The 44,257-nt window shown below is 35.5% G+C and carries 41 protein-coding genes and 1 tRNA gene (1 of these 42 running past the window's edge); 23 read left to right on the top strand and 19 right to left on the bottom strand.

What is annotated here, in order from left to right; genetic code table 11:
* Positions 1 to 112 precede the first annotated feature (112 nt).
* The 4 genes from DNG35_RS09130 to DNG35_RS09115 are packed head-to-tail and all read left to right on the top strand — an operon-like array spanning position 113 to position 6,710.
* Positions 113 to 5,107: an RHS repeat-associated core domain-containing protein gene (locus tag DNG35_RS09130; RefSeq protein WP_233494472.1), complete on the top strand. Its 4,995-nt coding sequence runs from the start codon at positions 113 to 115 to the stop codon at positions 5,105 to 5,107.
* 10 nt (positions 5,108 to 5,117) lie between these two features.
* The gene (locus tag DNG35_RS09125) at positions 5,118 to 5,435 is read left to right on the top strand and encodes a hypothetical protein (protein WP_111128264.1); all 318 of its coding nucleotides are present in this window, start codon (positions 5,118 to 5,120) and stop codon (positions 5,433 to 5,435) included.
* Positions 5,413 to 6,306 carry an RHS repeat-associated core domain-containing protein gene (locus DNG35_RS09120; RefSeq protein WP_111128262.1) on the top strand — a complete coding sequence of 298 codons (894 nt, stop codon included), beginning with the start codon at positions 5,413 to 5,415 and terminating at the stop codon, positions 6,304 to 6,306. Before DNG35_RS09125 ends, DNG35_RS09120 begins: the two co-directional genes overlap by 23 nt.
* Positions 6,303 to 6,710, top strand: a complete 408-nt coding sequence (locus DNG35_RS09115) for a hypothetical protein (RefSeq protein ID WP_111128260.1) — start codon at positions 6,303 to 6,305, stop codon at positions 6,708 to 6,710. The genes DNG35_RS09120 and DNG35_RS09115 overlap by 4 nt, the downstream gene beginning before the upstream one ends.
* Positions 6,711 to 6,906: 196 nt before the next feature.
* Here DNG35_RS09115 and DNG35_RS09110 read toward each other — a convergent pair whose 3' ends face one another.
* From DNG35_RS09110 to rseP, 6 genes are all read right to left on the bottom strand, one after another.
* Complete coding sequence (locus DNG35_RS09110) at positions 6,907 to 7,701, bottom strand: DUF5131 family protein (protein ID WP_111128257.1); 795 nt, start codon at positions 7,699 to 7,701, stop codon at positions 6,907 to 6,909.
* A 5-nt stretch (positions 7,702 to 7,706) separates the two neighbouring features.
* A complete protein-coding gene (locus DNG35_RS09105) occupies positions 7,707 to 9,140 on the bottom strand; it encodes a primase-helicase family protein (protein WP_111128254.1) in 1,434 nt (477 codons plus the stop codon).
* Positions 9,140 to 9,427: a helix-turn-helix domain-containing protein gene (locus DNG35_RS09100; protein WP_111128251.1), complete on the bottom strand. Its 288-nt coding sequence runs from the start codon at positions 9,425 to 9,427 to the stop codon at positions 9,140 to 9,142. Before DNG35_RS09100 ends, DNG35_RS09105 begins: the two co-directional genes overlap by 1 nt.
* Before the next feature lie 138 nt (positions 9,428 to 9,565).
* The gene (locus tag DNG35_RS09095; RefSeq protein ID WP_111128249.1) at positions 9,566 to 10,483 is read right to left on the bottom strand and encodes a hypothetical protein; all 918 of its coding nucleotides are present in this window, start codon (positions 10,481 to 10,483) and stop codon (positions 9,566 to 9,568) included.
* A gap of 121 nt (positions 10,484 to 10,604) precedes the next feature.
* A tRNA-Asn gene (locus DNG35_RS09090) sits at positions 10,605 to 10,681 on the bottom strand.
* Positions 10,682 to 10,751: 70 nt separating this feature from the next.
* Positions 10,752 to 12,068 carry an RIP metalloprotease RseP gene (rseP, locus tag DNG35_RS09085; RefSeq protein ID WP_111128247.1) on the bottom strand — a complete coding sequence of 439 codons (1,317 nt, stop codon included), beginning with the start codon at positions 12,066 to 12,068 and terminating at the stop codon, positions 10,752 to 10,754.
* 139 nt (positions 12,069 to 12,207) lie between these two features.
* Between rseP and DNG35_RS09080 the strand changes: the two genes are divergently transcribed.
* From DNG35_RS09080 to feoB, 3 genes are all read left to right on the top strand, one after another.
* On the top strand, positions 12,208 to 12,888 hold the full coding sequence (locus DNG35_RS09080; protein ID WP_111128287.1) for an SCO family protein: 681 nt from the start codon (positions 12,208 to 12,210) through the stop codon (positions 12,886 to 12,888).
* Positions 12,889 to 12,966: 78 nt separating this feature from the next.
* On the top strand, positions 12,967 to 13,200 hold the full coding sequence (locus tag DNG35_RS09075; protein ID WP_111128244.1) for a FeoA family protein: 234 nt from the start codon (positions 12,967 to 12,969) through the stop codon (positions 13,198 to 13,200).
* Positions 13,201 to 13,206: 6 nt separating this feature from the next.
* Positions 13,207 to 15,306: a ferrous iron transport protein B gene (feoB, locus tag DNG35_RS09070; RefSeq protein WP_111128241.1), complete on the top strand. Its 2,100-nt coding sequence runs from the start codon at positions 13,207 to 13,209 to the stop codon at positions 15,304 to 15,306.
* Between the two features lie 133 nt (positions 15,307 to 15,439).
* Here the strand turns inward: feoB and DNG35_RS09060 are convergent, their stop codons facing one another.
* The 3 genes from DNG35_RS09060 to DNG35_RS09050 form a co-directional block, all read right to left on the bottom strand.
* A complete protein-coding gene (locus tag DNG35_RS09060) occupies positions 15,440 to 15,742 on the bottom strand; it encodes a hypothetical protein (RefSeq protein WP_111128235.1) in 303 nt (100 codons plus the stop codon).
* A 95-nt stretch (positions 15,743 to 15,837) separates the two neighbouring features.
* Positions 15,838 to 16,662 (bottom strand): ZIP family metal transporter, encoded by an 825-nt coding sequence (locus DNG35_RS09055; RefSeq protein WP_255419911.1) that lies wholly within the window; start codon positions 16,660 to 16,662, stop codon positions 15,838 to 15,840.
* 1 nt (position 16,663) lies between these two features.
* The gene (locus DNG35_RS09050; protein WP_111128233.1) at positions 16,664 to 17,317 is read right to left on the bottom strand and encodes a metal-dependent transcriptional regulator; all 654 of its coding nucleotides are present in this window, start codon (positions 17,315 to 17,317) and stop codon (positions 16,664 to 16,666) included.
* 89 nt (positions 17,318 to 17,406) lie between these two features.
* Between DNG35_RS09050 and DNG35_RS09045 the strand changes: the two genes are divergently transcribed.
* Together DNG35_RS09045 and DNG35_RS09040 are read left to right on the top strand one after the other, a co-directional pair.
* Positions 17,407 to 19,761 carry a TonB-dependent receptor gene (locus DNG35_RS09045; protein WP_111128230.1) on the top strand — a complete coding sequence of 785 codons (2,355 nt, stop codon included), beginning with the start codon at positions 17,407 to 17,409 and terminating at the stop codon, positions 19,759 to 19,761.
* A 4-nt stretch (positions 19,762 to 19,765) separates the two neighbouring features.
* Complete coding sequence (locus DNG35_RS09040; RefSeq protein WP_111128282.1) at positions 19,766 to 20,236, top strand: thioredoxin fold domain-containing protein; 471 nt, start codon at positions 19,766 to 19,768, stop codon at positions 20,234 to 20,236.
* On the opposite strand, the gene DNG35_RS09035 is transcribed toward DNG35_RS09040, so the two are convergent.
* Positions 20,233 to 20,994 carry a molecular chaperone DjiA gene (locus DNG35_RS09035; protein WP_111128227.1) on the bottom strand — a complete coding sequence of 254 codons (762 nt, stop codon included), beginning with the start codon at positions 20,992 to 20,994 and terminating at the stop codon, positions 20,233 to 20,235. The genes DNG35_RS09040 and DNG35_RS09035 overlap by 4 nt on opposite strands.
* A 74-nt stretch (positions 20,995 to 21,068) precedes the next feature.
* On the bottom strand, positions 21,069 to 21,866 hold the full coding sequence (locus tag DNG35_RS09030) for a sulfite exporter TauE/SafE family protein (protein ID WP_111128225.1): 798 nt from the start codon (positions 21,864 to 21,866) through the stop codon (positions 21,069 to 21,071).
* A gap of 160 nt (positions 21,867 to 22,026) precedes the next feature.
* Here DNG35_RS09030 and DNG35_RS09025 point away from each other — a divergent pair, with 160 nt between their 5' ends.
* From DNG35_RS09025 to DNG35_RS09015, 3 genes are all read left to right on the top strand, one after another.
* Complete coding sequence (locus DNG35_RS09025; protein ID WP_111128222.1) at positions 22,027 to 22,437, top strand: BrxA/BrxB family bacilliredoxin; 411 nt, start codon at positions 22,027 to 22,029, stop codon at positions 22,435 to 22,437.
* A 138-nt stretch (positions 22,438 to 22,575) separates the two neighbouring features.
* Positions 22,576 to 23,310: a 1-acyl-sn-glycerol-3-phosphate acyltransferase gene (locus tag DNG35_RS09020; protein WP_111128219.1), complete on the top strand. Its 735-nt coding sequence runs from the start codon at positions 22,576 to 22,578 to the stop codon at positions 23,308 to 23,310.
* Positions 23,311 to 23,321: 11 nt separating this feature from the next.
* Complete coding sequence (locus tag DNG35_RS09015; protein WP_111128216.1) at positions 23,322 to 24,314, top strand: acyl-ACP desaturase; 993 nt, start codon at positions 23,322 to 23,324, stop codon at positions 24,312 to 24,314.
* Here DNG35_RS09015 and DNG35_RS09010 read toward each other — a convergent pair whose 3' ends face one another.
* From DNG35_RS09010 to DNG35_RS08975, 8 genes are all read right to left on the bottom strand, one after another.
* Complete coding sequence (locus tag DNG35_RS09010; RefSeq protein WP_111128214.1) at positions 24,315 to 25,385, bottom strand: PA0069 family radical SAM protein; 1,071 nt, start codon at positions 25,383 to 25,385, stop codon at positions 24,315 to 24,317.
* Between the two features lie 73 nt (positions 25,386 to 25,458).
* Entirely contained in the window at positions 25,459 to 27,051 is a 1,593-nt protein-coding gene (locus DNG35_RS09005; RefSeq protein ID WP_111128211.1) for a hypothetical protein, read from the bottom strand.
* A 37-nt stretch (positions 27,052 to 27,088) separates the two neighbouring features.
* On the bottom strand, positions 27,089 to 27,871 hold the full coding sequence (locus DNG35_RS09000; RefSeq protein WP_111128208.1) for an enoyl-CoA hydratase/isomerase family protein: 783 nt from the start codon (positions 27,869 to 27,871) through the stop codon (positions 27,089 to 27,091).
* 3 nt (positions 27,872 to 27,874) lie between these two features.
* Positions 27,875 to 29,326 (bottom strand): PAS domain-containing sensor histidine kinase, encoded by a 1,452-nt coding sequence (locus DNG35_RS08995; RefSeq protein WP_233494471.1) that lies wholly within the window; start codon positions 29,324 to 29,326, stop codon positions 27,875 to 27,877.
* The gene (locus DNG35_RS08990) at positions 29,326 to 29,877 is read right to left on the bottom strand and encodes a CopD family protein (RefSeq protein WP_111128203.1); all 552 of its coding nucleotides are present in this window, start codon (positions 29,875 to 29,877) and stop codon (positions 29,326 to 29,328) included. The genes DNG35_RS08995 and DNG35_RS08990 overlap by 1 nt, the downstream gene beginning before the upstream one ends.
* Before the next feature lie 9 nt (positions 29,878 to 29,886).
* On the bottom strand, positions 29,887 to 31,224 hold the full coding sequence (locus tag DNG35_RS08985; protein WP_111128200.1) for an MATE family efflux transporter: 1,338 nt from the start codon (positions 31,222 to 31,224) through the stop codon (positions 29,887 to 29,889).
* Positions 31,212 to 32,267 (bottom strand): ferrochelatase, encoded by a 1,056-nt coding sequence (gene hemH / locus DNG35_RS08980; RefSeq protein ID WP_111128280.1) that lies wholly within the window; start codon positions 32,265 to 32,267, stop codon positions 31,212 to 31,214. Before hemH ends, DNG35_RS08985 begins: the two co-directional genes overlap by 13 nt.
* A 19-nt stretch (positions 32,268 to 32,286) precedes the next feature.
* Positions 32,287 to 33,165 carry an AraC family transcriptional regulator gene (locus DNG35_RS08975; protein ID WP_111128197.1) on the bottom strand — a complete coding sequence of 293 codons (879 nt, stop codon included), beginning with the start codon at positions 33,163 to 33,165 and terminating at the stop codon, positions 32,287 to 32,289.
* A gap of 219 nt (positions 33,166 to 33,384) precedes the next feature.
* Here DNG35_RS08975 and hemA point away from each other — a divergent pair, with 219 nt between their 5' ends.
* The 11 genes from hemA to DNG35_RS08920 all read left to right on the top strand — a co-directional run.
* Positions 33,385 to 34,638, top strand: a complete 1,254-nt coding sequence (gene hemA, locus DNG35_RS08970) for a glutamyl-tRNA reductase (RefSeq protein WP_111128196.1) — start codon at positions 33,385 to 33,387, stop codon at positions 34,636 to 34,638.
* 3 nt (positions 34,639 to 34,641) lie between these two features.
* A complete protein-coding gene (hemC, locus tag DNG35_RS08965) occupies positions 34,642 to 35,562 on the top strand; it encodes a hydroxymethylbilane synthase (RefSeq protein WP_111128193.1) in 921 nt (306 codons plus the stop codon).
* A 12-nt stretch (positions 35,563 to 35,574) separates the two neighbouring features.
* Positions 35,575 to 36,222 (top strand): uroporphyrinogen-III synthase, encoded by a 648-nt coding sequence (locus DNG35_RS08960; protein WP_111128191.1) that lies wholly within the window; start codon positions 35,575 to 35,577, stop codon positions 36,220 to 36,222.
* Entirely contained in the window at positions 36,219 to 37,238 is a 1,020-nt protein-coding gene (hemE, locus tag DNG35_RS08955) for a uroporphyrinogen decarboxylase (protein ID WP_111128187.1), read from the top strand. Before DNG35_RS08960 ends, hemE begins: the two co-directional genes overlap by 4 nt.
* Entirely contained in the window at positions 37,239 to 37,730 is a 492-nt protein-coding gene (locus DNG35_RS08950) for a hypothetical protein (RefSeq protein WP_111128185.1), read from the top strand.
* A gap of 39 nt (positions 37,731 to 37,769) precedes the next feature.
* Positions 37,770 to 39,059 carry a Na+/H+ antiporter NhaA gene (gene nhaA / locus DNG35_RS08945; RefSeq protein WP_111128182.1) on the top strand — a complete coding sequence of 430 codons (1,290 nt, stop codon included), beginning with the start codon at positions 37,770 to 37,772 and terminating at the stop codon, positions 39,057 to 39,059.
* A gap of 2 nt (positions 39,060 to 39,061) precedes the next feature.
* Positions 39,062 to 39,967, top strand: a complete 906-nt coding sequence (hemF, locus tag DNG35_RS08940; RefSeq protein ID WP_111128179.1) for an oxygen-dependent coproporphyrinogen oxidase — start codon at positions 39,062 to 39,064, stop codon at positions 39,965 to 39,967.
* A gap of 47 nt (positions 39,968 to 40,014) precedes the next feature.
* Positions 40,015 to 41,001 (top strand): porphobilinogen synthase, encoded by a 987-nt coding sequence (gene hemB, locus DNG35_RS08935; RefSeq protein WP_111128177.1) that lies wholly within the window; start codon positions 40,015 to 40,017, stop codon positions 40,999 to 41,001.
* An 88-nt stretch (positions 41,002 to 41,089) separates the two neighbouring features.
* Positions 41,090 to 42,199 carry a CNNM domain-containing protein gene (locus DNG35_RS08930; protein ID WP_111128174.1) on the top strand — a complete coding sequence of 370 codons (1,110 nt, stop codon included), beginning with the start codon at positions 41,090 to 41,092 and terminating at the stop codon, positions 42,197 to 42,199.
* A gap of 86 nt (positions 42,200 to 42,285) precedes the next feature.
* Entirely contained in the window at positions 42,286 to 42,999 is a 714-nt protein-coding gene (locus DNG35_RS08925; protein ID WP_111128171.1) for a 3'-5' exonuclease, read from the top strand.
* Between the two features lie 205 nt (positions 43,000 to 43,204).
* Positions 43,205 to 44,257: the 5' portion of an ABC transporter ATP-binding protein gene (locus tag DNG35_RS08920; RefSeq protein WP_111128168.1), read on the top strand. Its footprint extends 639 nt past the window's final position; only the first 1,053 of its 1,692 coding nucleotides appear in the window; it begins with the start codon at positions 43,205 to 43,207; the stop codon falls past the right edge of the window.

The following is a 44,257-nucleotide window of genomic DNA, read 5'->3' as shown; positions in this document are numbered from 1 at the left end:
AAATGTATTCTTCCTTGATGTGAATGGAGATGGATTGATAGATTTGGTTTTTTGGGATAAAGACAATGATACCTATAATTATCACCTGAACAATGGCAGTAGTTTTGATATCATGCCCCATTCATTTGGATCTGGAAACCCCATTGAGGATTTTTCTTTTGGTGGAAATGCTTATTTTACCTTTACATTTGGTATTGCTTTTTCTATTTTCGGCTTTAACTTGAAATTTATCGGTACTCCAAATGCAGGTGGGTCTCTGGGAATGAGCAAAACAAGATCAACTTTTAGGGATATAAATGGTGATGGATTACCTGATTTGTTAAGCGAAACTTCCTCTGGTATAGGGGCAAAATTAAACACGACAGACAAAACACACCTTCTTAAAAAGGTACATACACCTCTGGGAGGGTCTTGGGAAGTAGATTATGAACGAACTGGCAACACCTATGATATGCCCCAAAGCAAATGGGTGTTGAATAAAGTTGAAACCAATGATGGGTTTAATGGTGATAGTGCTTTTGGCCCTAACAACACCTTAACAGAAGTTTCTTACGAAAACCCTAAGTATAACCGTAGGGAAAGATCGTTCTTTGGTTTTGAAAAAGTAACCGTAGCACAAAAGGATGTAACTCAGTCGGGAAATCCTACCTACCGTTATTCAGAAACCGAATACCACAACGACAATTACTATTTAAAAGGAGCTCCAAAAGCCGTAAGCACTTATAATGCCAGTGGTGAACTCTTGAGCAGTCAGGAAACTTTATACAATCTTTTGGATCCTGATAATGACCATCCGCAGACCAATATGTCCGCAAACGCAAGTACTTATTATTTAGAATCCTCTCTTATAGGTAATGCGGAAGCATTAGTAGATCAATCCCGTTTATTTGTAGCGCCTGTCAAAACCATAAACAGAAATTACGAGGGCTCACAATATATGGAGTCTATAACCGAATTTTTGGCTTATGACAGTTACGGAAACCTTACCAAGTATAGGGATTATGGCAATGGAAGCGATGATATCTACACTACCTATATTAACTATGTAGATTTTGTTACTAACCCTATTGCAAATACGGGCAACGGATATCATCCAGGTTATCCTGAAACAATTCAAGTCAGACAAGGGGTTAATTCACAAGGCACCCTCTTAAGAGAGCGAAACGCTGAGTATAATCAAGGAAAAATAACTGAGGTGCGTACAAAGCTTAATAGTAATGATGAAAACACCATCAATTTTGAATATGACATTTTGGGTAATTTAACTAAGGTTATTGCACAAGACAGTAAAGAAGATTATGGCAATCCTTCTTCTCCATCTTTTACAAAAGATATAACCTATGATACTGAAGTAAAAACCTATCCGATCAAAGTGGAGAATTCCTTTGGAGAGTTCTCGGAAACGGAATACAACTACCTCTTTGGAGTGCCGGTTATTGTTAAAGATATCACCAAAAATAAATTGAGAACTATAATAGATAATCGCGGAAGAATTGTTGAGATTTCTGAGCCTACAAGCTATGGTCATTATTTTAATGGATGGGTTATTCGTATGGAATATGAAGGAGAAGATAAAATAACAACAAATGATGTAAGTCTAACATCTCCTCTATACATAGCTAAAGGAAGTTTTGAGGCCATCGACCCTTATACTAATGTATCAACTAATAATCAGCATTATGCATTGACAAGACATGTTGAAAAAAAATTGCCAACGCAGAATCCTTTTACTCCTACAAACGAACTGCTTACCATCAGTATTGTAGATGGTTTCGGTAAAGCTCTTCAAATTAAAAAAACACACCAATATTCAACCAATAATACACTAGCTTGGCAGGTAAGTGGCAAGAACAAAGTAGATGCTTTTGGTCGTGTGATAGAAAGTTTTCTGCCTACTATACAATCACCCAATAATATCATCAATCCCACGGGAACAGACCTGGAATATGATAATAGCACTCCACCATCTATATATCCTCCTTTAGAAATGGAATATGATGAAAAAGACCGCAAGACTGCAATTACACAACCTGGAGAAACAACTGCTGCAACTTTGTTATATGAAATAGAGAGCAGCATGCTCAAACAAACCCTGACCAACGAGGCTGGACAAACCAACAGTACTTTTACCGATAACCGTGGTAGAAAGAGAAAAACGGTACAAAACGATGAGATTGCGACCACTTTTGACTATAATGCGATCAACGAACTTGTTAAAGTCACCAACACCATGGGCTATGTGACCAACAGTATCTATGATATGGCTGGTAGAAGAACCGAAATACAACACCCAGACCAAGGAGTCACCAAGTTAAAATATGATACTGCTGGAAACTTGATTGAACGACAAAATTCTAACTTATTGGCAGGTGAAAACCCCGGTAAGATTACCTATGATTATACCTATAATAGGTTATTGGGCATTAACTACCCCAATAATCCGGAAAACAACGTAAGGTATGTCTATGGAGCCGATGGAACTTCTGGCGTCAATTACGCAGAAAACTCTGTGGGAAGAGTAGCTGTGCAAAAAGATGCGTCGGGATTACAATATTTCCAGTACGATAAATTGGGTAACGTCAAGGAAGTTTCCAGGGTGGTAAATGTGGCCGGAAGAAGAGGTGTGTGGTTTCGAACCCGTTGGACGTACGACAACTGGAACAGAGTTCAGGAAATTGAATATCCCGATGACGAAAAGGTAACGTATCATTACAATGATGCAGGTAATGTTCATAAAGTGACTTCTGATGTACAAAACGGCGGTTCAAGCCAATCGGTTGATATTGTCAGTAACATTTTCTATAATGAATTTGGTGAACGGGAACGTATCGAGTACGGCAACGGTACGTTTACCAATTATGATTATGATATCCGTAGAAGGTTAGATGAGGTAGAGCATACTTTTTCAGGTGGAAACCAAAACATCAAAAAACTATATACTTATGATGTTCTTTCCAATATTACCGACATCACTACTTCAAACCCTGGCAATACCTTACCTGGTTTAGGGCAATTGGGAGGCCCGGCAGAACATCATTATACCTATGATAATTATAACAGGTTGACGGCAGCCTATGGATTGTATGTAGGTCCTAATGACGAAAACCTGGGAAGTAATGACTTTCTTGCACAGGAATACACCTTACAGATGGAATATGACAAAAGCCATAACATCATCAGCAAGACACAACAACATTATTATGACGGGGTGCCAGCCTATTATTCACTTGACCCTAATACTGCTTCTGTCAACAAACCAAACTCTTATGGGTTAAGTTACCAAGAGTATGCACAAGGAGCCTATGTAGCGGGAGATAATTATGGTTATGTACAGCCTCATGCCCCCAGAAGAATTGTAGAAATGCCCGATGGTGGTTATGATCCCAATACAAACGATGGTGACCCCCACATAAAACACAAAACCATAGAATACGACCATAACGGTAACCAAACCATCATCAAACAAGAACTGGTGAGAGATGAAGAGGAGATTGTATTACGGGAAAACCTATGGGATGAAGAGAATAGATTGACTGCTGTAGATCTTGACCCGGAAAATGAACATATGCATCCTGTGGCGGTATATGTGTATGATGCCAATGGGGAACGTATCATCAAGTACAATGAGGACCGTATAGATGCTTACTCCAATGCAGAAGACCGTCAGCTGGCAGATCGAAGGAATATCATGATCTACCCGAGTGGCCTGGTAGTCGCCAAGGTTTTACCGCCTGCTGAAAATCCTGAAGAGGGCCCAAATCCTTTGTTAAAGTATACCAACTATTATTATATAGGTAGTGAACGAGTAGGGAGTCGTTTGGGAACCAGTCAAGAAATGCTTGGTTATAGCAGATGGCACGGCTTGGTACAAATTGAGGTGTATGACCAGCCTCAACCCATGCTCATTACCGAATATGCCGACCTCTTTCTAATGGGAGATGCCAGCCTTATCGTTACCAAAGCCTACCAGAAGTTTGGTCTTTCTAAAAGTTTGCCTTCTGCCACAGGAACAGATGTGCCGGCTAGTATTCCTTCACACGGTGGCACCCCTAGTTATCCTGCACATATAGATGCTATTACAGACCACGATTTGACCAATGTAGAGCGTTTTTATTTTCACCCCGACCATTTGGGAAGTTCCAGCTATATCACTAACTTAGCAGGAGACGTGACCCAACACATGGAATATTTACCTTTTGGAGAGCTTTTGGTGGATGAACACCAAAACTCCAACAATACCCCGTTCAAGTTTAACGGAAAGGAATTTGATGAGGAGACAGGCAATTACTATTACGGCGCCAGATATTATAACCCGAAATGGAGTATTTGGTTGAGTGTGGATCCATTAGCGGAAGGGTTTCCTGAATGGTCTTCATATGTTTACACACATCAAAACCCTATAAATTTAATTGATCCAGATGGACGTTCAGCAGTAGGGAAGAATGGTCCAACAGATGAATGGAATAAAAAAGCAGATGGTACACTAGAATGGGTAAGTAATAAAGGTGGAGATGAAACAGATTATGTAAATCATTTAGATGAAGATGGAAATATTGTATCTGTAGAAACCATGGCTGTACAAGAGAATGTTATAGGTACAAGTGAGACATTAGAATCGAATTTAACTTTTAACAAAAGACCAGGTCTTAGAGATGTTCTTAAAGGTAGAGGCGGAGAAATAGTTCCTGGTCATTTTGAAGAATTTTTACCCTTACCTAAACTAGGCATGATGACAGGTATAGGGAAAAATTTCTTTAAAAAATTACTTGGGTGGGGTGGTAAATCTACTGTAAAGAATACTATCCAATTAACAAAATCTAAATTTGGACATACTTTTGTGAGACATGGTGAAGAATCAACAGAATTTATTATTAACAGAGCTAAAGGATCAGGCATGGCTCAAGGGCAATTTTTAAATAATCAAAAAGCGGCCCAGTTTATATTAGATAATCTAGACAAAACTGTTAATGGAGCTATTAATGTGCGTATACCTAAAAATTTTCCTGCAAGAGTTGTAATGCCAAATGGCAGTTTTAAGCAAGCCACTCATATAAGATTAGTTCCAAGCGGAAGTGGTGTTAAAACTGCTTACCCAATAATTCCATAATTTTGATTCTATGATTTTAAAGAAAAATGCAATTCAGTCCATAAGTGAAAAATTAAAAATTCCTTTTTTTGAATATCAACAAGATTGGGAAATAGAAAGTTCTGATCCTACTCGTTTAGATGAATTTCTATCTTTTTATAAGAATACAACATTATCTGGAGATGAAAAAAGAGTTTTAATGGCTTTAATAATAGCGTCGTATGACGATTTATTACAAGAAGTAAAAGATGAAAACCAATATTTATATAATTCCATAAAATGTCTACTGAATTCAAATAAGATATTATTTAAAGATATTTTAGAGTATTGGACTACTTATAAAAATTAAAATTTGGGATAAAGAGACTGGAAATTATTATGGGGCACGTTATTATAACCCTAAATGGAGTATTTGGTTAAGTGTTGACCCGTTGGCGGAAGAGATGCCTGCTTGGAGTTCTTATGCCTATACATTTCAAAACCCTATTCGTTATACTGACCCTACAGGAATGATTGGAGAGGATTGGATAAAAGACAGATATGGAAATTATCTATGGGATGATGAGGCTGTAGACCAATCAACAACAAGAAAGGGGTGGCAATACGTAGGAAAAGAGCTGCCAGAAGGAGTTAGGGATAATCAAATTTTAACTGAAAAAGATGGAAAATTATACTATAAAAATACTACGAACACTCCAGCTCAATTATTCAATTATGTGAATAGTTTCTTTGGAGGAGATGATGATTATTTTACTGAACATAAGCCTTATGATCCTGCAACTGATTACGCACTTAGTGAAGGAATTAATACGGGCGTTGGTTTTGTTGGTGGTAATTATGTATTTAAAGGATTATCAGCTGGGTTATCAAGATTAGGGAGTGGTTTAACTTCTTCAGATGGTTTTTTAATTGGAGGAATAACTGTAAAAGCACCTTTCAATATACCTGTACAACGCTTTGGAAACATGAGCTTGGGAAGATCAGATTTTTGGGGTTTAAGAATTGGAACCAATCCATTTATTAATCGCACTTTTGCTGCTATTAAACCCAGTTGGAATCCATTATTAACTCAATATACAACAGGTTTTATTCCTAAAGGCACACCAATGAAGTTCGGTATTATTGGTCCTCAAGGAATAAGATATCCTGGCGGATCACTTCAATTTATAATCGGTTCAAAAGGAGTTATAAAACAATCTTCAAAATATATTTCAAGATGAAAAGTTCTAATTTAGAAACACCAATCCAGTTCATAACTAATAAGTTTTTAAATAGAAATTTAAAAATAACTTATACAGATTTAAGAGAAATATCGCAAGGAGGGCCTGAGGTTGGGTACATATTAATAAATGATATAAAATTTACAGATTATCTCTATGGAGGACCTTTTTTATACTTTAATAAAAAAATATATATCCCACAATTTAGAAGTAAGTTATTTGGTAATGGTTTTAAAATAGCCGAAATAAATATATCTTCACGTGAAATAAAAACTTATGGCAAAACAAAAGATTTGATTTTCTTAGATAAAGTGGAAAAAGACAAAGTTTTTTATTTTAAAGATATGGAAAGGAAATTATATTGTTATTTTGATTTAATTATTAATAAAGAAGTTATTCTTTAGACCCCTCGCTAGCGCTCGACTTAGTCGGGTGCTAATTAAATCAATTAACAACACTACCTGAAAGGATCGCTATAAAACGATTTTAGTGGTTCTTTTTTTCCTATTAATTTGTGTTTGGTTTAATTTTTAGATGCCTATATAGGCATAATAAAAAAGGTGCATTTCTGCACCTTTTCATTTTCAAAAAAATAGTTTTCTACATAATTGTCACTTTGTCACTGTTTTTAAAATATTTGGTTACATCTATTGGGTGCTCCCTTCTTTGTAGTTTTGGAAATGCTCCCCATTCATTCCAATTTCCTCCTTTGTCATCCAAAAAGTAGTATTGATTGGCTAAATGAGTGCCCAACTGCTTTACAAAGATTGCTGTAGGAGCTCCTTCAAATTGGTCAATTAAATGCTCAAACCAATCGATTTCACAAGGTCTATATCTATATTTACCTGTTTCGTTACCACTTTCACCCCCTAGAATTGCCCAGTCTACTGTTTGTATTTGGGATTCATTGAGATTGATATTCTCCAATAAAGGCTCAAAGCTTACAAATCTAATAGCGGCAGGAATATCCTTTAGTATATCTATTCTTGAGGTTCTGTTTTGATTTTCAACGGAAACTCCTATCCAGACATTGGGGTAACCCTCTCCCCAATCATCTGGCAAACATTCTAATACCCTTTCAGGTCTTTTTGTTAATAGTAAGTAGATATGTCTATCTTGGGTTTGCTTGATGATTTTCCAAGCATCATTTCTCCAAGCATCTGCCTCCTCAATAAAAAAATCACTCCAAGAATTGGCAAAGAAAATACCTGGTTCTACAATATCCAAAGGAGCGTAAAAAGTACTTTTACTTGTTTTGGTTACCTTTTTGATGTCAATTCCCATTTCTTCCATATCCCTAAACATATAACAAAACTTACATCCTTCTGATACTTTTTTACAATAGATATGTGTGTTCCAAGTGTGGTTACACCACTGTATATGAGTATTTTTCATAATTACTATTTTTTAAATTTTACATAGGTTAAACTGTTGCTTTTCATATGCTCTATTTCAATATCATTGATATCAGCATATTTATCCATCCACTTTTTAAATCTAATAGCAGTAGCTTGATGACAATCTGGATGTGTCCTTCTGAATTTTCTAAACAAATTAGCTTTATTGAATTTAATGTATGTCGCAGACTCTTCACCCTCATAACTTCCAGGGTTCTCTAAAGCTTCTTGCATAAAGGATACAAAGCTGGGGTGGGTTTCCGCCATGAGTCTATTTCTTGTGATATTTATAGGGTCCGGTTCTATAATTCCCTTATTCAAGAAAACTTGGGTACATGCAATCATAAAGTTGTCAAATTTGTACCATTCAGCCATAGTCCAATCATCAAAAAATCGATGTCCAAATTTTTCAACAACAGTTTCTTCTTGTCTGTAATAAGGCGATACTTCAAATTCAACCTTTCTTCTTTCTTCAGAGTTCCCTCCAGTACCTCTTACTAAATAGTTGGAAGTAATTATCACTTTAGGTACTTCCTTAAATCCTATAATCACAGGGTTTTTGTATTTTTTTTCAATTGGAAGTTCGCCCGTTATCATAGAGTAAAGACTTTCAAATTGAAAATCTGCTTTCACATCGTCAAAAACCATTACTTGATGGTGAGGTTCTACATCAGCAAAGAAAAACCTACTGTCCGTACTTAAATTTTTCCCGTTTTTTCTTAAACAGGGAATCATTTTACCAACACCCTCAGTCAATAGGCTCTTTCCTGTACCACCTTCTGAAACTATAGCGTCAATATCTATAACCTCATCCATCAAAACTATAGCCTTCGTAAGTGATGGGTCTTTATATCCGTGCAGCGTGTAACCAATAATACTTTGGAGGGATAGCAACCTTTCTGGATTATTCCTACTCAAGTCAATACAAAACCTTCTAAATTCTGCATTTTGTGAGTTTGTAGGCATAAACTCTCTTGGAATAATCTGGTCTTCCCATACGAAACCATCATAATCTTCATAGGTAATTATACCAATAGTGTTTTTGGTTACTTTCAGAACACCATTCTGATAAAAAAAATAGGCTGTTTTTTCGTCACCACAGTCAAAATCGATACTGATACTTTCTATTCCTTCAGTAATTCTTTTTGAAAGGAAATCTGCCTGTAAAAACTCTTCCCATACATCTTCCCTATCCAGTTCTTGAAAGTGTTTTCTAATTTCATCTCTCATCTGAAAAACCTCAACAGGGCTAATAACACTAGAATGTTTAACTTTGACCAATTGAAAGTTGTTTTTCTTGACCAACTTTCTATAGCCTTTACTCTCTAAAAACTTAATAAACTTCGAACTGATTATTTCAATCCTTATTTGTCCGGCGTAAGGAGTTTCTTTCCAAAATTGGATTTCAGTTACTTCTCTCTCTTCTTGATTTTCCATTACTGTGCAATTTTTAATTGGTTAAACATCTGTTGTTTTACCTCTCTTGTAGAGGTCTGCTTGTTTTGGAGCATCCAATTGATTAGATCAACCCTCTTGAAATAGATCATCTTACCACTGGGTTTGTAGTAGGTAATTGCCTTTTTGTGGGTAAGCTTGTAAAGGGTACTGGCAGATATGTCCAGTAATTTTAGAGCTTCTTTAAAGCTCAGGACTTCTTTTGCAAACCAATTTTTGTTTTCTTGATTACTTGGTTTTGCATTTTTTTCTTGTATAAGATCTCTCATACGTTATAATTTTAATTAATGGACAAGACTATCCTGTCCTTAACAAGTTTTACGAGAGATAATTAGGTAATAGGGCACACGTAAGGGTTACGTATGTGTACGTGTATTTCTTTAGAGCTTTCTTAATTCAGGGATTGACTAAAATAGACTATTTAAAATTTTATCTATTTGCTTTTTACCTGTTGGTCTATGGGATGATGTATAGTTTGATTTTCTTAATCCTTCAATCTTAGTTCCGTCAGGATTCCTGAACACATAACGAATTTTTCGATATAGTTCTGTATTGTCAGCTATAGGGTTAATAAAACCTTCTTCAGCCATTGTCCTTATAAAATACAATAAAGAGGTTTTAGCCATTTTTCCACTCTTCCCACATATATGCCATTTGATTCCATTAATGACTGCTTTTTGTGAAAATGCATTGATAAATTCTTCTAGGGATCCTTCAATAACTTTTGGATTTTGACCTAACAGTTCGTAAAGCTTCTTAAGGCTTTCAATTCTTTGTTCATCATCAAAGGCATCCCAACAAAAGGAATCTGGTGAATATTCATCGGGATTTTCTAAAATGAGTGATCTGCTTGATGGATTGGAACTTTTCTCGGTATATTTTGTTTTTAAATAATTATGAAGGCCTTTAAGGGTTTCTTCAACTGAAGGATATGACGGGTAAATTTCTTTCGCTTTATCTATTAGCTTTTTTATAAGTTTTTGTTGAAGATTAATAATCTCTGAGGGGTTATTTCCATTTATGGTTGCTTGGACAACAAGCCTATCAATATATTGTTCAGCTTTTTTAAGTTCTGCATTTAAAGTCTGTTGAAAATTGTTGTGAAAATTCAGGGTTGATTTATCTTTGTAAGATTGACGGGTTTCAGTATCATAATGTACCATTATAAACTCTACTATCCCCTCTTCCCTATCTATATGCTCTAGTTTCCAAAATGCATCCATCTCCAAAAAATCATCTATCATCTTATTTTTGAGATAGACAATTTTATTATCCTCTATTAAGTTTTCGAAATAAGCTAAGGGGTTTAATGATTCTTTTTCCACTTTATAAAAATAAACAAAAGAGGAAACTTTTCTAAAAAAGGTTTTTAAAAAATGTTGTACCTATGTTGTACTTGTATAAAAACAAAAAAGCCTCACATTCCTGCAAGGCTTTTATTATTAATGGCTCCTCAGACTGGGCTCGAACCAGTGACCCTCTGATTAACAGTCAGATGCTCTAACCAACTGAGCTACTGAGGAATTTTCTTATCGCTAAGAGGATGCAAATATAATCGGTTTTTTATTTACACCAAAAATATTTTAAAATTTTTTATTTAAAAAGCCAACGATAGATATCGTTTCCATTGGCAAACAGTACTAAAGCAATCAACAAGATGAAACCCGCCAATTGTGCATATTCCAAAAATTTCTCATTTGGCTTTCTACCGGTTACCATTTCGTACATCAAAAACATAATATGTCCTCCATCTAATGCTGGAATTGGCAAGATATTCATAAAAGCCAATGCTAAAGAAATAAATGCTGTGGTTTCCCAAAACGCAGGCCAGTTCCAAGCGTCTGGGAAGAGGTTACCAATCGCTCCAAAACCTCCAACTTGTGTAGCGCCCTCTTGCGTAAAAATAAACTTAAACTGTGCGATATAATCAGTGATTGTCCAATAGGCTTTATCAAAACCAGCAACAATGCTTTCACCAATGCTGTACTCCTTTTTAGAAATTTTAATATCTACAAAAGGTAAAACACCCAAGGTATTATCTTCACCTAGAACCGCAGAGATCTTTTCTTCATTACCGTTTCTCACAACCATCATTTCCAATTTGTTATCTGCTGCTTTTTGTTTGGCTTCGTTAAATTCTAACCAAGTATTTGTCTTTTGATTATTTACCGAAATGATCAAATCACCTTTCTGAATACCACTTTTTTCGGCAACACTGTTTGGCGCAACAGAATCTATTATTGGTTTCACATTAGGAGAAAATGACTCCATTGCTCCTTTTTTAAACAAATCCATACCAATATCTTCAGGAATGCCAATGGTTTCTGAAGCTCCGTTTTGATGTTCTACCGTAACGGTTTCTACATCACGAAGCATCATGTATTTGTTGATATCCATTTGGTTTTCGAAATCTTTTCCGTTCACCATCAAAATTTTATCACCATCTTCAAAACCAAGTGATTTTAGATGCTCACTTACCGAAAACCCGTTTGGCATATCTTCTTTTGCCACATAACCGCTTCCCCAAGTAAACAAAATCATCGCATAAATAAGGAAACCTACGATCACGTTTACGGTCACACCGCCAATCATAATTATCAAACGTTGCCAAGCTGGTTTACTTCTAAATTCCCAAGGTTGCTCAGGCTGAGCCATTTGCTCTTTGTCCATACTCTCGTCGATCATTCCGGCGATTTTTACATATCCGCCCAAAGGCAACCAGCCAATTCCGTAAACGGTTTCGCCAATTTTCTTTTTAAACAGGGCAAATTTCACATCAAAAAACAAGAAGAATTTCTCTACCCTGGTTTTGAATAATTTTGCTGGGATAAAATGTCCTAACTCGTGAAGTATAATTAAGAGCGATAAGCTCAGTAATAGTTGTATTGCTTTGATAAAAAACGGATCCATCTCTTTTTCTTAAATCTAAAAATCGCACAAAAGTAACTTTTTTACTTGGCATATAAAAAAATGCACCCCAATAAGATATATTTATCATACTTTCGTGGAATAAAAATCTGTGAAACCTTATTTTTGCAGAAAAACTGTTGTGCTCAATTTCATCAAGAAATATAAAATTTTATGGATTGTACTTTTGGTATGTTCTGTTTTTATCATTACAGCAATTTATCAGTTACTAAAACCAAAACCTAGTTTGCCGATTTACCAACCTAGTATGGTCAATAACTTATTGGTAGATTCTACGGCACAAGAAATTAGAAAATTCCATAAAATAGCCGATTTTAAACTCATCAACCAAAACGGCGACACAATTACACAAGCAGATTATGATAACAAAATTTATGTAGCCGATTTCTTTTTTACCACCTGTCAAACCATTTGCCCAAAAATGACTACGCATATGTCAAAATTGCAACGCGAGTTTAAAGACAATCCTAAAATAAAATTGCTTTCACATACCGTCACTCCAGAAATAGACGATGTCGCAAAACTTAAAAAATATGCAGAAAAAAAAGGTGTCATCGACAGTAAATGGAACCTCGTGACGGGCGACAAAAAACAAATCTATGATTTGGCCAGAAAATCATATTGTGTGGCAAAATCTCAAGGAAATGGAGGAAAATATGACCTTATTCATACCGAAAATTTTGCATTGATAGATTCACAAAAACGCATCCGTAAATTTTATGACGGCACCAATCCAGATGAAGTAAACCAACTTATCGAAGATATCTATACACTCATAGAAATAGAGGAAGACCGAGACTAGTTTGATTTCTTTTCAAATCTTTTCTCAAACCATTTTTTTAATTTACTTTTGCACTGTTTAAATTCAATCTAAATAAATTTGTCGCTTACTATTGCACATCTAAAAAAAGGTCAGAAAGGCATTATCAAAGAAGTCTCTGCTGATGTAATTCCTTTAAAACTGCTCGAAATGGGTTGTTTACCAGGCAACGATGTAGAGTTGGTGCAAATTGCTCCTTTAAAAGATCCGTTGTACATCAACATCAACGGAAGTCATCTTGCCATTAGAAAAGAGACTGCTCTAAACATAGAAATAGACTTGATCGAAGAATAAAAACCCATGGCAAAAAACATTAATGTTGCTCTAATAGGAAACCCGAATACTGGTAAAACCTCTGTTTTTAACCAACTTACTGGGCTTAACCAGCAAGTGGGAAATTACCCAGGAATTACGGTAGAGAAGAAAGAAGGAATTTGCAAATTGCCTCGCGGTCTTAAAGCACACATTATCGATTTGCCGGGAACTTATAGTCTTAACGCTTCATCGATGGACGAAAGTGTGGTTATCGAGCTTTTGCTAAACAAAAACGATAAAGATTTTCCTGATGTTGCCGTTGTGGTAAGTGATGTAGAAAACTTAAAGCGAAACCTTTTACTCTTTACGCAAATTAAAGATTTAGAAGTCCCAACTATTTTGGTCATTAATATGGCCGACAGAATGCAAAGAAAAGGGATAAAATTAGATATCGAGAAGTTAGAAGAACGTCTCAATACCAAAATTGCTTTAGTAAGCGCCCGTAAAAAAATTGGGATAGATCACCTTAAAGAACTCATTACTAATTACGGTTCTATTTCTACCAAACCTTGTGTAAATGCCTCTTCTATCGATCCAGAATATTTTGGCCGTTTAGAAAGCGCCTTTCCTAACCAAAGTTTATACAAATTATGGTTGGTGATTACACAAGATGTCAATTTTGGTTCGCTCAACCGTAATAAAATTACCAATACGCACGATTTTCACACCAAAAAAGAAAGCGATCTAAAACGTCTTCAACAAAAAGAAACTATCGCGAGGTATCAATTTATCAATGGTGTTTTAAAAGAAAGTTTTTCTAAAGATATAGAAGCCGCAACCGATATTCGAGCAAGACTCGATCGCATTCTAACGCACAGAATTTGGGGTTATGTCATCTTTTTTGCGATTCTGTTACTTATTTTTCAGGTAATTTACGATTGGTCGAGTTATCCCATGGATTTTATCGATGAGTCTTTTGCCAAACTTAGCGAACTAGCACAAACCCATTTCCCTGCAGGAATGTTTACCGACCTTATTGCCGAAGGCATTATTCCTGGTTTAGGTGGTATAGTTATCTTCATTCCACAAATTGCCTTTTTATTTTTGTTTATTTCTATTCTGGAAGAAACCGGTTATATGAGCCGTGTGGTTTTTTTGATGGATAAAATCATGAGTAAATTTGGCCTTAGCGGAAAAAGTGTTATTCCGTTAATTTCAGGTACTGCTTGTGCGATTCCTGCTGTGATGGCAACCCGTAACATCGAAAGTTGGAAAGAGCGACTCATTACCATATTGGTGGTTCCTTTTACGACTTGCTCGGCGAGACTCCCGGTCTATCTAATCATTATTGCTCTTGTGATTCCAGACCAAAGGTTTTTAGGCTTTTTTAATGTTCAAGGTTTGGTATTAATGGCACTTTATTTATTAGGCTTTGCAGCAGCTATACTTTCGGCCTGGGTATTAAATCAAATTCTAAAAATTAGAAGTAAAAAATATTTTGTGATCGAAATGCCTGATTATAAGTTACCTCTATTTAAAAACGTAGCTTTAAATGTAGTTGAAAAGACAAAATCGTTTGTGTTTGGTGCTGGAAAAATTATTTTAGCCATTTCTATTATTTTATGGGTGTTAGCAAGTTTTGGACCGTGCGATGATTGTAGTAATGCCGAAGAAATAATCGCCGAACAATATGGCGATTCGCTTAGTCAAGAAGAATTCGAAAACGAGGTAGCATCTTTAAAACTTGAAAATTCGTATATTGGGATTGCTGGAAAGACTATAGAACCTGTTGTAGCTCCTTTAGGTTATGACTGGAAGATTGGCATTGCTATTGTAAGTTCTTTTGCCGCAAGAGAAGTCTTTGTAGGGACTTTAGCTACTATCTATAGTGTTGGAAGCGAAGAAGAAAACACCATAAAGGAGCGAATGGCAAAAGAGAGAAATCCTGTTTTGGGCGGTCCACTTTTTAATTTTGCAAGCGGAATAAGCTTATTGCTTTTTTATGCTTTTGCGATGCAGTGTATGAGTACCTTGGCAATTGTAAAAAAAGAAACCAACAGCTGGAAATGGCCCATTTTACAATTGGTTTTTATGTCTGGGATCGCTTATGTGTTTGCTTTTGCAGCTTATCAAATTTTAAAATAAAATGGTACAAGAAATTTTAGTTATACTCACCTTTCTCGCTGCGGTCTTTTATATCGTTCAGAAATTCTTTTGGAAAAAGCCAGCTTCAAAAAAAGTTTGCGGTAGTGAGAATACCAATTGTGGTTGTCATTAACTATTCAATAATAAATTCTAGGTAATAATCGAGTTTTCCAAGGGTGTTTTGTTTTGGGTAAGGCATCAAATTATAGGTGATTTTGGTTTCTTCTTTTCCAAAACTATGAGAAAATTCTTCTTCTTTATTTCCTTTAAACAACAACTCTTTTGTGGTTACTTTTTTTCCATCTTTACAAAGCATCACAATGGCTCTAGCTTGACCTTCCCATACACAAGTAGCATCAGAAGGACAACGCGAATCTTCGGTTACTTCAACAAAATCGATGACATATCCGTTTTGTAAAAAATAAGTATCTCCCAAATAGAGTTTTTCAGTATCTTGAGAGAATCCGCTTAAAGCGAAAAAAACAGAGTAAGGTTGTAAAAAATTGTTTTCATAAGATAAAAGTAAACATTTTAACCTAAACCAACATCTAATGTCATCATAATTAAAAAACCTAAGATAAAACCCATCGTTGCGATATCTGTATAATTGGCTTGTTGAGATTCAGGAATTACTTCTTCTACCACCACAAAAATCATTGCTCCAGCAGCAAATGCCAAAGCGTAGGGCAAAATAGGTTGAAAAGTCATCACGGCATAAGCTCCTAAAACCGCAGCAACTGGTTCTACGATTGCTGATAACTGTCCGTAATTAAAACTTTTAAATCGGCTTAAACCTTGTCGTCTCAACGGAACTGCAACGGCAAAGCCTTCTGGAAAGTTTTGTAGCCCAATTCCCATTGCCAAAGCAACAGCTCCACCAATCGTTGCTCCTTCAATTCCCAATCCTGCTGCTCCAAACAAAACACCAACCGCCAAACCTTCAGGTATGTTATGTAATGTGATTGCCAACGTTAATAAGGTAGTTTTATGCCAAGGTGTTTTGATACCCTCTTTCTCACTCATCTTAAAATTAATGTGTAAATGCGGTAAAACCTTGTCTAAACCAAACAGAAATAAAGCACCAAGAAAAAAGCCAACAAACGAAGGTACTACTTTTTCAAAGCCTTCTCCTGGACTCATATCGATAGCTGGGGAAAGCAAACTCCAAAAACTTGCCGCTACCATAACGCCTCCTGTAAAACCCAGTAAACCATCAAAAAGAGCACGATTAACACTCTTAAACACAAATACCAACGATGCTCCTAAAGCAGTGAGACCCCAAGTAAAAAGCGTTGCATAAAGTGCTGCCAAAACAGGATCTAGAGTTTCAAAATAACTTACAATATCTTGTATCATATTATATCTTTTTTATGTATAAATTATTGGCTGCTAAGCCAGAAATAGTCATTTTTTTTCCTTCTACTTGTATCACCAAAGAATTGTCGAACTCTTCTTTATCTTCAATTTTTATTTTCTTCCCTAAAGCAATATTATTTTTATCTAAATACTGTAAAAATGCCGAAGAAGAATCATTTACTCCTACACAAATGCCTTCTTCTCCTCTCTGGAGTTCTGCAAGTACTCGCTTTTGAATCACCGCAATATGACCGTCTTGATCGGGAATAGGATCACCGTGTGGGTCTGTTTTTGGATATTCTAAAAACTTATCTAGTTCTAAGATTAGTTTTTCAGATTTGATATGCTCTAATTGTTCTGCCACTTCATGAACTTCATCCCAGTTAAAATTGAGCTTATCTACCAAAAAACATTCCCACAAACGATGCTTTCTAATAATCTTAATCGCGTGTTTTCGTCCTGAATCAGAAAGTTTAGCTCCTTGGTATTTTTTATAAACCATCAAATCTTTTTCTGCCAAACGTTTTATCATATCGGTAACCGATGAAGCTTTGGTATGCATTTCATGAGCAATTGCATTGGTGGGCACACCATCTTTATATTCTTTTTCTAAATGAAAAATCGTTTTTAGGTAATTCTCTTCCGATAGAGTCATAGTTACTTTTTAGATGAAGCAAAAATACATTTTTTTTATTAAAAATATATTTTTAGATTTGCCTAAATTTTAATTTCGTTAAATATAAAATGAAACTTGTCAAATATATATTGATTTTTATACCATTACTTACCCTTTCACAAGAAAGTATTTTATTGAGTGGTTCAATATCTCACAAGCATCAGCCTGTTCCTTTTGCAAATATTACCGTGGTGAACTCAACGATAGGAACAGCTGCAGATATCAACGGCAACTATCAAATAAAACTAACTGAAGGAACCCATGAAATACAAGTACAAGCAATTGGTTTTAAAAGCATTAGTAAGGTGATAAACACTCAAGACTATTTTAACAAAAACCTTGATTTTGTGTTAGAAGAAGATTTATTAGGTTTAGAGCAAATTGTAATTAGCGCGACCCGAAACCGAGTAAACAGACAAGAAACGCCTGTCGTGGTAAATGTTTTAGACGAAAAGTTATTTAATGCCACACAATCTATTTCGGTAGCCGAAAGTCTTAATTTTCAACCTGGCGTAAGAGTAGAAACCAACTGTCAGAATTGTGGTTTCACGCAAGTGCGATTAAATGGTTTAGGAGGAGCTTACACACAGGTACTTATTAATAACAGAGCGGTTTTTAGTGCACTCAATAGTGTTTATGGACTAGAACAAATTCCTACTTCTATTTTAGATAGAATTGAGGTTGTACGAAGCGGTGGCTCGGCTTTATATGGCTCAAATGCCATTGCCGGGACTATAAATATCATCACCAAAGAACCTATTTTAAATTCTTGGGAAGTTATCGGAAATATGGGTCTCATCGACGGAACATCGGTCGATAGAACACTTAACCTCAATGCTTCTGTGGTAAGCGAAGACCTCAACAGCGGAATTACCTTTTTTGGAATGAATCGCAACCGTGACAGTTATGACGCCAATCGTGATGGTTTTTCTGAAATTACAGAACTTACCAACACGAGTTTAGGAGCAAAAGCTTACCTAAAACCTAACGAAAACAGTAAAATTTCTATAGATCTTACTGCTTTAGACGAATACCGTCGTGGCGGAAACAAACTTGATTTGGCTCCACATCTCACCGATATTACCGAAGAGCTTCACCACGATACTTATCTTGGCGGTTTGACTTATGAAATCAATAATAAAAACCAAACCAATTACTTTTCGGTGTATACTTCGGCACAACATACCGATAGAAAAAGCTATTACGGCGGACTTGGTGGCGGAAGAACTTTACAAGATTCAATTGTTGCTGCCAACGCTTACGGAAAAACCAATGATTTGGCTTTTTTAGTAGGCTCACAATTTACACGTCACTTTTCTAATAATGATATGCTTACTCTCGGTTCAGAATACAACCACAGTAGCACAGAAGACAACATTGCTGGTTATAATAGGCTTATCGACCAATCGGTGAATTCCTTTGGAACATTTGCCCAATACGAATGGAAACCCAGCAAAAAATTTACAACTTTACTAGGCGCTCGTTTAGATCACATAAAAGTAGATGGTTTATATAAAATTCAGCAAATAGAGCGAGCTTCTGCAATAGAAGAAACGGTATTGAGTCCTAGGCTTACGTTAGGTTACAAAATAAACGATGATTTTCAGCTTAGAGGTGGTTATGCAAGAGGTTTTAGAGCACCGCAAGCTTTCAATGAAGATTTGCATATTTCTGCTGTTGGCGGTGAACCAAAATTTGTTATTCTTTCAAATGATTTAACCACTGAGTTTTCAGATGCCTATACTTTTTCACTCAACTATGCTAAAGAATACAAAAAAGTACAAACCAATTTTTTACTGGAAGGTTTTTATACCGATTTAAAAAATCCTTTTACAACGGTAAGCACAGGCTCGAGTTTATCTAACGGTTCTATTCTTGAGGAAGTTCGCAACGGAAACGGCGCTTATGTTACTGGCACAAATTTGGAAATTGGTGTATCACCTTCCGCGAAATTTTTATTTCAGCTTGGCGGAACTTACCAACAATCACGTTACAAAGAAACCCAAATACTTTACGAAGCAGAAAACCCTACAGAAACGAATGTTACCATAGATGAGTTTGTTAGAAACCCGTCTGTTTATGGTTATTTAAATACCAATTTTAAACCTTGGGAAGACACTAGCATTGACCTTACAGGAACCTATACCGGGAAAATGACAGTCCCAAAAGTTGTAAGTGACGCTGGATTTATACAACTAAATGAAAGCCAAGCTTTCTATGACCTTAACCTCAAACTTACACAACACTTTCACCTTACAAAAAATGTACAAATGAATATTTTTGGAGGAGTGAAAAATATGTTCAATAGTTATCAAAATGATTTTGATACTGGTCCAACTCGAGATTCTGCTTACATTTATGGACCAGCTTTACCAAGAACTTTCTTTTTTGGATTGAAGTTTGGAAACTTACACAACCGTTAGTTTTATGAAAAGGTTTTTAATCTTTATCGCTCTTTTTATAACTGCTTTTGGGTTTTCACAAAACGCAGAACAAATCAATTGGATGTCGCCACAACAATTGAGCGACAGTTTAGTTACTCAACCAAAAAAAACACTTATATATTTTTATGCTGATTGGTGTGCTTATTGCAAAAAAATGGAAAAGCACGCTTTCAGTAATTCCAAAGTAATCAAAAAAATAAATAATAGTTTTTATGCTGTAAAAATGAATGCTGAAACAACAGACACCATACATTTTGGAAGTCAACAGTTTATCAATAAAGAAGCATTTAGTAAACGAAGAGGCACACACGAGTTTGCATTACTGTTGGGCAGTAGAAAAGACAGAAAGTTTTCGCTACCTGTAATATTACTTTTTGATGAGAGTTTTAAACTTATCCGAAGAGAATTTAACTACTTAACGACCGAGAAAATGTTAGCTTTTATTGCCGATTAAAACCCTCTTTCTTTTTGGATTTGCTCGTAAGCTTCTTGTACTTTCAAGAACTTTTCTTGAGCTCCTTTTTTATAGACTTCATCCATCCCTTGCAATTTATCCGGATGGTATTTTTTTGCCATCGTCCTAAACGCCTTTTTTACTTCAGCATCGGTTGCATTTCTTTCTATTTCCAAGATTTTATAGGCGTTGCCAGTATCATTGGTTTTGGCAAACATCGCTTTGATGCTGATGTAATCTCGCTGCGAAATGTGTAAATGACGTGCAATTTTATTGAGCTCCTGCTCTTCGGCGGAAGACAAGCTGCCGTCGGCTTGGGTAATTCCGAAAAGAAAATGAAGAATTTGTAAACGTACCTCGTAGGAAGTTCGCATACGCATATAGGCACAAATGCGAGCCGAATCTATTTCCCTTTTTTTGATGACGTCATTAAAAGTTCTGAAAGTTGCGTTGGCTCTTTCTTTTCCGTAGGCTTGCACGAAATAAGCCCGTACATAATCTAACTCTCTTTGGTTGATACTTCCGTCGGCTTTGATGATTACCGAGCAAAGAGTAAGTAGATTCAACTCAAAATCTTGTGGCGTAACCTTAGCTGAACTCTGCGTATTACCTGAGAAAACATCTCCAAAAATTCCACCTTGAGTTTTCTGGGATTTTAAAAAATAATTTTCGATGATCATGCCAATGATAAACCCAATAATACCACCAAAAAAGCGATAATAAGTAAATCCGAGAATGGCAAAAATCCATTTAAGCATAGTCAAAATTATTGAAATGCAAATATAAGGGGTTGAAACTACTTTGCGACGATAACAACGTTTTATATACCAAATTATTGAAGAAATTCGGTGATGAATATAAAAACAGCCATTACGATTATAAAATAGCCAAACGCTTTTTTAAGTTTGGTGCCGTCTACAAATTTCGAAATATGCGTTCCTACAAAAATACCAACAAATGCAAGGCTGGTAAATGACATTAGAAACCTCCAATCGATTTGTAAAATAAGCGCATCGCCCAAGAAAAACCCAAACAACGACTTTATGGCGATGATGATGAGCGAAGTACCAATCGCTTTTTTGATTTCTATTTTAGTGAGAAATATCAAAGCTGGTATAATAAGAAATCCTCCACCAGCACCTACAAAACCTGTGATTCCACCAACAAGTAGTCCTTCGAGAAGAATTAGAGGATAATTAAAACTTTGTTCTCTGATTTCTTCAGAAACTCCAATTTTTTGCTTTTTAAGCATCGAAGAAGCCGCTAAAAACATCAAAATTGCAAATAGACCAAACATGACCATTCTGCGTGTAAATATAAATCCGCTTAAAGCGAAAATATGCTCAGGTAGTACTGGTACCACAAAATGCCTGACCAACCAAACCCCTAAAATTGCAGGAATACCAAAAATAACAGCGATTCGCCAATCGACATTTTTTTTGTTATTTTGTTTAACCCCACCCAGCAAAGCAGAACCTCCGACTACAAAAAGCGAATAAGCTGTTGTAGTTTGTTCGTCGAGACCAAAACAATAAGCTAACACCGGAACCGCAAGGATAGAACCTCCTGCACCAACCAATCCTAAAGAAATTCCGATAAGGAGAGCAAAAAAATAACCGAGAATTTCCATAAAAGATTTAAAAATTGCGATTGCTAGGCAAACTTAAAATATTTGTATTGCTTTTTTGACTATAAATCGCATTTATTACAGTATTGAAAATTGAGATATGAGTATAACAAACAATTTGGTAAATTTGCAATATTGAATAACGATATAAAAATTTAGAAATATGTATCCAGCAGAATTAGTAAAACCAATGCGTGAAGAACTTACTGCAATAGGTTTTGAAGAATTACATAGCAGCGAATCTGTAGAACAAGCTTTAAAGAAAGAAGGTACCACGCTAGTTGTGGTAAATTCTGTTTGTGGTTGTGCTGCAGCCAATGCAAGACCTGGCGCAAGAATGTCGCTACAAAACGATAAAAAACCCCAACATTTGGTAACCGTTTTTGCCGGTGTAGATAAAGAAGCTACTGATGAAGCAAGAGCTCATATGATCCCTTTTCCACCGAGCTCACCTTCTATGGCGTTGTTTAAAGATGGTGAATTGGTGCATATGTTAGAGCGCCACCATATCGAAGGAAGACCAGCAGAAATGATTGCTGAAAACCTAAAAGATGCTTACAATCAGCATTGCTAAGATTCTTTTAGCGAAAGATTTGATAAACTGCTCAAAATTCTGAGCAGTTTTTTTATTATGCAAGCACAACTATTTTAAATCAAATATAGATTTCTATCTAGAATAACGCTTATTTTTGCCTCTTGGTAAATATGTATCATGAAAAAAATATTAGCCTACATTTTATCGGTTATTTATTACCTTGTTTTCGGAATTATTCTGGTTGTTTTTCATCCTGTACAATGGGTTTGTTTGAATATTTTTGGATATCAGTCTCATAAAAAAAGTGTCGACTACCTTAATTTCTGTTTGCTAAACTCTTTACGGATTTTAGGAACGAAAATCACTTTTGACAATTCTTATGAATTCAACAGAAACCAACCCTATATTATTGTTTCAAACCACCAAAGTCTCTACGATATTTCACCTATAGTTTGGTATTTAAGACGACTTCACCCAAAATTTATCAGTAAAAAAGAATTAGGAAAAGGAATCCCCAGTGTTTCTTATAACCTTCGTCACGGTGGTTCTATACTTATCGATAGAAAAAATCCAAAACAATCCTTACCAGCGATTAAAAGTTTTAGTGAATACATCAATAAAACCAATCGTTCTGCCGTGATATTTCCGGAAGGAACTCGTAGTAAAACGGGAGCGCCAAAAAGTTTTTCTCCCAATGGGCTGAAAATGTTATTTAAATATTGTCCTGATGCGATTGTGATACCAATCACGATTAATAATTCCTATAAAATTGTTAAGTATGGTATGTTTCCATTAAATTTAGGCATAAATTTACATCTCAAGGTACAAAAACCCTTGTTAGTTAAAGACTACCAAAACGACGAATTATTAGAGAAGCTTGAGCAAGCAATTATAAAAGATATCAAATACTAAAAAATAAGCAAATGGTCGAGAAGAATATCCGATTAGAAGTGATGCAACAATTAGAGGGAAAAGTCGATGGGTTTATCGATCAGTTTTTGATACCCGTAGATACCATTTGGCAACCCACCGATTTTTTACCCAATTCACAAGGAGATAATTTTTATGACGAAGTGACCGAAATAAGAGAGCTTGCCAAAGAATTGCCTTATGATTTTTGGGTGGTTTTAGTTGGTGACACGATTACCGAAGAAGCCTTACCTACTTATGAATCTTGGTTGATGGACGTAGAAGGTATCAATCAACACGATGGTGGAACAGCTTGGTCCCGCTGGGTTCGTTATTGGTCTGGTGAAGAAAATCGTCATGGCGATGTGCTTAACAAATACCTCTACCTTTCGGGTCGTGTAGACATGAAAGAAATTGAACGTACCACACAACATCTTATCAATGATGGATTTGATATCGGTACGGACAGAGACCCTTATAAAAACTTTGTTTATACTAGTTTTCAAGAGCTTGCAACATATATTTCACATAACCGAGTGGCTAAATTAGCTAAAGATTATGGCAACAAATCACTCGCCAAAATGTGTAAGATTATTAGTGGTGACGAAATGCGTCACTTTAATGCTTATAGCACTTTCGTGGATGAAATATTTAAGCTAGACCCTAGCAACATGATGATTGCTTTTAGCGATATGATGAAACATAAAATCGTGATGCCAGCTGTATTTTTACGTGAAAGCGGAGAGGGTTTAGGAAGTGCTTTTGATGAATTTTCTAATGCAGCACAACGCATTGGCGTTTATACCGGAGCCGATTATATCGATATTATGCGACGTCTCATCAAAAAATGGGATATCGAAAACCTCAACGGGCTTACCGATCAAGCGGAAAAAGCCAGAGATTTTGTAACTGCTCTTCCTGCAAGAATGGAACGCATCAATAGCAGAATGAGAATCCCTGAAGAGGTGACGCATTTTAAATGGGTAAATCCTGCGATGGTGAAATAATCAAAACAATTTATACTGCCCGTTTTTTTGTTCTAGAAATAAAAAGTTAGACATTGGTGGTGCTTTTTTCTTTCCAGAAAAATATTTGAGCCTTGCAATTTTAAACTGCTGGTGTATTTGTTCTGCAAACTCACCTTCGCCTTTCATTCTGGTTCCGTAACGGCTATCGTTTAGATTCCCATTATGACAAGACTCAATAAGATGTAAAACTTTTTTCGCTTTAAGCGGATATGTTTTTTCTATCCAGTCTTTAAAAACTTCGGCAATTGCCCCGTTTAATCTCACCACAGTAAAAGCAATAGACGATGCTCCCAAATCACTTACTTTTTTGGCGAGCTTAAGAATCTCGTGACTGTTGATACCCGGAATAATCGGTGCCATCATCACATTTACAGGTATATTATTTTCGGCTAGTGTTTCCAAGGTTTTAAAACGTTGTTTGATAGTTGTCGTTCTGGGTTCGACCATTCTGCGGGTTTTTTCTTCTAAAGTCGTAATTGATAAGCTTACGCGAATTAAATTACGTTCAGCAAGTTGTTTAAGTAAATCTAGGTCCCGTAAAATCAAACTGTTTTTAGTAATAATTCCTGTAGGGTGTTTATATTTTACCATCACTTCCAAACATTTTCGGGTGATTTCTAACTTACGTTCAATGGGTTGGTAACAGTCTGTATTTCCTGAAAAAACAATGGTTTTACCTTGCCAAGTCTTTTTTAGAATAAACTCTTCTAATAATTGTGGGGCATTCTTTTTAACTAAAATCTGTTTTTCGAAATCCAAACCCGCATTAAAACCCCAATATTCATGGGAGTTTCTTGCGTAGCAATAAATACAACCGTGTTCGCAACCTTGGTAAGGATTTGCAGAATAACCCATACCCACATCGGGACTACTTACTTTATTGACAAAAGTCTTTGGGAAGATTTCCTGAAAGTGGGTTTTCTCATCAAAAGGACTCTCGTTTTCTAAATGGCAATGTTCTAAATACTCTGCTTCATTTTCATGAAAATGATTTAAATACTTGTTTTTTGCTTGTAGTTGAGCTCCTCTTCCTCTGTGGTGAATAGACATAAAAAAATTATCTTCGAATCTCTTCAAAGATAATTTTTATTTGGAAATATTCCTATTTTATGGATTTAATCTTTTATAGACTCAGTCTAATAAGTTGTTTATTTTTTCCTTTATTTCCTTCTAAAAGAAGACTTTTTCCATCTTTAGATATAACACCAAAAGTAGGTTTATAGGTCATTTTTGAATGTTTATCATCGATTATTTTTTCATATTCAAATTCACCGTTTTGGTCTACTACGATAGTGTATAAATTCATTCTTTTTCGGCCAGTGTCTTTAAACCTAATTCTATCATCTTTCATTTTTGCAACGTTTTCTGCTCCGTTAAGAAATAAAAGAAGCTTATCGCCACTTAAAAGTGAAGAAAATGACAAATAGCCTTTAGGGTTTTGTGTAGCTTGGTTTTTGTTTATCGTTCTTAACCATTGTACTTCACCTTGCTGGTTTAGTTTACAAATAGAAATATCATTATAATGATAGACATAATAGGTATGCACACCATATTGTGTCACTTGTGTATGAACTGTGATATAATATTCTTCTGCGGTAAAATATATATTATCATTTTCACCAACAAAGAAATCTCTATAAGTAATATGTTTAACTTCCTTACCTTTTTCTTTTTTTCGTTTACCTCTTTTTTCTCCATATTTATCTATCATATATTGTTCGGTAAACGGATTAAATTGGTGAGAATTGACTTGTAAATCCTCACTGTTCAATTGATAATAAACAATACCTTTAGTTAAATTATCATTTTTTTCAGAATAAGTTCCTACACTATGTATTTTATTATCTTTTATCAGGATTTCTAAAGATTTTATATGCTTTTCGTTAGTGCCCAAAGTAACTTCATTTACTCCATTGGCACTAAGTTTATAAATTTTAAATTCATAATTTATTTTGCCTTTAACCTCTTCTTTATAGGTGTCATTCTTATACGACTTCCCTAAAAAATAAACGGAACCATCATCATCACTTACAGTGAAAGAGTTATATTCAAAATATTTATCTTTTTTATCATCAGTAAAAGTTTGATCATATACTTTTTCTAAACTTTTGTTGTAAACAATAACGCGATGAGTCTCTTTGTCGTCATCTTTTAAATCAAAGTTAAACGCAAAATAATTAGCGTTATTTGACATTCTAACCTCACCTGTAGGATCGTGATCTATTTTACCTAAGTTTGTAATAGGAATAAAGCCAATAGCAAAAAAGAAAGGTTTTTTAACATCTTTACGATCGATAGAAAATAATTTTTTGGAAGTAAATTTAAAATCGCTAAGGTTAGCGGTTAAAAGATTATAATCATTTGTTTTCTCATCTCTATTTCGGCGATACTCGATTAAGTGTATTTTCCCTTTTTCTACTAAAATGTTTTTGATGCTATTGTCATCAATCTCTATTTCTAGCTTATTTTTTAGATTTAAATTGCTGTTGTAATGCTCTAGATAGTAGCCTTTTGGCTGTTTCATAAGACCACCTTTAAAAACTTTTAGCATGACAAGTCCTCCACTGTCATCGTCTGTTGTATAGAGTATTTCTGAGTCTTTTTTACGATCTTTAGAAACTTCTCCATACTCAACATTTACGTTGCTCATCTGAGCAAAATTTGTGAATGGTAAAATAATTAAAAAGGTGAGAAGGGTAATTTTTAATTTCTTCATAATTTGAATTGGTATTTAGTTAAAGCTTTCAATATATCTATCTGTTCGGAAAATTAGCCTTTCTTTTTTCTAAAAATGCGGATGTTCCTTCTTTAAAATCTTCGGTGCCAAAGCTTTTTCCGAAGTTTTCGATTTCCTTTTCAAAACCGTTAATACCATCTTCATCATTGGCGTTTATGGCTTCGATAGCAAAACCGATAGCTACAATCGAATTTTTAGCGATTTTATCGGCAAGTGAATTGGCAAGATCCAATAATTCTTCTGGAGAAGTTACGTGATTCACCAGTCCGTAACTATGAGCCGTTTTGGCATCAATCATTCCGGCAGTCATAATCATTTCCATCGCTCTTCCTTTGCCTATAAGCTGTGACAAACGTTGCGTCCCTCCATAACCCGGAATCACACCCAGTGAAGTTTCTGGTAAACCCATTTTGGCATTGTCACTGGCAATTCTAAAATGTGCTGCCATCGCCAATTCAAGTCCGCCACCAAGAGCAAAACCATTGATGGCTGCAATCACAGGCTTTTTGAAATTGGCAATTCTATCAAACACCATTTGTTGGCCTTGAGCTGCCAAACTCTGCCCTTCCTGAACATCAAAATCGGCAAATTCTGATATATCGGCTCCTGCAACAAACGCTTTTTCACCACTTCCGGTAAGAATCACAATTTTGATATTTTGGTCTGATTCTATTTCCGCGAAAGCTTGATTTATTTCACTTAAAGTGGATTTGTTTAACGCATTGAGTTTGGAAGGCCTGTTGATGGTTACAACAGCTTTAAAATCATTTTTTTCTACTAAAATATTTTCAAATTTCATAATCTATATTTTTGGAAATGTTACTTTAAAAATGGTCTCTTGATGCGGAATCGAAGTAAAACTTATTTGCCCATGGTAGGTCTCTACAATATTTTTAATAATGGCAAGGCCTAAGCCCATTCCGCTGGTTTTTGTGGTAAACTTAGGCTCAAAAATGTGCTCTTTATTATCTTCTTTAATGCCAACCCCGTTGTCTTTTACAGTAATGCAAACATTGTTTTCTTCGATAAAAACTTTAACCTCTAATTTTTTGTCTTCGATTTCCTCCAAGGCCTGCAAGCTGTTTTTAACCAAATTGGTCACGACACGTATCAATTGTGTGCGGTCGAAAATAGCTAAAATTTCTTCTTTTTCGGTTGAAAAACTAATGTTTTGGTCATTAAAAATATCCAAAGCGAGTTTTACAATCTTGGGTACATTTAAAGTTTCATTTTGTTGTGCCGGCATTTTGGCAAAATTAGAAAACGCCGAAGCTATCGAACTCATCGTGTCGATTTGTTGAATAAGCGTGTTGCTATAATCCCTGAGTTTTTCTTTGATTTGCGGATCGTTTTCATCAAAATTTCGTTCAAAACTTTGTACGGTAAGTCGCATTGGTGTGAGCGGATTTTTAATTTCATGAGCAACTTGTTTTGCCATTTCGCGCCAAGCTTGTTCCCGTTCGTTAGCTGCTAGTTTTACCGCACTTTCTTCCAATTCGTCAATCATTGAGTTGTAAGCTTTTATCAAAGATTTTATTTCTTCTGAAGCATTTTTAACCTCTATTTTTTTGTTTTTACGGTCTAATCGTGTTGCGTAGATTTTATCACTCACCGTTTTGAGTGACGAAGTGATGTAACTCGAAAGCAAATAAGCCAAGATAATCGCCACGGCAATTAAAACCAGGTAAACTTGCCCTAAAATCGTCAAAAAATGATTGAGCTGGTTACTGATAAAACCATCGTCCTCAATATCGGGCAAATTGAGAATTGCCAAGGGCTTAAAGTATTTATCGGTTACATAAGTATAAGAAGAATGATAGGTTTCGCCATTCTCTTTATAACTATGTATTATTCTCTTTGATTCAGAATTTTGAATCTTATCGAGTATTTCTTTCTCGAGATTGGCTTCACTGGTATCCCTAAAAAAACTTGCCTGAGTTGACTTTAGCACCTTCCCATCTAAATCATAAAAATTGATTTCTATTCCGTGAATATTTTTTAATTCGTAGATTTTTTCCTTAAAAATAAGCGGAATATTTTCGGTGGTCACCGGGTAAGTCGTGTTGTTGAAAATCTCGTAATTAACACTTGCCCGTATCGATGCTTCTTTCTGTTTGAGTTTATCCCGTTGGTAGGCTTCGGCTTCTTTTTTATATTGGTAAATCGTCACAAAAGCAATAAGTACAGAAGCTCCCAGCACCAAAAAAATCATGCTTAGAAAAATGCGTGTGCGTAAAGAGCGGACTAAAAACATTATTCCCAGTTTTTCTTATTTCTTATTCGCTTGTATATGTTGATGCCCAACATGAGTAAAATTCCTAAAACAAAAATTCCTAAAACCCCAAAAACCCAATTGATGGTACTTTTTAAAATCACCAAAAAAACAATGGAAAACAAAATAATGGTTGCTCCTTCATTGAATAATCGCATTTGGTTCGATTTCCACTTAAAAATATCTTGTTGCTGTTGTTTAAATATCAAGTGGCATTTGTAATGATACACAAAAAGTGCCAAAACAAACAGTAGTTTGATGTGCATCCAACCTTGTTTGAGCCAAAAAGGCTGTGCTATAAGCAACAAAACCGCAAAAAGTATCGCCAAAATCGCCGAAGGCCAAGTAATAATATACCAAAGTCGTTTGGCCATAAGTTTGAGTTGTTTGCTTAAAATTTCCTTTTCAGGGGAAGCTTTGCCTTGGGCTTCTATATGGTAAATAAACAACCTTGGAATATAAAACAAGCCCGCAAACCAAGTGATGACAAAAATAAGGTGTAAAGATTTTATGTAATTATAATATTCCGCCATAAGGCAATTTTATTCGAGTTTTTTCATCTCTAAATGTAAAAAAATTCCCGTAACTATCGTAGAAAGTAAATCGGCCAACGGAAAAGAAATCCAAACTCCAAACTCATCATAATAGTTTGGCAATATCAAAATCAAAGGAATAAAGAAAAAACCTTGTCGTGAAAGTGTTAGTAACAATGCCGGAATTGCTTTTCCTACAGCCTGATAATAAGCAGCTCCTATCAACTGAATGGCAATGATGGGCAAAGCAGCAAAAACCAAGCGCATCGCTGCTGGTGTTTTGGCTAAAATTTTAGGTTCTTGCGTAAAGACAGAAACAATTTCTTTTGGAAAAACCATGATTAAACCAAAAACAACGATAGCCAAAACGCCTGCATATAAAATCGCTTTTCTAATGGTTTCGCGTACACGCGTAAAATGCTGTGCTCCGTAATTATAACCAGCAATCGGTAAAAAACCTTGTGTGACTCCCAAAACTGGGAATAAAGCAAACATCAACATTCTAGCAATAATCGCATAGACCGTTACCGAAGTGACACCGCCCAATTTGTATAAAATATTGTTGAGTAGTAAATAGGTTACACTTACAACCGCTTGTCGCGAAAGCGTTACAAAGCCCAACGAACTTATTTCTTTAATAATGCTTCCATTGAGTTTTAGGTGGTTTAAACCCAGTTTCATCTCTGAATTTTTGGAAGCGAAAAACCAAAAGATATAAAGAAAACAAACTACATACGAACCAGTAGTTGCCCAAGCCGCTCCGGTAATTCCCATATCAAAAACTTTAATGAGCAAATAATCTCCCAAAATATTTCCTACCGAAGGAATAATCATCGCAATCATGGCAAACATAGGTTTTCCTTCGGCTCTAATGACTGTATTTCCCATCATGCTTAATGCCAAAATAGGAACGCCGTAAAGTACGATTCGGTAATAAATAGAAGCGGGTTCGTAAATTTCTCCTTTTCCGCCAAAAGCGGGAATCAAACCGGTCATGTACCATAACCCGAAAATCACAAAACCTACCGTCAATAAAATGGTAAGCATAATCTGATTTCCGAAAGTGTGAAGTGCTTTTTCTTTAAAATCCGCGCCAAGCGCCCTTGAAACTATAGATGAGCCTCCTATACCTATCGACATTCCGAGAGCGGCGATAAAAAACGAAACTGGTAAGACTACATTTATCGCAGCAATAGCAACAGGTCCAATCCAATTTCCAACAAAAATGGTATCTACTAAAATATTGAGCGACATTACCAAAATACCAATAGAAGCGGGAACCGATTGCTTTATCAATAATTTGCTGATGGGCTCGTGACCCAAAGCCTTTGAGCCTAGTCTAGCCATAAAAGTTCTTCTTGGGTTTCCAGTTTATTTGTTTGCCAATCTTTAACCCAATCCGAAAGTAGATTTGCCCAATCTTCTCGGTCATTTAGACACGGAATAACAGTAAATTCTTCCCCTCCGTTTTCTTCAAAAATCTCTTTGCCCTCCATCGCAATTTCCTCTAAGGTTTCTAAACAATCGGTGACAAAAGCTGGGGTCACGACCACCAATTTTTTTATTCCGCTTAAAGCAAATTTTTCGATGGTTCTATCGGTGTAAGGTTGCAACCAAGGGTCAAAACCTAACCTCGACTGAAAAGATGTAGAACACTTGTTGGCGTCTAAACCTAAAGTTTCTACTACATTTTTGGTGGTTTGGTAACATTGATGACGGTAGCAATATTGATGGGCTTTTGAATTTTCAAAACAACAGCTTTTATCAATCTTGCAATGGTTTTTGGTTATATCTCTTTTTTTGATATGCCTTTCAGGAACACCGTGATAGCTAAACAAAATATGATCGTAATCTAAATTTTGAATGCTTTCCTGTATGCTTTTTGAAAGTAGTTTGATGTAACTTTCTTTTCCGTAAAATGCAGGCAAGTAATCGATATGCAGTTGTGGGAAAAACTCATTTTTCACCCTTTCTGCTTCAGCGATTACCGTTTCTGTCGTTGCCATCGCATATTGCGGGTAAAGCGGCAGCAGTAAAATTTCGTTTACTTTTTGGTCAACCAATTTTTTGATACCTTCTTTAATGGACGGATTTCCGTAACGCATCGCCAATTCTACTGGCATATCGTTGATGTTCTGCTGTACTTTTTCTTGTAAATTTTCGGAAAGCACAATTAATGGCGAGCCATTTTCCCACCATATTTTTTGGTAAGCTTCCGCGGATTTTTTTGGACGGGTGTTCAAAATAATTCCTCTAACGATAAACGATCGCAACCAAAAAGGAACATCAATGACACGTTTATCCATCAAAAATTCGTCGAGATATACTTTTACGTCCTGTGATTTGGTACTTTTTGGAGATCCTAAATTGACTAATAATACGCCTTTCATCTATTTCTAAAAGCTATTTTTAAATTGATTGAATATATTTTTTAGGCGTTGTGCCAAATTTCTTTTTAAATGCTGCAATAAAATGACTCGAAGTGCTGTAACCCACTTTTAGACCCACTTCGTTCACATTGTGTTTTTTGCTTTCGAGCAATTGTCGGGCAAAATCCATTTTATAATCGAGTAAAAACCCATAAACCGTATCTCCATAAATCTCTTTAAAACCTTCTTTCAGCTTTTTTAGACTCAAGCCTATTTCTTCCGAAAGCTCTTGCAAAGTTGGTGGTTCTGCCATGCGTTGCAATACAATTTCCTTGGCTTTTCTGATGCGTCTTACATTATCTTCATCTACCAAAAATGGGCATTGCTCTACATCGGCTTCTTCGGGTCTGTTAAAACAAAGGGCGAGCAGTTCGTAAACTTTTCCCTTTAAGTATATTTTCTTGACCGAGTCGTGTAAATTAAAGTTTAACATCTGACTCAAATTTACCGCCATTGCAGGCGAAATAGAAAGTTCTTGATAGTATTTTTTATTTCTGTTTTCTTCGGTTAGAAAATCGATATAATTGGCTTCGTCTGAAAAAAGGGAATGCAATTTTTTGATGGAAATCAAAACCGTAATTAACCAAGAATTAGGGTATAATCTTACGTTAAGCGGTAAATCTTTCTCTGGGTTAAAAAGCAACAAGGCTTTTTCGTCTTGCAATGGCAAACTGTAATTTCCGTCATTATAAATAAACAATAAATTACCCTTTATACAGAAGTGAAATTGTATAAAATCACGCGTCGTTTCTTCTTTAAATATTTGATTTTCAGAAGTATTATTTTGAAAAGCAATAATGCTTAAGCCTTTCTCTAGCTCATGGGTTTGCAACGAACTTCCAGCGTTATTTTTTTCCATTGAAAAATATTTAATTTTGCTGTTCTTATTTAGAACGGTTCTAAAGAGATTTACTTTTAAGCCACTAAATTCAAGCAAAAGTAATGGTTTTTTATTAATTTAGAATGATTACAGCTAAAAATACTTCAAACGACAATAAAAGTACTTCTATCGTTGTTTTTGAAAAAACTTTGCGGTTAAATTTGCAACATACTAATTATAGAGATGCATCTTTCTTCGATGAAGAATTACAATATATCAAAACATCATACCTTTTATGTGATTGGGCTGAGCTACCAGAAAGCAGATGCCGTTATTAGAGGTCATTTTAGTTTAGACGAAAGCCAGAAAGAAAACCTCATCATAGAAGCAAAAAAACAAGGTTTGGAAGGCATGATGGTAACTTCTACGTGTAACCGAACCGAAGTTTACGGTTTTGCAGAACATCCTTTTCAACTCATCAAATTATTATGTCAGTTCTCTCAAGGCTCTTTAGAAGAGTTTGAAAAAGTGGCTTATGTCTATAAAAACCAACAAGCGATAGAGCATATTTTTAATGTTGGAACGGGCTTAGACAGTCAGATTTTAGGGGATTTTGAAATTATAAGTCAATTAAAAAAGGCCTTTTCTCGCTCAAAAAAGTTAGAAATGGTCAATCCGTTTATCGAAAGATTGTTGAACAGCGTCATACAAGCGAGCAAACGCATCAAAAACGAAACAGAAATTTCCTCAGGAGCAACATCGGTTTCTTTTGCTTCTGTACAATATATCTTAAACGAAGTGCAACATATATCTGAGAAAAACATTTTACTTTTCGGAACAGGAAAAATTGGTCGTAACACATGTGAAAATCTGGTAAAACATACCAAAAACGATCATATCACTTTAATTAACCGTACCAAAGACAAAGCCGAAAAAATAGCGGGTAAATTTAACCTCATCGTAAAAAGTCACTCCGATTTACAAGAAGAAATATCAAAAACGGATATTTTGATTGTTGCCACTGGCGCACAACAACCTACGGTTTCTAAAGAAATCATCTATACCAAAAAAGATTTACTGATTTTAGACTTATCTATTCCCAAAAACGTAAGCGAAAATGTTGAGGAATTAGCGAATGTAAAACTTGTTCATTTAGATCATTTATCACAAATCACTGATCAGACTTTAGAAAAGCGGAAAGATTATTTGCCACAAGCAAGACTTATCATAAGCGAAGTAATGCTAGAGTTCAATGCGTGGCTCGAAACCAGAAAGTTTGCTCCTACCATCAAGGCGTTAAAACAAAAATTGAGTCTTTTTAAAGACGAAGAACTAGATTTCCAACGTAAAAAAATACAAGATTTCAACAATCAACATGCAGAAATTATTGGCGATCGCATCATTCAGAAAATCATGAACCAATTTGCGAGTCACTTAAAAGAAAACAACGATACTTCAGAAGAAAGCTTAGCTTTGATTCAACGTGTTTTTCAACTCGAAAATTTATCCTAAGTAATGAGTAAGGTCATTAAAATTGGAACTCGCGAAAGTCAGTTAGCTCTTTGGCAAGCCAATTTAGTAAAAAGTAAATTAGAACTTTTAGGTTATCAGACCGATATTATTCCTATTACTTCTAAAGGTGATCAAGAATTAAACATTCCCTTATACGAAATGGGAATTACGGGCATTTTTACCAAAACACTTGACATTGCTTTGCTTAATGAAGAAATAGATATTGCCGTGCATTCGATGAAAGATGTGCCTACAAAATTGCCCAAAGGCGCACAGCAAGTTGCCGTTCTAGAGCGTGCCAACGTACACGATATTTTAGTATATAAAAACCTCGACTTTCTTGATAAACAAGGAACAATTGCCACAGGAAGCTTACGCAGAAAGGCACAATGGTTACACAAATATCCAGCACACAAAGTGGTAAATTTACGTGGCAATGTCAATACCAGACTTCAAAAACTGCATGATCATAATTGGGATGCTGCTATTTTCGCTTACGCAGGATTAGAACGTATCGATGTTTTACCAGAAAACTATCAAATTTTAGACTGGATGATTCCTGCTCCTGCACAAGGAGCAATTACCGTTCAAGCGCTCGAAAAAGATAGCTTTAGCATCGAAGCACTTTCAAAAATCAACCATCAAGAAAGTGAGATTTGCACTTTTGTTGAAAGACAGTTTTTAGCGACTCTGGAAGGTGGTTGTACAGCTCCAATCGGTGCTTACGCTAAATGTAAGAAAGATCAGGTTCATTTTTCTGGAGCCTTATTTAGCCTTGACGGAACACAAAAGTTAGAGCAAAATGTCTCTTTTTCAAAAGCGGAATACAAATCCAAAGGAAGTGAAATTGCTGCACAAATATTGTCACAAGGAGGTAAAAAACTGATGGAGGAAATTAAGAAAGCAACCGATGCTTACAACTAATGAAAACTTAATATGCTCCAAATTTTAAGTACTAAAATTTTAGATGAAAAATACACACAACCTATAAAAAACATAGGTTTTGAATGGGTTAGTTACGATGCCATCGAGATTTTACATCTTAAAAATGAAGTTATTCCTAAAGTCATCGAAAACGCCATCATCACTAGCAAAAATGCTTTTAAAGCGGTGAAGAACAAAACAAAAATTAATAATGCTTTTTGTGTGGGCGAACAAACCGCAAAACTACTTTTAGAAAACCAAATAAATGTGGTAGAAACAGCTCATTATGCGGAAGATTTAGCAAAAAAAATTATTCAAAACCACAACAGCAAGAGCTTTATTTTCCTTTCGGGAAATTTAAGACGAGACACCATTATTTACGTATTAGAAAAGGAAAATATCATGATAGAAGAATGTGTGGTTTACGAAACCCAGCTTGTCCCAAAAAAATTCGATCAATCTTTTGAAGCGGTGTTATTTTTTAGTCCGAGTGGCGTAAAAAGTTATTACCAAACCAATTCTTCCCATAACGAAATCGCTTTTTGCATCGGCTCAACAACGGCTAAAGAAGTAGAAAAATACAACCAAAATATACAAATTGCAGAACAACCCACCTATCAAAAATTGGTAGATAAGGTTATAAATTACTATAAAAAATGATAAAAAACGATTTATTTCTAAAAGCCTTAAAAGGCGAAACTGTCGAAAGACCACCCGTTTGGATGATGCGTCAAGCAGGAAGATATTTACCAGATTTCATGAAATTGAAAGAAAAGTACGATTTCTTTACGCGATGCAGAACCCCAGAATTGGCAACCGAAATCACTGTAATGCCAATTGAACAAGTTGGCACCGATGCTGCGATTTTATTTAGCGATATTTTGGTAGTTCCTCAGGCAATGCAAATAGACGTACAAATGAAACCTGGTCTTGGGCCTTGGATTCCAAATCCTATTCGCTCTCAAAAGGAGTTAGACCAGGTTATTGTTCCTGATGTAAACGAAGAGTTGGGTTATGTTTACGATGCCATTAAAATGACGAAACAAGCATTAAACGATGAAATTCCGCTTATTGGATTTGCTGGCTCTCCTTGGACGATTTTATGTTATGTCGTACAAGGGCAAGGTTCAAAAAATTTTGACAAAGCTAAAGAGTTATGCTTTACACAGCCTCAAATTGCTCATAGCTTACTACAAAAAATAACGGATACGACAATTGCGTACCTCAAAGGAAAAGTAAAAGCCGGTGTTGATGCAATACAACTTTTTGACTCGTGGGGCGGTATGCTTTCGCCAACCGATTACCAAAAGTTTTCATGGCAGTATATGCAGCAAATTATCGATGCTCTAAAGAATGATATTCCTGTAATTGCTTTTGGCAAAGGTTGCTGGTTTGCTTTACGCGAAATGAGTCAATCAGGAGCTTCAGCTCTTGGTGTAGATTGGACGTGTTCAGCGCAAAATGCCCGTTATCTTTCGGGCGGAAACATCACTTTACAAGGTAATTTTGATCCGTCACGTTTGTTTTCACCACCAAAAGACATCAAAAAAATGGTACATCAGATGATTGATGAATTTGGTAAAGACAAGTACATTGTAAATCTGGGACACGGTATTTTACCAAACATTCCTGTAGAAAATGCCAAAGCCTTTGTAGATGCGGTAAAAGAATATTAAATGAACCTTATTAGACGCTTAAAAAATCTGAGTTTATCACAAATTTTTAAAGCCATAGGGTTGTTTTTACCTCAACCGATTTATTTCATAATCTTTTTAAAAGCTACCAAAAAAACACTTGAAATTTGCAACGCTATTTACCCTGAAAAACATCAAAAAAATACTTTTGAAAATGCTTTTAGGCACGCCTTATGGAATTTTATTTTAGCAAAACAGCTGTTTGAATCGAATAAAAATGAAGAGAAATCAATGAAGTGGGCGAAAAAAATTACCGATTTGCACGAACAGATTTACAAAAACAATCCGCTACATCAAGCGATGGATTTACACAATAACAATTACGGCATTCAATTATTTAAAGAAAAGTCTCAATTTTCTATTGATAAAGCCATAGAATACATTAAAAACCAACGCAAAAATGCTATTTTTACACAAAATCTTACAGAAATAAAACAAGCTAAAAACCAATTGGTTTATACCAGCTTAGAGTAGTGTATAAGCTTTAAGTACCTGCAAAGTAAAATCACAACTATGGCAAAGCAAAAAATATTATCTCCATTTCAAAAATTCGTAAAAATTGAAAGTTTAAGTGGTTTGTTATTGGTTATTGCCACACTTTTAGCACTTATTTGGTCAAATTCCCCATTTGCCGATAGCTACGCAACGCTTTGGGATTATAAGGTTGGTTTTTCTACAGAAGGATTTGAACTCAACAAACCTTTGATTTTATGGGTTAATGATGGGTTAATGGCCATATTTTTCTTTTTGATTGGTCTTGAAATAAAACGCGAATTTCTTATTGGCGAACTTAATTCTCCCAAAAAAATAGGATTCCCGCTTGTTGGTGCTTTTGGCGGAATGGCAATTCCAGTGTTATGTTTCTTTCTATTAAACAACAACCCTGAAACGCTAAAAGGATGGGGCATTCCAATGGCTACTGATATTGCATTTTCTCTTGCCATACTTACCGCGTTAGGAAGTCGTATTCCTTTAAGCTTAAAAGTGTTTTTAACGGCATTTGCCATTGTAGATGACTTAGGTGCTGTTTTGGTAATTGCTATTTTTTACAGCGGAGCCATAAAAATATACTTGCTTGGTATAGCCTTGGCTTTACTTGCCTTTTTATACCTGTTGTCTTATAGAGGTTATTACTCAAAATTTTTAACCATTTGTTTAGGAGTTGTCGTTTGGATACTCTTTTTAAAAGCTGGGATACACCCAACATTAGCAGGAGTTTTATTGGCATTTTCTGTTCCTATTAAACAAAAAGTAGATACTTCAGAATTTATAGAAAGTCTTGTACGTATCACCGATAGCATAAAGCAAGCTTCGATACTTAAGAAGCCGATTTTATCGAAAGAACAAATTCAACAAATAGATGATTTAGAAGATTGGACATACAAATACCAATCGCCTTTACAACGTATGGAACACAACCTGCACGATTGGGTGGCTTACTTAATTATTCCTGTCTTTGCGTTTGCCAATGCAGGTGTTGTCATTAATAATTTAGAGTCACTAGAACTTAACTTAGTAACCACTATTGTTATCAGCTTGATTTTAGGTAAAAGCATTGGTATTACAGCGTTGGTTTTATTAGCCAATAAAGTGAAGCTTATCAGTATTCCATCAGATATTTCTACGTGGAATATCATAGGCGTTTCCTTTTTGGCAGGTATCGGATTTACAATGTCTATCTTTATCGGCGGCTTAGCGTTTGCTGAAGAACTCGCTTATATCGATTCTGCCAAAATAGGTATTTTATTAGGATCATTAATCTCAGCAATCATAGGATTTATTATTTTAAAATTTAAAAAGTAATTGTGAAAGACACCTTCTATCAATACATACAAAACCTGCAAGATGAAATTACCGCAACCATAGAAAAAACAGATGGTAAAGCAAAATTTCGGGAAGATTTATGGAAACGAAAAGAAGGCGGTGGTGGCAGAACTAGAATTATTGAAAAAGGAAATGTCTTCGAAAAAGGCGGCGTAAATATTTCTGCTGTTCACGGTGCTCTCCCCAAAACGATGCAACAATACTTTAATGTTGAAGAAGCCGATTTTTTTGCCTGTGGCCTGAGTTTAGTGCTTCATCCCAAAAACCCTTTTGTACCAACCGTACACGCCAACTGGCGATATTTTGAAATGTACGATAAAAACGGTAAAATAGTTGATAGTTGGTTTGGTGGCGGTCAAGATTTAACGCCATATTATCTGTTTGAAGAAGATGCTACACACTTCCACCGCATTTGTAAAACGGTTTGTGACAAGCACGACAAAAGTTTCTACGAAAAGTATAAACAAGCTTGTGACAATTATTTTTGGAACGCGCATCGCGACGAAGCACGAGGCATTGGCGGATTGTTTTTTGATTATTGCAAAGCCACTGAAGAAAAGCAAATGACAGATTGGTATGCTTTTGTCACCGAAGTAGGAAATCATTTTTTAGACGCTTATCTCCCAATTGTTGAGAAAAGAAAAAATCTTCCTTACGGTGAAAAAGAGCGTAACTGGCAAGAAATACGTCGCGGAAGGTATGTAGAATTTAACTTAGTGCACGATAAAGGCACTTTGTTTGGCTTAAAAACAAACGGACGCATAGAAAGTATCCTGATGAGTTTACCTCCACAAGTGCAATGGGTTTATAATTTTGAACCCGAAAAAAATAGCAGAGAAGAAGCATTGATTAACGTTTTAAAAAATCCTAAAGAATGGGTTGTTTAACTCTAAGCCATTCCCAATAAAAACATTAGACTTATAATATTCAAAATATGTATCCATTACAACGAAATAGAAGGCTTAAAACCAACGAAGCCATAAGAAGTTTAGTAAGAGAAACAACCATTACTCCCAACGATTTTATCGTACCAATGTTTGTAGTAGAAGGCAAAAATGTAAAAGAAGAAATCGCATCGATGCCCAATTATTTTCGTTATAGCTTAGACTATCTAGAAAAGGAAGTAAAAACGCTCTACAAACTAGGACTAAAAGCTATTTTGCTCTTTGTAAAAGTGCCTGAAAATTTAAAAGACAATTCAGGAAGCGAAGCCCTTAACCCTGATGGCTTGATGCAGCGTGCCATTAAAACCGTAAAAAATGCTTGCCCAGAAATGCTGGTAATGACCGATGTTGCTTTAGATCCATATTCTTCTTACGGACACGATGGTATTGTTTATGAAGGACGCATTTTGAACGATGAAACTAATGCTGTTTTAGCAGAAATGAGCTTGTCGCACGCTCAATCAGGAGCCGATTTTGTAGCGCCAAGTGATATGATGGATGGCAGAATTTTTGAAATCCGTTCACTACTCGAAGATGAAGGGTTTCACAACACTGGCATTATGAGCTATTCGGCAAAGTATGCATCGGCATTTTATGGCCCTTTTAGAGATGCATTAGATTCTGCTCCAAAAGACATTCAGGATATCCCAAAAGACAAAAAAACCTATCAAATAGATCCGGCAAATCGTACAGATGCTATCAAAAAAACCTTGCTGGATATCGAAGAAGGTGCCGATATTGTAATGGTAAAGCCAGGGTTGTGTTATTTGGATATTGTAAGAGAGTTAAAAGACCGCGTAACGACTCCTATTGCTGTGTATCAAGTTTCTGGAGAGTACGCTATGCTCAAGGCAGCAGCAGAAAAAGGATGGCTCGATCACGATAACGTTATGCTCGAACAAACCTTAGCCATAAAAAGAGCTGGTGCAAACCTAATAGCAAGTTACTTTGCAAAAGATGTTGTTAAGCTGTTGTAACTAACAATTTTTGTTAGAATTTGTATAAAATTGATATAAAGCGATAAAACCTTTGTATTTTTAACAAAATTAAAAACTAAAAAAGAGAATGACCTTACTTATTCTTTACGCCATTATATCTATTTTCTTTTCGTTTTTATGTTCTATTTTAGAAGCTGCTCTGTTAAGTTTTACACCTACTTTTCTCAAAGTTAAAACTAAAGAAGGGAAAGCTTACGCGAAAGTACTTACAGAATATAAAAAAAACATCGATGTTCCGTTAACCGCTATTTTAACTTTAAATACCATTGCACATACCGTTGGAGCAATTTTAGTAGGTAATCAAGCTGCAAAACTCGCTATCGAAAGCGGGTATGAGTATTCTATAATGGGCATAAATTTTGTCGGAATCATTTCTACAATTATGACCATTTTAATTTTGGTGCTTTCAGAGATTATTCCGAAAACTATTGGAGCAAGTTACTGGAAATCACTTGGTAGTTTTACAGCAACTCTGCTTAAAATCATTATTTTTCCTCTAAAATACACAGGGGTTTTATGGATTTTATTACTCACGACTAAACTTATCGGTAAGTCGGCTCATGCAACAGCCATGAGTAGGGAAGAGTTTATCGCCATAACCGATGCTGCAGAAAAAGAAGGTGTTTTTGCCGATAATGAGTCTACTTTTATTCGAAATTTGCTCATTTTTAAATCAATTACGGCCAAAGACGTGATGACTCCGTTTTCGGTTGCCGTTATCGAAGACCAAAACACTACCATCGAAAGTTTTATCGAAGCCAATAAAAACCTTAAGTTTTCGCGCATTCCTATCTATCAAGGAAAACCCAATAATATTACGGGCTTTGTGTTAAAAGACGATATTCTTGAACACATGATCGATGAAAAGGGTAGCGACAGTCTGGTTTCGCTAAAACGTGAAGTCTTGATGGCAAATTCTGACACACCAATTCCAGAATTGTTTGAGCTTTTTGTAGAAAAAAGAGCTCACGTTGCAATGGTCAACGACGAGTTCGGAAACACCATTGGTCTCATTACGATGGAAGACATTATCGAAACTCTTCTCGGTATGGAAATTATGGATGAAAGCGACAGCATTGAAGATATGCAATTGCTCGCTCGCAAAAACTGGGAGCGAAGAGCCAAAAGACTTGGCTTAATTGGTTTGGCCAATAAAGATGAGGAAAACCAGGAATAGCAAAACCTATTAGAAAGCGAAAAAATAGACTTCAAGAAACTCATAAGTAAATAAATTTGTACTTTTAGAGTAGCTTATCGCTTACCATGCTACAAAAACTCAACATCGAAAACATTCTTTTTCTCGACATCGAGACAGTTCCGATGCATCGAAGTTTTGATGATTTATCTGAAAAAGAGAAACAACTTTGGGACCACAAAACACGTTATCGAAGAACAGAAAGTGAAACTCCGGAAGACTTTTACCCAAACGCTGGAATTTGGGCAGAATTTGGGAAAATTGTTTGTATTTCCGTTGGTTTTTTTAAAAAGGTAGTTGATAAACAAACCTTTAGAATCACCTCTTTTTCTGGAGATGAAGTCGAGCTTTTAAATAGTTTTAAAGACCTTATCGACAATTATTTTAACGGTGCTCAACACTTACTTTGTGCACATAACGGCAAAGAGTTTGATTTTCCTTATATCGCCAGAAGAATGTTGATACACAATATTTCTCTACCTGAAAAACTCAATCTATTCGGAAAAAAACCTTGGGAAATTAGCCATCTCGACACCTTAGATTTATGGAAATTTGGCGATTACAAACACTATACTTCTTTAGAATTACTGACGCATATTCTCGACATTCCTTCCCCAAAAACCGATATTTCAGGAAGTGATGTAGGTCGTGTTTTTTACGAAGAAGAAGATTTGCAACGTATTGTTACCTATTGCGAAAATGATGTCGTAGCTATAGCTCAGATTATTCTTAAACTAAGACAACAAAACTTATTAAAAGAAAATGATATTGTTAGGATATAAAAAAAGCTCGGTTCTCACCGAGCTTTACCCATATGAAAAAAAGATGTTTACGCTTAAGTTCTTAAATCAGCTGTAAACACCGCCCGAAAGCCAATGTTAGATGTAAACAATTATGCTTACATAACGAAGAAACAAATTTAAGCAATACAATCCAAATAATATTAGAACTTTTTTAGGTAAATAATTATGGTTTGAATAACAAAAAATGATAAAAACTAAAAATATCATAAAAATAAATCATCTCTCTATTGCTTTTCCTGAAGGGAAGTTGACCAGAGAAGTTTTAAAAAATATAACTTTTGAGATTTATCCTAATGAAATCTTAGGTGTTGTTGGTGAATCGGGTTCTGGAAAATCGCTCACTTCGCTTTCTATTCTTCAGCTTTTACCAAAAAATGCAATCATAAATTCTGGTGAAATCATTTTTGAAAATCAAGACTTACTTCAGCTCCCTTCCAAGGAAATGCATCCCATACGCGGAAATGAAATATCAATGATTTTTCAAGAACCTATGAGTTCGCTCAACCCATCGATGACTTGCGGAAAACAAGTAGATGAGATTATAATCAGACACCTCAACAAAACCAAAAAAGAAGCCAAGGCAAAAACCATCGAGCTTTTTAAACAAGTAAAATTACCTCGACCCGAACATATTTATGAGTCTTATCCGCACCAAATAAGTGGAGGGCAGAAACAGCGCGTAATGATTGCCATGGCAATTGCCTGTGAACCCAAATTACTCATTGCCGACGAACCTACCACAGCTTTGGATGTAACCGTACAAAATGAGATTATTTTGTTACTGAAAGAGTTGCAAACCAAAAATAAAATGAGTATCTTATTCATTACCCATGATTTATCTTTGGTTTCTGAAATTGCAGATAGAATTATGGTGATGCATCAAGGTAAAATTGTAGAAATAAACACAACAAAAGAACTTTTTGAACATCCAAAAGAAAAGTACACGCAAGCTTTGTTGGCTTCAAAACCAACCACCAAAGAGCGTTTAAAAAAACTGCCAACCGTTAAAGATTTTTTAGGAGAGAGAAAAAAATTTGAGATCGAAACACAACAAGAACGAGCCAAAAGACATCAAAAAATATATAGTCAACCTCCATTGTTGGAAGTAGAAAACGTAGAAAAAATTTACTTTAACAATACAGGCTTATTTCAGAAAAAAGAAAGCTTTAAAGCGGTAAATGCAGTAAGTTTTAAGATTTATGAAGGTGAAACACTCGGTTTGGTGGGCGAATCGGGT

Source organism: Mesonia sp. K7 (assembly GCF_003233725.1).
In the GTDB taxonomy this organism is placed as follows: domain Bacteria; phylum Bacteroidota; class Bacteroidia; order Flavobacteriales; family Flavobacteriaceae; genus Mesonia.
This window is presented reverse-complemented; position numbering and strand designations above follow the sequence as displayed.

What these genes read in the sequence shown, in the direction of transcription:
- DNG35_RS09130 (WP_233494472.1), top strand. Translation starts at nt 113, where the DNA reads ATGCCCCATTCATTTGGATCTGGAAACCCCATTGAGGATTTTTCTTTT.
- DNG35_RS09125 (WP_111128264.1), top strand. Translation starts at nt 5,118, where the DNA reads ATGATTTTAAAGAAAAATGCAATTCAGTCCATAAGTGAAAAATTAAAA.
- DNG35_RS09115 (WP_111128260.1), top strand. Translation starts at nt 6,303, where the DNA reads ATGAAAAGTTCTAATTTAGAAACACCAATCCAGTTCATAACTAATAAG.
- DNG35_RS09110 (WP_111128257.1), bottom strand. Translation starts at nt 7,701, where the DNA reads ATGAAAAATACTCATATACAGTGGTGTAACCACACTTGGAACACACAT.
- DNG35_RS09105 (WP_111128254.1), bottom strand. Translation starts at nt 9,140, where the DNA reads ATGGAAAATCAAGAAGAGAGAGAAGTAACTGAAATCCAATTTTGGAAA.
- DNG35_RS09100 (WP_111128251.1), bottom strand. Translation starts at nt 9,427, where the DNA reads ATGAGAGATCTTATACAAGAAAAAAATGCAAAACCAAGTAATCAAGAA.
- rseP (WP_111128247.1), bottom strand. Translation starts at nt 12,068, where the DNA reads ATGGATCCGTTTTTTATCAAAGCAATACAACTATTACTGAGCTTATCG.
- feoB (WP_111128241.1), top strand. Translation starts at nt 13,207, where the DNA reads ATGGCAAAAAACATTAATGTTGCTCTAATAGGAAACCCGAATACTGGT.
- DNG35_RS09055 (WP_255419911.1), bottom strand. Translation starts at nt 16,662, where the DNA reads ATGATACAAGATATTGTAAGTTATTTTGAAACTCTAGATCCTGTTTTG.
- DNG35_RS09050 (WP_111128233.1), bottom strand. Translation starts at nt 17,317, where the DNA reads ATGACTCTATCGGAAGAGAATTACCTAAAAACGATTTTTCATTTAGAA.
- DNG35_RS09045 (WP_111128230.1), top strand. Translation starts at nt 17,407, where the DNA reads ATGAAACTTGTCAAATATATATTGATTTTTATACCATTACTTACCCTT.
- DNG35_RS09040 (WP_111128282.1), top strand. Translation starts at nt 19,766, where the DNA reads ATGAAAAGGTTTTTAATCTTTATCGCTCTTTTTATAACTGCTTTTGGG.
- DNG35_RS09035 (WP_111128227.1), bottom strand. Translation starts at nt 20,994, where the DNA reads ATGCTTAAATGGATTTTTGCCATTCTCGGATTTACTTATTATCGCTTT.
- DNG35_RS09030 (WP_111128225.1), bottom strand. Translation starts at nt 21,866, where the DNA reads ATGGAAATTCTCGGTTATTTTTTTGCTCTCCTTATCGGAATTTCTTTA.
- DNG35_RS09025 (WP_111128222.1), top strand. Translation starts at nt 22,027, where the DNA reads ATGTATCCAGCAGAATTAGTAAAACCAATGCGTGAAGAACTTACTGCA.
- DNG35_RS09020 (WP_111128219.1), top strand. Translation starts at nt 22,576, where the DNA reads ATGAAAAAAATATTAGCCTACATTTTATCGGTTATTTATTACCTTGTT.
- DNG35_RS09015 (WP_111128216.1), top strand. Translation starts at nt 23,322, where the DNA reads ATGGTCGAGAAGAATATCCGATTAGAAGTGATGCAACAATTAGAGGGA.
- DNG35_RS09010 (WP_111128214.1), bottom strand. Translation starts at nt 25,385, where the DNA reads ATGTCTATTCACCACAGAGGAAGAGGAGCTCAACTACAAGCAAAAAAC.
- DNG35_RS09005 (WP_111128211.1), bottom strand. Translation starts at nt 27,051, where the DNA reads ATGAAGAAATTAAAAATTACCCTTCTCACCTTTTTAATTATTTTACCA.
- DNG35_RS09000 (WP_111128208.1), bottom strand. Translation starts at nt 27,871, where the DNA reads ATGAAATTTGAAAATATTTTAGTAGAAAAAAATGATTTTAAAGCTGTT.
- DNG35_RS08995 (WP_233494471.1), bottom strand. Translation starts at nt 29,326, where the DNA reads ATGTTTTTAGTCCGCTCTTTACGCACACGCATTTTTCTAAGCATGATT.
- DNG35_RS08990 (WP_111128203.1), bottom strand. Translation starts at nt 29,877, where the DNA reads ATGGCGGAATATTATAATTACATAAAATCTTTACACCTTATTTTTGTC.
- DNG35_RS08985 (WP_111128200.1), bottom strand. Translation starts at nt 31,224, where the DNA reads ATGGCTAGACTAGGCTCAAAGGCTTTGGGTCACGAGCCCATCAGCAAA.
- hemH (WP_111128280.1), bottom strand. Translation starts at nt 32,267, where the DNA reads ATGAAAGGCGTATTATTAGTCAATTTAGGATCTCCAAAAAGTACCAAA.
- DNG35_RS08975 (WP_111128197.1), bottom strand. Translation starts at nt 33,165, where the DNA reads ATGGAAAAAAATAACGCTGGAAGTTCGTTGCAAACCCATGAGCTAGAG.
- hemA (WP_111128196.1), top strand. Translation starts at nt 33,385, where the DNA reads ATGAAGAATTACAATATATCAAAACATCATACCTTTTATGTGATTGGG.
- hemC (WP_111128193.1), top strand. Translation starts at nt 34,642, where the DNA reads ATGAGTAAGGTCATTAAAATTGGAACTCGCGAAAGTCAGTTAGCTCTT.
- DNG35_RS08960 (WP_111128191.1), top strand. Translation starts at nt 35,575, where the DNA reads ATGCTCCAAATTTTAAGTACTAAAATTTTAGATGAAAAATACACACAA.
- hemE (WP_111128187.1), top strand. Translation starts at nt 36,219, where the DNA reads ATGATAAAAAACGATTTATTTCTAAAAGCCTTAAAAGGCGAAACTGTC.
- DNG35_RS08950 (WP_111128185.1), top strand. Translation starts at nt 37,239, where the DNA reads ATGAACCTTATTAGACGCTTAAAAAATCTGAGTTTATCACAAATTTTT.
- nhaA (WP_111128182.1), top strand. Translation starts at nt 37,770, where the DNA reads ATGGCAAAGCAAAAAATATTATCTCCATTTCAAAAATTCGTAAAAATT.
- hemB (WP_111128177.1), top strand. Translation starts at nt 40,015, where the DNA reads ATGTATCCATTACAACGAAATAGAAGGCTTAAAACCAACGAAGCCATA.
- DNG35_RS08930 (WP_111128174.1), top strand. Translation starts at nt 41,090, where the DNA reads ATGACCTTACTTATTCTTTACGCCATTATATCTATTTTCTTTTCGTTT.
- DNG35_RS08925 (WP_111128171.1), top strand. Translation starts at nt 42,286, where the DNA reads ATGCTACAAAAACTCAACATCGAAAACATTCTTTTTCTCGACATCGAG.